We start from the raw sequence: 56,142 nt of genomic DNA, 5'->3' as shown, positions 1-56,142 counted from the left end.
TGTAGCGGCGCATTTTTTTTGGCAATGTTTATCAAGATATTTGGCAAAATTGCGCCGTTATAGAAGTGAGGTTCTCACCCTTTCGTCTCAATGATTTCTTGACATTCTTCAGCCGAAATGTACTTAGGAACATACGACTGAAGCTTATCTTCATCAGCAAAACCTTTTCGCCAGCAGTCCATAAGAAATGCGAAAAATAGGCTCTTCATTATGCATTACCCCCTTCGTCCATCATACCCATCACAGCCAACTGCAACGCGTCAAGCTGCCTCCGAAGCTCTTCGTTCTCCGCCTGTAGCTTTCAATCGGGCCGGGCTCACGTGGTCTATTGCGTTCTGCTTCATAAGCTGCCTCGTACTCTTCTTCCGTAATAAGATGGATGTCCTCGTGTTCCGGGATTTCTTCCCTTGACTGCTCTGTTATGACATAAAAGTCATATGATTCTGAAGGATATACCAGTGTGCCCGGGACAAACTTGTTCGTGTCCAAACCCTTGTAATCATAGTTACCGCCTCTCGGCCCTATAACATTTGTTAATTTTAATCCATCATGTTAATCCTCCTTATCGATATGCGTGTGCTCCAAGAAATTGAATAACGCCTGAGTCTGATGTGCTTTTGTCTGTCATTTCGTAACTAAAGGACAGGTTGTTTCTCGTAATAATAGTATGCTTGCGAGCTATCGGCGAATAACTTTGTCGTGCTACATACAGTTTTGTCTTGCTTAAAAAAACAGCTTCCTCGGCGCTGACACTTCCGGAAGGCATTGTGAAATAAGGTACTGCTGCATGGTTTAAAATTCTTACAGGGTCTCTATCTCTATAACCTCTATCAACAATGAACGTGTTAGAGCCGTCACGAGTGACTGCGATTACTTCGTAGTCGGGAGCAGAAGAATCCACATTGTTTTTTGATATGAGTTTTCCCGCATGGTCATACAGTTCATATGTTTTTGAAGAGCCACTCAACACGATAAGTACAACATTATCGCCTACCACCAAACTACTCGCCGCAAACTCCCGTGGAGCGCCCAGATGTACTGCCCTCACAACAGTTCCGTTTGGCGACACCTCATGTAGCTCCGATTGGTATTTTACCGGGGAACCTGATGTTGTTTCTTTGACTAGTACAAAATTATTATCCTTGTTGATAAACATGCCTTTCCCAACATAGTTTCCCAGCATGTCAAAGAACGTGCTTGTTAGGGCGAGGTTGCCCTTCGCTTGTGGAATACCACTAATTGCAGCAGCCAATTGGTCAAACGTACTATTCGCGGAGACTGGCCCGCCACCTTTGTCGTTGATGACCCCCGCGACTTTCCCTTTCCCATCAACGACAGATTGCTTTACCGAATCGAGCTCCGTTATGATATTGCGCGATTGGACGGTCAGTGCACCGTTAACAGTGAGCCCGCCCGTGATAGTGCCACCCGAGCGCGGCAGACTTGCGCTTTTGGCGTTCGATTCAGCTTGGTTTGCTTTTGCCTGTGCCCCTTCAGTCGTTTCCTTTGCATTCCAAGCCGTCCGCTCGGCAGCCGTAATATGCCGGACTTGATCCTCAGTATGAGCTTCGATGGCTCCTTGTGCATTGACAGCTGCTTGCATCGCCTCGTTTACGGCCTTCGGCGTGGCTGCCTTCGTCTCGTCGGTGCTGTCCGTTGCATTTGATAGCTGGGTGATGCCCGCCTGGGTCAGGGAAGCAGCCGGAACCTTCACATCATCAATCCGCTGGCTGAGCTGGTATATCCCTTCCTCAATGTTATTTAGGTTTCGGGCTGATATCGGCGTGCCTTCCTGGATGACTTCGCCAGTCGGTGCAACGATATGGTCACGCATTCGGTGCGGTTATATGCCAAGCCCCTCGACCTCCATTTCAATCAATCTATATTTGAATGCTACATACAAGCCCTTACTCGCTGGCTTGATGAATTCTCTTTCAGCCGGGCAACAATATCGCCGTCATGGTCTATCAATTCACGTTTTCCAATTTGACCCGCGACACTGTCATCGAAATAGATGTACACTCGAACTGTATCTCCCTCGGCAGTAAGCTTCATGAAGTCAATCCGTTTCGTCTCGCCTGAGTTTTGATATGCTGCATGAGAGAGAGAATCGGCGAATCTTTGTAATTGCTTTTGAAGTCCGATTTCTGTAAAAGTCTTCACGACGTCGTCACCTCGTTAGCAGGTGGCCATGTGCCACATTTGATTGTGTTGCAGGGAGGAGTATGGATCAAGTAACCAACCCCTGTCGGCCACGTCCCGCATTTAATGGTATTACAGAGCGGCAGCCCTACAGAGCCGAAGCTGAAGGTAGATTGTATCACTACAGTCGATCCGGCCCTTCTTCGATGCCGTAACTAGGCTTTGAACGAGCTGGCTTTACCTTCATCACTTCTGCATCAATGACGGCGATGTCATTAATTCCGCTCGGTGCCGAGCTGCCCAGGTAGACAATAATTCGGCCCAACGCTCCGGGTCATGGATATAATAGGGCTCGATATATGAATGCTCATATCCAAGCGCCCGAAGCGCGGTAAGTATGCCTTCCTTGGTTCCGGCTTGTTCCGCTATAAGGTTCTTCATCATCAACCGTAAACGATACGCCTCAACGTCTTCGCCCTTTAATCGTGGCATGTCCCGATCCCGACCGTGTTCGAGTAGCATCGTCTCGCTTGCAGAGATGATCATCGATTCCTCGCGGACGCGGAAGATGTCTTCCTTCGTCTGGTCAAACAATTTGCCAATTACCTTGAGAAAGATATAGAACTGATTATCCTTCTTGGCAATTTTTTTTAATGGGCCATATAGGAGATAAAACATGTAATCACTGAATTTTTGAAACATGTAGTTACCCCTCATCAGCCTAACGGTGACCTCACCGAGAACAATCACCTTGGAGTTGTCCAAGACAACGTCTTGCGGCGATTATTGACCTTTACGTTCCTGACGTCGAGTTCCTTCCGAATCGCGAAAATGATGTCTGAATGATTCAATTCATTCAGGCTGCGACCTTTTTTGATTCGGAGGAGCTCTGTCAGAATGGCCTTGGCGCGCTCTTCTATGCCTGCATCGGATGCATCCGATGCTATCCAAATGGTTATATCAATGTCCTGTGTCACCGTATCCGATGCCTTAACCAGGAGGTTTCGTCCGGGCCTTTTATCTTCTCGGCCTCCTCTCGGACTTTTTGAAGGAGGCCTTCTGATGGTGTGCCCGCCGTTCCCGTGACAATGATGTCAATCGTGCCCTGGCCGCGAGGGTGAAGGTCATCGACGCGTACATATAGCACGCCGGGGATAGCTTCGCATACGTTTTTGTACTTGGCAGCTATCGGCAACGTGGAGAGCTCCGCCCAGGAATTCAATGTTCGTGCCCGTAGGCTCTCTATATCTTCGAGGTCGCTGCCTTCACGGGTAATCCAATCTACATCATTTGTAATCTCGTCTATGCTCTCGATGTGGGTCAATGACCGCCGGATTTGACCGGGCGGAACGTTGTATGTTGATCCTGCCTTTTCGGCCTCTACTGCCACACGATGGGATAGGGCATCCGCTGGCATTGTGCTATTTTCCAGGGCGATGAACCGGAGTTCCTCGCCGAGCATATCCGGTTCCGTCCGGAAAACGTCTCCTTTGGCAATCTTGACTGCTTTTCCTGCCGCCTTGCGCTTCAACGTCACGAATCCCCGTGTTTTTACGGGCTGTTTTCTCCGCTTGGAGAAGTCCGCTGCTTTCAGCTCCAACCAACCGGATTCGGCATGCGCAACAAACTGGTTGTTCAACACCTTTCGCAAAAGAAGAACCAAGTCAATCCGTACTTGAATGGCAATCATCATCAGCGTATAGAATACGCCCCCCGTGAATAGATTCGTTATGACGAAGCCTTCTTGTTCAAGCTCTTCCCGCAGCTTGTTTTTTGTCTCTTCCCGGTCGGGGATGGGGAGCAGTTGATCCAACACCTTATCATCAATCAACGAGTACCACCTCAACTTTCACTCTGTCCAGGTCGACATCAAGCTCATACAAGCGTTCGTCGCCTCGAAACCTGAAGGAAGCATGAACGGTAATGGCATCCCCCCTGAACGCTGTAATGACCTGAATTGTGTCCGCGTCAATCTCGATCCGGCGCTCCAGCTTTTCCTTCACGCGTTGCTCGATTTCCAGCCTCGTGAGCTCATCATCCTGCGACTGGATAAACTCCAGCAATGACCACCCCCAGGACTCGTCATAGAAAAGCTCGCCTTCCTGGGTCAACGCTTCCAATCGGATATCTTGGAATAAACAATCATAGTCAGTGACGAGCAAGGCCTCGCCGTTTGCGGCTGCCGCTGGCTGCCAGTTGGCATCCAGACGGATGTCTGAATCGTGAAGGCCTGCCATTACTCCACCGCCGCCTTGCCAATGATATGGGCATCCACTTGTCCGTAGAGAAGAAGCACGGCCACAATATCACCTAGATCGAATTTCTTGTCAGACTTGACATTCGGGATCTCCGGAAACCGCTCATCAACCGTGCGAGCTTCGTTTAGCATCTTCAGGTTATATTCGTGGATATCCGTCCCCTCGCTAACCCTGGTCACTTCGGCGAGCATTCCGGCGGCGAGCTGCACATGAGGATATTGCTCTTTGATCCGCTTATCAATGACCGCTTGAATCATGTCCTCTAACAAGATACCGCCCTCCTTAAAAGTAAATTCGAGTTCGGATAAATCCCGTTGCCGATGTGAAAATACAACCTTTTTGACAGCGAACTCGCCCGATACCTTCGGATGTTGTACCCGAATAACATGCGAATGCCTAACAAAAGGGACGGACACGGTTTCGAGTTCCCATGCACCGCCTGAACGCTCCAGTGAGATGATATTCTCGGCATAGACAAACTCGTATATGAGAGGCTGTTCCGGCTGCTCTCCCCAGTAGAAGACATTACCCGAGAAGAAAAAGGGCATCTGTGCTTTCCAAATGGAACGGATATCCTCAATGACTGCAAGTGCAGTCTTCTGAAGAATAGGAAGCCGGGCTTTCTTCGGGAACATCTTGGGAGAGAGCACCGAATTTGATATCCCTGCTTTGCCGAGCAAGTAGTTCAGCATCTCCTGGGGAGTCACATCCAAAAAGGTGTTCGATACTATCGTCTCTTCCAGCAGTATCATTCCATCCTTCAGGATGATTTCATTTTGGTTGGCAGAAGAATATGGACTGACCACATACCCCTCGAATACGTCATGGAACTCTCCATCATAGCCGAGCTCGATACTGGCCGGAGCCTTCCGACTAATCGAAAGCTTATCCTGGAATTGCTCCGTAAATCTGACCTTTGCCCAATCAAAGTATGAGTCAGCCGAAGAATACACTTCGATTTCTATTCCTTCTTGGAGTTCATATTCCTCAATGGTGACACGTATCTCGGGATAGAAGAGCTCCATCTCCAGATCCATCATTCGTCCTCCTAGAACGGCAGAGCAGCGAGCTTTTGATTCGTCGAGACAGGCGGCGGGATATCCGTCGCGGCTGTCTTGCTTAATTTAGGTGCGGTTCCCCGGGAACCTGTATCCAGGTAGTTTTGATAATTGGCATTCAGATTGATTCCCGAACCCGAACCGCTCGATGCGCTGCTGCTCTTTTCATTCTTTTTCTTGCTGGATTTCTTGCTTGCCACAATTTTAACTGTCCCGTATTGCCAGAACTCAATGCTGACGGTCATCGCGGAATTCTTGCTCTGTTCTTTGGTCACCAGATTTTTAAAGATAACCTTCGAGATACCACGGGCAGCGGTGTGCTCGTTTACAATGGTGTGCATGACTGGCCTTGCTTGACCCGGCTTCCGGAATAGCTTCTGAATGACAGCCAGTTTTTGCAGTTTCGTGAGCTTCGGGCCATCCTCCAAAATAAGCTCAAGCGTTACCTTGGCGTCCTCATATCCCGTGGCCTGCTTCGGCCGCGCCGCCTTGCCCTCGATTTCCTGTTCCTCCACGCGAGCATCCTCTTTAATTTCAAGGCTCTTGAACAGGCCAGGGAGGACAACCTTGCCGACCTTTACTGTACTTTCATCGACATAGATCATGCTCTACCTCCCGTTGATGGGGTCATGCCGTTGCTGTTGGTATAGTCTCGGATTTCTTCAAGCAGTTTGAACAGGGCAGGCAAGTCCTTCAGGCTGCTTAGGTCGACCGACAACTCCAATCTTTCGATGTTCATGCCTCTGTCGGTTTCCTTTGTGGTGGTATTGCTCTCGGAACGGTTCATGATCGTCTCGCGTAGGTTGATTTTCTTCACGTCATCACGCGAAAGATCCATTTTGGCAAAGGCACGCTCCGTCATTTCTGCCGGAACGTTTTCGCTCTGTTCCATCCCTGTGCCAATCGTCTCGAATACTCGACGGCCTGATAACGTCAGCTCGGATAGCGGGCCTTCATGTGCATCGGAGAAGGGAAGAAGCTCCCTGACCTTTGCTAGTCCTGATTTCACCATATTGACTGGTGCGTTAATGACGCTCTTGATCCCGTCCGTGAAAGTCGTAATGACTTTAGAACCGGACTCTCGGAACCAGCTCAATGTGCCAGTAATGAAGTCTTTACACCACTGAACACTTTTTTGGAATACATCCGTAATGCCGCTCCAGAGATTCGAGAAAAGCTCTTAATGCTGCTCCAATTATTGATGATCAGCATCGGAATTCCGATGAATGGGAAAAATGCAGCGATTGCGACCTGAAGCCAACCCGGCATCCCATTGAACAAATTGCGAATCCAATCGAAACCCGCGACGATGCCGTTCACGAAGCCATCCCATAAGCTCGAAAGGAAACTCACGACGGCATCCCAGTTTTGCCATAACAGTACGAGAGCAGCTATCAAGGCCATAATACCGACCACGACCCACGTAATCGGGTTGGCAAGTAGTGCAGCCGTAAATGACCATACCGAAGCAATCAGACCGGGCATTGCTCTGACGGCGGTCATTATCGCCTGACGTGCCATGTGCGCCATACCAACTGCCACATTCTTTATTCCGGTCACGGCTCCCTTCGTAACCGTTCCAATACCTTTGAATCCGGCCCTGATACCGTCCCCGGCATAGAGGGCCATAATCCTGATCGTCGTGAGCATGCTTGGTATTGCTCTTAACGCTGTCCGAAAGCCGCGAACGATGCCCGCTTGTCTTGGTAATAACCATGCCTACAGCACCAAATACACCGATAAGCGTGCCCAGTCCGGTCAAAAGACCTCGATGGTCAATAGGACAATGGCGAGAACTTTGACAAGCTCCTGATTCTCAGCAATCCATTCTCCGACACTCTGTAATACTCTCTCTCCTTGTTCAATTATCTGATTATAGGTAGGGAGGAGCTGTTTCCCGATCTCCTCAGTAAGATTACGAACTCGCTGAGTTAGCCGGGTATATTTTTCGCCTTCTGTTTCATTTATTGCGCCCGCCATCTTAGTAGCGATATCTGCCCCTTGCCCCATAGAGTCATAAAGAAGCAAAATGTTATCTTGTAGTTCACCCGTTTTGTTATAGAGCAGGTCAATCAAGGCTACGGCTTCATCTGTACCGAATGCTTTTTGTAGCTGCATCTTCTCCGCTGCATCCATCGTCTCTCCGAACTTGCCACGGAGAAGAGAAAGGATTCTCAGGCATCGATAGCAGTTGGTTATTCGTATCTGTAAACTTCAATCCAAGCTCTTCACCCGCCTTCGCTGCTGAGCGGAAGAACGCTTTATATTTTGTTCCCGCCTCAGGACCCGGACATCGTAGCTTGTAGCATACCCACAATGGCGAGCTGTTCTTCGAGCGGTACATTCGCCGATGTTGCAGCTGCCCCGAGCGTCTGAATCGCTTGAGACATTCCAGAACCGGATGTCTTGAATATCCGGATGGAATCGGATATGCCCGCCGAGAAAGCTTCAGCAAATTCAATGTCCGACATGTCCTTGTAGTAATCCTTATAGATCCCGTACCCTGTAGCAAACAACGATGTCATCTCTTCAACGGAGGCCTTAGTCGCTTTACCCGTCAGGCCAGCCAAACGAGTATATTCCGCAACGCCTTCATCCGTCAGAGATGCAATCCCGGATTTGATTGAGTACGCTGCCGTCAAAAAGTCTGATTTTGTTGTGCCAGCCCACTGATCGGAAAAGTCTCTCCGCAGCCTGCTCCAAGAGCCCCAAGTTCTCCGTTCCCAGAGATGCCAGCTCCCCAAGAGCCCGGCGCGTGTCGAATGTGGCCTCTACTGGCTTCAGCACCGAGTCCGATATTTGCATCCCGACTCCGGCCATCAACAGACCAGTTTTCGTCATACTGCCGAAGCTTTGGTTCAATCTATCAATCTTGCTTACTGACCCGTCCACTGTTGCGTTAATACGTGACATTGGGGCCGGATAACTGGTCAATCATTCCTACGATGACTGAAAGCCTAAAAATAGAATCCAGACTCACAACATTATCACCCCGTTCCATTTTCCTGATATTGGTGGTATATTTGTCTTATACATATAGTGAAGAGGAGGAACTCCAAATGGTTGGTATTGCATTTGCGTTTAAACTGCTTGTATTCGCCATCTGTGCGGGTGCAGTGATATCCATCCTCATCTTTGTACCGCTCACCATATATGTCATTCCGTATTGCCTATGGGTCGGGAACGAGCAAACAATGGGCCGCCACCAGGATAAGAAAAAAGAGGGGATTCGAAAGACCGTCAAGCACGCTACCATCCTATATCGAAGCTGGATTCGAAGAGAGAAGCCATCCTTTTAGGGGATGGCCTTTTTACTCCCCGAAGACTTTTGTAATTGCCCTCGCTAGGATGTTCTCTTCAAGCTCCTGGATGACTCTAGCTTGAGCCAAGGCCCGAATAAACTCATCCATGTCCATGTCTCCGACTTCTTTCCCCTTTAGAACAGCAGGAGGCAAAAACCGATAGATTTCCAGCATGCCGGACTCTATAAAATTGGTTTTTACCTCCTGGAGACAGCTATCTAAAGTAGCTTTAAATTTACGTCCTTGCTCAGGCCTAACATGGTGAGAAGCTTCTCCCCAAGTGATAAAGCAAAAGCTGGGTATTCTTCGAGGTGCGCCTCCAACTGTGCGGCCTGTTCATCGACGACATTGTCCATGACGAACGCACGCAGAGCTTTCGTCGGACTTTGAGATGCTGTCTTCACATAGCGGTCATAGCTGGCCGTCTTCGGCTTACGGAAATAATATTCGATTTCAAGATTAGAAGAATCGTCTTGCTCAATCGTTGCTAATAAACGGTACACCTTGCCATATCGAGCCTTATATACTTCGATTGGAGTTGGTTCGAGTACGGCGATCTCAGTTTCTTTGGTCATTATAGATACCTCCGAATTTTGTCATCTATTTTGATAAATAATGCAATCAGATAGGCTTGACTCCGTCTCTGTCAATGCCATTGACGATGATAAAGTCAAGGTCAACCTTCAGTGACTTGTCTCCCTGGGCATTCTTGTGTGACGCCTTTGTGAAAGTGACCGTATTCAGGACGTCCGTCCGTGTCCGCCCGCCGCCGTCGGCGTAGCTGACGACGATTTTCGGGATCACAAGGCGGTACAGCCCAAGATTTTTACTCTTGCAGTACTGGACAATGTCGTCATAGTCATCCCGCAGCAGGCTCAGCTTGCCCTCTGATTTATAATTTCCTTCGCCGTATCCTCGTGGCCGTTGCCCTTTGCCGTAAGCGACTTCCTTTTCCAGTTCATCATCGTAGGATATTTCTTGCACTTCCAGGGAGAGGCCCGGTATGGAGATGGTGATATCTCCCCAGTCGTATACCTTTCCATTGATAATTGCCATTGGTTATTCCCTCCCGAACGGATTTTCCATTCCAATGTCGATCTGAATCTCCCGAATATGCCCAATCGGCACATAGCGGATGATGACATCCAGTTGTTCCGATACCAGAATGTCCTGGTCTGACGGGACGATAATCCGGCCTGAAGAAATCTCCTTGGCGCGAACCATCTCATCGAGCGGCGTCTCAATGAACTTCGCTATCGTCTCCAAGCTGCCCGAAACATCGGTCATATCGACCTCGCTCTGAAGGTGGAGGAGAGCTTCCCGACGAGTCTCACGTATGATCTTGTTCTTGATGCGCACATCTTCGGCGTACCGATAATCCGATCCATCCGGGGCCATCATCTTGGCATTCGTAACATAAAAACCATCCAGCCCTTCATATCTCCGGAATGTCAGGTACTTCTCTTCATCCAGCAGGCCGACATAGTCTTCAATACCTTCTGGCAGCAGCTCCAACATCTTCGTTTCTGGAATGCTGAAGCTCTTCGTCTCGCCGATAGACTGCTGTGGCTTCGCCAGAGCATACAGCCCGCAGACAATCCCTGCATTGTTGACCACCTTTGTCCGGCCGTCCATCTTCCGATATTTTGACCAGGCGGATACGATTTGCAGGTCATAGTTGGAAAGGCCCTTGCGAGCTTCAATAAGTCGCTGGACGAATGCGTCAATAGATTCATCCATCTCCCACTGCGGAGCCTCACAAATGGCAAAGAGCGGCTTCTTGTACGTATCGCGCAGCTTCACAATCTGCTCCGAGACCGCCGTCCATAGTGGTTTGGCCGATTCGCCCACAATATGCACAAATTCGAAGGAGAAGCTGACGTTCCGCAGCTTGTCCATCGCTGCTAAAACATCCTGATTACTCATTTGCGGCGCGGTCGTCGATACGGTATAGGTGTCGCCGACCAGGAAGGATTTCGCCTTGTCTTGCTCTGCTTCCGAAAATGCAAATTTCAGGCCAGTACCCGGTATGTCCAGTACGCCACTGAGGGGGAGAGTGACCTCCTGCTCGAACAAGCCGTCAACCTCATACCGAATGGCTGCCTCATTCAGCCCGCCGCTCTCCGTCACTTGCATCGTAACCTTGACGGCATTGGATGGGTTTCCGGTGACCGTCGCGCTTCCTGTGCCGCTTCCGTCCTTCTGTACTTGCCCCACCGTGCCGGGAACGGCAGGGGAGACCGGGAAGCAATAGATTTTGCCAGCCCCATTCTCTATACTGTCCATGACGGCATCGGCCAGCGGGCTATGACCAAGCAATTCCTTGATTTTCTTGTCGTTCATATTCCCGCTTATGACGACAGGGGAGGCGGACGGTGCGGCAGCTACACCGATTTTGACATGGACTCCTTCACCTAGGTTCGTGCGGATGCCGAGTCCGCCGTCGGTGATGGTCGTCGTTACATCTCTAAGCATTTTCTATCACCTTCTTTCCGCTGATGGGGCCGGACAGGAATCTATCCACGGCCTTGCTGTAGGCAGCCATTGTCACTTGCTTGCCAGGCTTCCAGCTTTCAGCGGCAGCAACACCGTGATAAACTGCATCCGGAGTAGCGCACCGTTCCCGCAACTCTTCGACGGGGACAAGTTCCGGGGAACCCCCGTCCTTACTATCCTTGCTCGCCATATCCATCCTCCTTCTCGATGCTACGTACATGGTAATTGACCTTGGCGAAGTCCGTATCTTTGTAGACGCCGCCTCGGAAAGTCACCTTCAATTGCACTGCGATTTTTGCTTGCAAAATGCTGTCTTCCTTGTCTACCCAGTCAGCTTCCTCGACTTCAAGCGCGGTATAGTTGCCGTCAATCAAAATGCCTGGGTCGAGCAATGCCAGGAAGGCTTCGAATATGGCGTCAGCCTGCTCCTGGCTGTACTCGCCTATTACGACAACAAATGTTGTTTCGCGCTCGAACATTTTACGCCGTTTATGCTTTGCCATGTTTTCGTCGCGATAGAGCTTCTTGCTGTAGGCTCGTGAGAATGTGTCCCGATCCGGGATTACCGCGCCGACATGACTTTCTCTGTACCCTCTAAGCTCTTTCATGCTTGTGCATACCTTGCTTTTGATTCCAGCGGCCTTTAGCTTTTGGACAAGGTACTCTTTACATGTCGATATCATGCTTATTCCTCCGCTAGGGCATCTTCCAGCGTGCCCTTGATTTCGAGCATGTCCTCCTCCGATATACCGAGGTATGGACGTGCCGGAATCTTGATATTGACTTTGACCTGGCGCTTGCGTATCCAGCGGCCGTCGATTTTAAAAATCAGACCTCTGCGCGTCTTTGCCCGGATGGTTACAGAGCGGCCCTTTTCCCCAAATTGGTGAGTTCGGGCATATATTACATTCGTTCCGACTGCAAACCCTGAACCATCTGCCGTTGATTTAATGGAATTCTTCAGGCGAGCACTATCTGTCAGGGTGGAGCCATTTTCTTGTGATGCCCGGATGGAGGTACTCCAGGCCTTGCCGTCTGGGCCCTTTTGTTCCTTAAACCGTTCCAGGGTTGATGTTCGTAGCGCTTCCGCCAGAACCAGACCAGTTCTTCGAATGTCTACCTCTTGGAGTTTCCGCAGCCGCTTCATGAGCCGCCGGACATCGCCTTCAAGCCGTATACTATACATATCTCACAGCCCCCGCATGCTGGCTCGCGAAAACAGGCGTGGGCTACTCTGTGCGGAAAAGGCCGTGGCCGCTTTGCTTGAACCGTCGCTGACGCCGATATCGATAATCCCTTTTGCCACGTTCTCTAGGAACCGTATAGCCGCGTTATATCGATTCAGATAGTTCTTTTCCTTCTCGCCCTCGTCGATGCCGATGCGGCTGAACAGGTTGTATACCGCGATGTCCTTAGCATACTTGTTGATTACCTTCGGCACCCGAGAGAGGGGGACGGAATACCTCTTTACGAGATACCCGTCGATTTCTCCGGATGCGTCGGCAATGGCCTCTTCGATGATGGGGGCGATCAGCTCCTCGCGTTGCTCCTCGTCCTCGATGTAGCGGTCTCCGATTAGCGCGTTCAGCGCGTCATCCTTAATCATCCCTCGGACTTCTTCCGTGGTACAGTACATTCGATTCACCTCTTATGGCGTTCAATCTTGAGACAGCTCTTCCTTTGGCGGCTCCGGATTTACTTCGTCCTCTTCGCCTGTACTTCCGTATGCCATTTGCCAGAATCCATAACCGGCATTCGAGCGGCCGTCTACGCCATAGAGGAATTGCTTACGCATGAAGACATTCTCATCCGTATCCCGATCCATGGCGACAAACCTAGCCGCCTTGCGCTCCTGGTAGATGAGCGGCTTCAGCGGCTTTGTCGTGCAGAGCAAAAACCAAGCATCTGGGCTCTCGGCCAAGTCTGGCACGACAAGCAGCTCCGCCGTGCTTTTAAATGTATTAGTCGTTCCATCAATTTGATCTGCATAAAGAATCTTGCGTCCCATTTCTTCATTGGCCGGAGAGACCACAAGCAGATTAGGCACAAGCTTCAAACTCTTGCCACCATCATCAACAAGGGACATCATGGCGCTTCTTGCAGCAGCATATGAGCGGACGGAGAGCTTTTTAGTCCCTTTGTTGCTGAAGACTTTCTCTCCGATTTTGTGCTTATCCGAGAAAAACGGCTGTTTATCGTAACACTTTTCTTTGAACCCTTTGAGCAGCAAACCAAATACCAATTCATCCGGATGAGCTGCTGCGCTTTGGCCCATATCCTGTACAATAGGGTTATACAGACCAATAGTGTCATCCTCGATATCATTGCGATCCACACCGACCGTCAGTTCATAGTCTTTGTTTTTGATGGTATAATCGGATGCTTGCAGGTTTTGGATTTCACGATCACCGACCCATTCCCGCATACGTGGCATCTTTCCAAGCCATTTGTAATTTTCCTCGCCCGTCGTGGATGGAACCTTCGTGGCTACTTGTTCCCACTGTGTTTTCGTCTCTTCGAATGCCTTCGTATACAAGATATTGAATGCGGTATAGATACCGCGCAGAGCCTGCTGATTAACTATCATTCCATTTCCTCCTCTATGAATTGTTCAGCTTATAACGTTTCAACAACAACGTAGCTGCCGTCAATGCCTATGACCTTACCAGCCACACTGGAGCCTGTAGCCGTGGCCGTGACGGTCTCGTCATCAACGAAATAGCAACTTTTCAGCATATCCTTAGCTGTCACTGCTCCGGTAGCTGCATTGTTCCACTTGAACACGCCGCGTCGGACACGAATGGTTGCATCCCCGTCAGCACCTAACGAATTGTCTATATACTCCTCAGCTCGCCCGGCTGCGATCAAATTGGTTGCTTTTGCCCCCGGAACGGCCAAGCCGTTCGCGTCGATAGCGACGAATGAGCCATCAAAAATCTTGACTCCACCTTTGACCGGAATGACAAGCGTTCTTCCGTCGGCGAACTCCGTTGTATTGCGTCCTTGTGACAGTGCCATAAGGCCTTTCCTCCTCCCAATTATGTCTTTTATTTTCCGCCGTACTTCTCCAGGTCTTCATCCGAAATGTCAAGCATTTTACAGACCTTCAGGCTCATCTCATCAATCCCCTTCGACTGCGCCTTTCCGTCCTCGATTTCAAGTTCACCGACCGGAACCACTTGCGGGGCCTTTTCAACAAACTTTTTAAAGCCTTGCGGGTCTTTGAGTGCGTATTCTTCCGCCCAAGCCTTTTGAGCGGCGGAAATCTTGCCATCCTTCAGGGCCGTCATCACGAGCTCATCCGAATCCTTTTTATCCAGTCGCGCCTTCAGAGCATGGAACTCCGAAACAGGCACGAAGCCGGAAGGATTTTTCAATGCCATAATGGCCGCTGCTACGTCTTCCGTTTTCGCATCTTCCGCAACGCCGAGCAGCGTCATAATCGTTTTGTTGGCGACGATTTCTTCTTCGTCGTCTTTCTTTTCTTTTTCCTTCTCTTCCGTCGAATTAGCTTGTAACGCCTGAAGCTTTTGCAGGACTTGCTCTTCGGTAGCTTCTTCGCCCAGACCAAGCAGGGCGGCAAGTTGTTTCAAAAAATCCATGTTATTTCCTCCCTCGTATTGGGTAATGTCAAGCGAATTGATAATCGGGAACATTCCATCAATTGCTGGCGTGTTGGTTAGGGCAACCGAGTGTAGCACGACAGCTTTTTGATCCGATTTACGCACCAGCACAACCGGGGATAGGTAGCGGTATTCCTTGTTCTTCAGGTACTCTTCCGCCTTGGGTGTCCATTCCACCTTCCCAGCGATGGCATTATCCTGGATGATGAGTTCCTTAATCCAACCGCCAGCGGGGGCCTGCACATCCTCCAGCGTCTGATGCTCATAGTCGATGACGATATCAAGCGCCCGGCGGTGGAACGTTTCCTTCATAGCCCGAAAGGACTCCTCATCGACCACAAAGTTTCCTTTCTGGGACTTCACATGCCCAAGCGGCAGCAGCTTAATTACGGTCGGCACGCCTTGAACTTCGGTTACCGTACCTGAACATACAATCCATTTTTTCAGCGTGATCACCTCCTCGCCGATTCATGTCGACTGCAACGCCGTTATAACGCGTTATAACGCGGGTATATAAATCATCAGCATGATTCGGTCATCCAAATTCACAAACGCCTTAGAGGGCGTTCCAGGCCTTATTCCTTTGACTTGCGTTTTTCTCTGTTCTCAAAGGCTTTTTTCAAACTCTTTGGGTAGCTGCTAACGTCCGGATCAAAAGCGTGCTTTGCTGGATTGTTCGAGAAGCTTGGATCGGGCATTATGTTCACATGCTGACCATTTAATTGGGCAGATACTGGCGGTTCTGTTTCCACCTTGAGGCCGCGTTCCCGAACTTGACGCTCGGAGAGTGTTCGGACGGTACAGCGGCAGCGGAACCCATTCGGGGGATACCAGGTATTCCATATCGGGTCATCGGCCCGAAATACCCTGCCGTGCATCGCCAGATGCGATGGCCGCGTGCGCTTGTCCTGGACTGCATCATACTGCCAGTACGGACGTAAGCGCAGCGTCTCCGGTGCCGTCATCTGCTTCCAGTGCCCCACCTGATAGGCCGTCTGCACGTTCGTCCGGAAGATATTATCCGCCTGATAGTTTGTCACGCCTTCATATCCACGCTGCTCCAGCCAATCGTTCATCCGTTCACGGAACTTGCCCAGTGTCGTTCCTTCATCAATGGCCTTCAGCAATTCCCCGTGAAACTTGCGAAGGAGCTGAATCTTGCTGTATCCGGAAATCGTGAACGCCTGTGCCCGGTACTCCTCGGCAAGTTGGTAGAATTCACTTTCCTTCATTGGTAGTTTGTCGCCGAAGAAGGCAACCGCCTCCTCAAAGACGAATCCAGGCGTGGTAAGGAGCTCAATCCATTCTCGCATGCTCTTCGACTCTCCCCATTAGGTCAGCGTAAAACATAGCCTTGTGCAGCAGCTCGTCCAGGTCTTCGATATCCATCTGTTGATACAGCTCTCCCGCGAATCTTTCGTCTTCGAGCTTGGCTTTGACTTCTTCCAGGCTATTCGCCGTGTCAAGTATTTTGAGAACAGGAGCAAATATCTTGCCGAATATCCCCTTGGAATTCTGGATAGCTGCGTCGGCCAATTGATCCACGCTTCCCTGTGTAACTCCAGGCCGATTACCCTTGTTAGCTACAGCCACCAAAGTTTTGTCTTTAAAAGGCATTGGCGCCGAATGTGATAACGGGGCAGCTACCTCTTCGCCGTTCTCCGGCTTTGGCACGGAAAACTTCTTGTACAAGTGCGATGTTGGGATTTTCAATCCCATATCAATCAGCTTCCCGTAGATATCCGCCGTTTCTTTCAGGTCTCCGGCTTCTTCACAGTCGAAACGCAGATGGGGGATACGCCGGGATTCCCCATAGTTAAAGTAGACAAGTGGTCGAATTAGATCCCGGCGCAATGTGGCAGCTAGGGCCTTGCAATCCGCGACCGTCAGATCGTGGCGGACTTCGTTATGTGTCTTCGACTGGGCGAAACTTCCGCCCCCAGAATCGCTCGTAAGCGTCTGGCCGAGCACCGCCTTCGATATCTGTTCATCGCAGTACCTGGCGAGCGACTCATACACGTTAATTGATGTGGTCTTCGCAGCCTCTTTGAATTCAATCTCTGTTCCGTCCGGAATAATGCCCGCTGCATCTGTTCCTATCTGAACGAGAGCACGCATGAGAGCAGCCTTGTCATCATCCGAGGCGGATGGGTCATATTTGCCCAGCCGGAGCGGCATTCCGAACACTTCACAAAAACTGACCCAATCCTTTAGATCGTAATTTTTAAACAAATACATCCAGGCGACCACGCGCAGGACGCCTGCCCGTGATGGGTGCCCTGAACGCGCCTTGTAACGATGTATGACGAACTTATTCTCCGGAAGAGGTATTCCGGATGGATTATCGCGGGTGACCACTTTCAGAGTGTCTTGATTGTCCCAGAGGAGACGCTTGGGATGCCGCCACTTGATATCCTCTACGACCGTAAATCCATCGTCGTAGCCCCAAATAATTTCAGATACGGAGATACCCTTACCGATAGCATCAAGCAGATCCATCATGATGTCCTCGAAGTTCTCCAGCCCGTCGATCTGCTCTTTCACAAACTCGGCTATCTGTTTATCCCATTCGTCATCCGAAAACGGGATGACTTCGAAGTCCAGTCCGGTGACCGCGTTCTTGCGTGTCTGGAGCTGTGAAAATAGATGCGGATCTTTCTCTTCCATCTCCTCAAAGAGCTCCATCTGTCGCAGCACGTCGCCCGCGTCTGCCTCGCGAAAGATTTGCGCCAGTCGCACCGGAGTCAAGCCGTTCGATGGGTACGTGGAGTATTTATCCCATACCGGGGCGACTGCAATCTCGTTCAGCTCCGGGCGGCGGGGGCTTACCGTTTTGTTCTTCTGCTTGTTTTTCTTCGACATAGATTCACCACCTAATAACCGCCTCGCCGGAATTTCATCGCCCGGCTGATTACTGATTTATAGTCCGTCTTGTTTGATGTCTTGATGCCCAGGGCAAGTCGGACGGCCATCTCCAATCCATCCGGTCCATCGTCATTTTTGCCCATCGGGTATTCCCGCATTTGTTGTAACAGTGTCTTGTGGCGGCGACTGAACTTCAGATACCCATTCTTAACAAATGGCTGAAGCGACTCGATCCGCAGTTCCTTGCGCTGGAGACTTTGGATCTCCTCTATCGGCAGGTATTCGCCAGCCTCTGCGCTCTTCTGTGCCAGTACATCCTTGAAGAAGTGCTGGAATTGTACCGTCTCGACGCCAAATTTGCGGAATGGCCGCTTATAGTCGCGCCGGAATCGCTTGGACATCTCTATGGCGTCATCGATGATGACATCAGGGACGCGCCGCTCGATGGATGCCTCCACCACGTACATATAGCCGCTCTTGGTATCCTTGGCTATGGCAATGATGGAACTGGTATCGCTTTTCTTGTTTTTCCCAAGGGAAGGGTCGTTCGCGGCGACAAACACGAATCGCTTATCCCGGAAATCAATCGTCGGGTCGTCATCCCAGAAGTCGAACCATTCATCATTAAATGTGCAGGAATCCGGGTCAATCGGATCGTTTTGAATCTCGGAATTGAACGATGCTTCGCCTTCAGAAATCTTGATTACCATCAAGTCGTAGTAGGAGAGCTTTTCTTCCCACAAGACTTCTGTGCCTTCGAGCATGTCGGCCTTGTTGTCTTCGTAGAAGGCCCGCGCATCTTCTTGCCGATGCACGTTTTCCAGGTCGGTATAGATTGCTTCCCAAGCGTCCCAGAGCTCTTGATTCGTCGCGAAGCTGATAACCCCCCGATACTTTACAGAATGATATTCCGGGTTCTTCAACACCTTGGAAAGCAGAGAATCGTAATGCAGGATCGTTCCGATATAGACGATGTCAGTGTACGTGTCGCCTGCTTTACTAACCGCCTTGTAGAACCAGCTTTCCAGTTTCTTGCGTTGCTCCGGCGTGTAAACATTTTCGTCATTCTCGATGTCGTCCAGGACAATCAAGTCAGGACGCCAGTTGCGATGACGGCGGCCCCGAATCTTCTTGCCGCTGCCAATGGCCTCAACCTTGATATCTGTCGAGGTCACAAGGACGCTGCCTTTCCAGACTCTACCCTTGAGGCTCCCGAAGTCCTCAATGATGGCCGGGTTATCCTCTAGCTCGGTTTTAATATCCGTGAGGAATCCTTCTGCCTGGTCGGAACTATCAGAGAGGATGATCGGGTAATGTTTGTACTCATATACCACCGAGTGCAAAGTGTCCTTAAAGGTGAAGTTTGTCGACTTCGCATGCCCACGTGAGGCGGCTGTAGCACGGCGGCAGCCTTTCGCCCTTGATATCTTCTTCCCATCCGGCAAAGGGTTCAGGCCCTTCATGACTCCTTGAGTCCATATACTATCCAGCTCTTCGTGAAATTGCGGCGATTCCCTGACGAAGTAGTGGGGCAGATAAGCCCGCCCGAAATACCCCAGGTCAATGGCTCCTAGCTTCTTGCGCAAGCCATCCGGGCCTGTCAGTTCTGCGCCGCTTTGGTACTCCCTTAGCAACGTTTCCCGGTATTCGCGGTGCTGCTCATTACGCATGACGTAGTTTTCAAAGAGCTGCTTCTGATACTCCAGACTGAGTAGTTCTTCTTTGTCTGCCTCATCCTCCAGTTGCCGGAGGTACTCGTCCAGGTTAATCATCGGCCATCATCTTTTCCTTCGCTTTTTGCAGTACCGCCTTCAGTTCTCCGGCAAGTTGAGGATCGGCCTTGATGGCTGCCATGAGTTCTGCCTCCATCCCTTGGAATGCTAGTTCGATCTTCTTCTGCATGTCCTGGCGGACGCGGTCTTTATAGACCTTTGTTCTGGAGAGCGCGACCATAACGCGGGCCGCCTTATCCAGCGGCATGTAGTCCCATTCTTCCTGTGCTTGCGCCATCTTCTTCGTCAGCTCTCCGGCCATAATTTGTAGGCCGCCTTCGGTGTAATCGACGTCCGGATTTTTCCGGATCATCTCGACTAGCGCCTTTGTCTGTTCTTGCGCCTCCATAAGCCGCTGCGTCGCGTTCCCGACTCGGAGCGCATAGCGACCAATGGAACTCTTGGATACCTCGAATCCCTGGGCCTCCAGATACTCTGATATCTCCCAGTAGGTGTACCGTGTATCAAGAAGCATCGCGTCGACCTGATCCTTGATATGCAAAGGCAGGTCGTCAACTTTAGAGCGCGTGCGGTTTCTTCGTTTGCCGCTCATTAGATGGCGACTCCCGGATCATCCGGAGTTGAGCCCTCCAGTAAATCGATGCCCTTTACCGTTAGCCGGATTACGGCATCATTGGCATAAGCATTGTACGAATTCACACGCTCATTCGAATATTCGATGTAGCCCTTCTTGAATAAGTAATCCAGATGCTTGGAGATATCCGGGCTGATGATTACGCCATCGTTGACCATGACATTGACCAATTGCCTGCATAGGAGCGAATTGTTATGTCCTTTTGCGAGCGAGCGCATGATATAGCCCCGAACCGCTTTATTATGTTGCACACCGTGATAGGTTTGTTCATCCATCTACCTCTGTCCTCCCAGCATGCTATCGTGTATTTTGTCGAGCTTCTTGTCGACGTTGTTCATCGTTCTAATGAAATCCTCCCGGGTCGTGTAGATGAACGGGAGATCGGAACGTAAGTCATCCAATTCTTTTTTCAATTCATCCACATCTTGAGCGTTTTTATTGATTTGCGTTTTGAGTTCTGCCATCGTCGTTTTTAAAAAGTAACCAATTGCTCCGATGCCTAGCATCGTCGCCGTCTGTATGATCCAATTCCACTCCACTAGCCAGCACGCTCCTTGAGCTCCAGCACCTTGGATTCAATCGTGCTCATGATGTACCCCTCTGCGTCGCCCAGGGTGTCATGTAGGGCCCGCATGTATTCGGGCTTGAGCTGGCGGACAATTTCCGAATACGCTTGAGGGGCAAGTTCCATTAATTCTTCTCTGGGTGACCATCCTTCCTTGACAGACTCCCGTAAATGACTGGCGACGGTCTGTTCAATTTGGTGGACGGTCTTGGTCGCAACATCATCCAATCGTTCAATAGCTGCCTGAACCAGCGCACGTTGCGCATCCGCATCAATTTTCGCCGTCTCTGCCGACAGCTTGGCGCTAGCCCGGCGTATGTAGTAAATCGCAAATGAAGACAGTAGAGTCAGGCCCGCCAGCGCCACATTCAATAACATCTCGTTAATTGCATCTTGCATCATGTAAGAGCCTCCTTTTTAGGCAATAAAAAAACCAGTAGGGCATAAGCCTCTACTGGTAGATTACCAAGTGTTTTCTTGCATGTCTGGAAGGGATTCCCCGATTTTTCGCCCCTCATTTTAGCTCGTCATCATCGAAAAGTTGGAGTTGATTCTCATCCCTCCGTGGAGAAACTGGAAGGATGCCGTCACAAATTTCTCTCACTCTACGTTCACTCAGTTCATACTTCTGTGCGATCTCTCGATGGTTATATCCATCATACTCTTGAATGATCCGCCTGTCACGTACCCGGCGGAAGAAGAAATCCAATGTGGGGATGTACACATGATCCCCTCCGGCCTTGCTGGCCAGCGTAATTAGGTTATCTAATCCTATCCATTCAGCATACTTACGGTATGGCATGGGCAGCATATCTGGCGTTAGCTCATCGAGCCATTCCATCCGGCGGATCACCTCCTAATTATAGCAGATAATCAAAAATGTCAATGCTCATTATGCTGAATGCCCTTTTTCCTTCCGGTATTGGATAGTTAGCAGTCGCCAAAAATCATAACTGCCTTTCAACGTTGACATTTCCTTTTCGTAGTAGGCTGCTGCTTCCTTTGCCCATGTTGGAGGATCAATTTGTTCCACTAAGTCCTTCAGACGTTTGCTTTGTTCCTCAACTGTTTTCTTCAGCTTGTCAAACTCAGCTTTTTCTTCTCTTGTCATCGGTTCTTCATCCTTTCTCGTTTCAGATTTGAGGTTCGATTTGACCATTTCAATGAATGAGTACCATCCTGTCCACTTACCGCCATCGTACATGAGCCTTGGGCATATCTTTCCAGACCAATCAAAGTGACGCCTTAATCGTTCAACACCCCATCCACGTTCTTGTAGCATGTGGGCAACGAGCTGCGCAGCATTGTTAAGAGTCTTCTGGTAATTCCCCGACTCGCATATTTCAATTCCGATACTCGTCCTATTGCCGGATTTCATGGTGCTGCCATCTCCTGCATGCCATGCATTTTCAGTCAAAGGAATGCATTCTACTGCTTCATTTTCGTCGATTGCGATGTGAAAAGAAGCTACGCGATCATTCTCAGGATTTGTCAACCAACCGCGTTCATTTGCAGCGCTGCTTGTTGAATTTCCAGTGTTGTGTATGGTAATCGTTGTCGCGTCCATTGGGTATCCAGGGCGACGATTCTTCATTGTATTTTTCGGGATGTGATCCTTACGATAGATCATCCTGCGACACTTCCTTTACGGCTTGTAATCTCTATTACTTCATTGTTCTTGATCAAATGTCTCTTTAACGAACCAAAAGAATACCAACGATGATCATGATAGGTATATTTCTGTGCTGCTGCGTCCCTGTAATATTTCTTGCTTACTTTTTTAGCACTTTCTAGTTGTTTTCTAGTGAAAAGTTGCTTCGTGATAGGCCGCATGAATCTGCGTCGTTCTTCGCAATCATCAATTATCCATGAGCCCTTAACAGTTCCATCGATATACACTGCAATGCCGTTCTTGAACGGGGTAACCCTCTCAAGAACCAATGTTACTGGGTAACCATCACAATTTAATTCCACAGGGTAGTGCAGATGTCTCAAGTTCTTTTCAACGGTTTTCCAGTCTTCAATTGTCATACTGCTTGTTGGCTTCATTTTTCCACCTCCTCAAAGTTGATCTCAAAAATATGCCGATGCAATTGGATCGAGGATACCTTTCTATCCATCGGCTGCTTGCGAAGTTGATTCGCTAGACTCTCCAAGCTAACCGCCATAGTACCAGCAGTAGGAAATGCCTTGGAGAAGTGGACGAAGCATCGATTCGGATCGGGTGGGGCTGCAATTAACACTGGTACTGGCTTCGGTTTACGCTTTGTCATTCGCTTCTCCTTTGCCACTTTTCTTGATAATAACGACATGATTAGTCTATCTGTACCATTCGCCGCCCTTTTTAAGATACTTACCGTTGTATCCGATTTGAGGCGCAAGAATAGCAACGTCATTTCCTCTATAGTGTCTAGGCTTCATTGCGTCGAGTCGCTTACGCTCCGCTTCTAGTTGTTCTGGAGTCAGGGTGTAAGCATGAACTTTTTTGTAGTCAACCATAGTAAGCGCCTACCTTTCAGAAATCCTTAAATCGGTAATCCAAGGCAAGTGGGTCTTCGCCCTCATTTAACAACATCTTGCCCAGAAACTTCTTTCCTCTAGGGCTAACAGTACGCTCAAATAGCCGTCCAGCTGTCGCCTTTGACAGAAACCCGATCAGTTCTGCGAAATATTCGCTCGTGTAGACGATAGGGAGTTGCTTTCGATAACGGTAATCAACGATGCCGTAAAACTCCCGAATCCAGGTGTCTTTCTGGCTTTCCTTGCAAATGTCATCTACAACCAGCAGGTCACAATTGTATATATTTTGCCGAATTTCCTCGATCATATAAGAACTTTCTGGGTCGTTGTAATGAGAAAACCATTCTGTAAACGACTGTACCCAATTAAAGAAAAGGGGATGTATACCGTGTTCGATCAATGGCGCAACTGTTGCAGTTATTAGGTGCGTCTTGCCACTGCCAGGAGTCCCTAGTATCCCCAACCAAGGAACTCCTTTTAAATCCTTTCCCTTTAGAACTCGTGCAATCAGTCCATCAGAATATTCACGCGCCAGTTCATATGCAGCGACAATACGAGAATCCAAGCCTTCTAAATTAAAATTGTCAAATGTTTTGAGCAAGGCATCTTCACTCATGTTGGTAGTTTTCATGATCCGTTTTAGTTTCTTAGACTTCATACATTCGCATTGATAAGCCACATTACGTTCAGGCACTAATATAACACCCTCGTCTCGACACTTTAGGCAATCATAGGCCAGAGAGTCTTCTGCGGAAGGCTTCTTCGGCGCTGATATCGCGTTTGCCCTGGCTGCTTGAAGGCTTCTGAACAGATCGGCTACGCTCTCTTTCGATTTCTGCATGAACAGCACCACCTTTCAGGAGATTACGGAGGATGCCCCGCGTGTAGTTCTCCTTGATATTTGGATACTTTTCCATGTGGATGGATAGCGCCCTAATGACAAGGGTAGGTTCATACTTCGCCCAATACTCATATTCGCGCTGCTTGATTCCATCAGAAATCTTCCCTGTTGTTCGTGTCCATCGGATCGTATCCCAATAAGCTTCAATGGTTTCCTGTTGAGCTGGAGAATACCGCTCATGATGTTCCATGGCTTCTACGACCTCCTTCCATTGTTCGCCGTTTCATGGCCTTCAATGATTCGATGACATTACTTGCTTGGGAAGGAGAAAGATAGCTGGTATGGCTAACGCCTTGCTGCTTCTCCAAGAACCCTCGAAGCCTACGAGGATCAGTGTTCCAACCTAATTCTTTCGCCAGCTTGTTGATTTGCCATATCTGGTTGGGAGTCGCCCGCGTTGATGGCTTGCCTTTGCCGAGTAGTTGATTCAGCCTATCAATTACTTTGATGCCCTGAGACTTACTTAATGCTTTGATGCTATTTGATCCCGTAACTGAATGAACCATGTCATGCAGTTCGTCATTATTAATTTGGGCTTGCTTGGCAAGCCCAAATATGTTCTTCATCTGCGGATAGGTGATCTTGTCCATGAGTAACCGTCTCCTCACGTATCTTTGTTGATCTCAAGCCCCACACTGATGCTGTCTTCCACATATACCGCGTTTCTGATGATGTCGATTTGTTCCTTGGATAGTTGACCAAAGAAACGCTCAACAAGCTCGCCATTCTTAACCATTCTGATTGCATCGAGCTCTTCTTCAAGCTCACCAGTCACGCCAACACTCTCTAGGAGCTGCTTGTCCTTCAGATATTCACCTTTGAGTTTCTTCTTCAATGCCTTGATTACTTTATCGCTAAGACCAAGCTCACTCAGGATATACTCGATAGTCACGTCCGTTGTGTATTCAGCCTTGTAGAGCGCGATGAGAGCTGCCTTGAATCGTGAATCTGTCTCATACTTGACTTCTTGCTTACGGCTGACCTTCGATAGAGCTACTTCACCGAGTACGTTAATGAGGTTGTCATAGTTATCGACTTCGAACTTTTCCTTGTACACTACGTTGAAGCGGCCGCTCTCACCAGTGATCTGGAAGAAAGAAAGATTCTTATTGTCCATCTCCACATAGGCCGCTGTGGTGAGTTCTGCCTTGATGGAATCCACCCGTTTCTTGCATTCCTTCATCTGCTGTTCCAAGGCGATTGCTTCGTCAACCTTTTGCATCAATGTTGCTGTGTTCATTCCGCTTCAGCTCCTTCGAATGCGTTAGCAACTCTTCGATCTGAAACCTCAGCATCCATGCCTTGCACACAACAGGAGCATATGAAACGTCCACGGAACACTATCAATTCCTTGTCAGATTGACAAAACATACAGTTCCCTTGCGTTCGTTGAAGCAGAATAGTTCCATCTTCACCATCAACATGAATGCTAAACTTCTCACCGTCTGACAGCCCGTATTCCCGGCGAAGTGCTGCCGGGAACGTAATAGAGCCGTGTTTACTCAATTTCTTGCTGAAATTCATAGCGCAATTAATTCCTCCTCGTAATAAGTTTCTGTCGGTTCACCATTATGGAACACAACCACTTGACCATGTTCTCTATACTGGCGATCCGCATCTATGATGGACATTTCCTGTACATCCGTGTTTGCTTGCTGCATGTTCAGCCACTCCTTTCTGTCCATGATTTCGCGGTTGTAGACGACGAAGAAAGGATTCGATTTCAACGCTTCTTGAACTTCCAGTTCATCCAATCCAGCCACAATGGCAGCTGGACGAATTGGAACGGGCAGTGTCACGTGACCAAGGAATGTGTGCAAGCGTGCGATAGATTCAGTGCGAGTCAGGTTTGTTCTATTCATGTCGGATCATCCTCCTATAGCATCATCATATTGCTGGCTTGAGTGATAATTTCAGCAGTGATAGGAGGAGTGGACTCTCCACCTACAGAATCGGAATTTCGCATGTTTATGACCCGAATAATATTGTTCACTGTTCGGTCTAGCAGACGGAAGCAACCATTTTTATTGTTCGTGGCGCGGACGATTAGTTCTTGAATTGCGCTTTCTTCGATATTGAAGTGACCAAGGTAGTTTCGCACCTCATTGGAAGAGAGCCCCTTTAGCGATACATAAAAATCAACTCTATTTGCAAACCGACTGATATACCCTTTGATTTGCGCTTCAAGCTTCGGTTCACCAGCGATGATCATTCCGACGTCTGATTGATCGAATATCCCGCGCAGTATCTCCATTTTCTTCTGGCTGTATTTACTGACCAGCTTGTCCGCCTCATCGATGATGAGCAAATAACCAGGATTGCAATTGAAAAATTCACGTATTCCATTTACACGCTCCCAGATCGACCCATACCCGTTGGGCAGTCCGAGCGCTCTTTCAATGGCCTTAACTAGATCGCGTTGTCCCATCGTATCGTCGCACTCGATATATGCGACCTTCGGCGAACGAGCGTAATATTTAAGAGTGTGCGTTTTCCCATATCCTGATTTACCAACGATGATTCCCAATCCGGTGAAAGCTTGGCAGGATTGGCATGCCCCAATGATGGCCGTTGCATCTCGACTCTCCACAAATGATGGTTTCACCAGTGTATTGGCTGATCGCGTACTTGTCGCTGCCACTTCTCCACCCATAGATGAGATGAAGCTTGATATTGCTTGTTCGATATCTGTTGGATCAGAAGGGTACTTCCCATTGATATATTGAGATAGTGCTGGACGTGAATAGTTGACTTCTCTCGACAATTCCGTGATTGTCATTTTGTTGTTATCCATGATGGCCTTGAGTTGCATTGCCAGTGGCGTGCCACCTTGAATGGTATAGAGTGCTGGTGCTTCCATTCCAATTCCTCCTCATTAACCAAGCTTGCGAAGCTCTGCAAGAGCTTTTTCTGCTTGCTTCTGATAAAAGTCATCCGCTTCGTTATTTGCCTTAGCTGTCTTACGTGAACGAAGTTCATCCTTAAATTGCTTATCATCAGGCATTGCAACAAGCTTCGTAGAGCCTTGCTTCTGCGTAGAATCGTTCTTGAATATGAAGCCAGCAACATCATTGCCATAGCCCTGATATTGTGGATCGCGTTCTTCAAGCGGCGTTGTGTAATACGCTAGTTCGTCCTTTGTCTGCCGTAGCTGACGCTTCTGCATCTTCAAGTGATCTTCCAGTGCCTTCTGAGGCATCTTCGGGGCGATGAGCAGTAATTCTTGGCTGTATGCTTCGCAAATTTTGTCCCCATCCGTCGTATATACATAGAGCTTGGTAACATCGTTCTGATCCCATTTGATATCTACCTTGTCACCGATATAATGACAGAGCTCATCAGCGCGATATTCATAACCGAACTTCTTAATTCCGATGTTCCGAACTAGGACACGCTCAGCCTTCATCATCAAGATGGTTGCATATGACTTCGGTGGCGGCGCCTTCTCATAACGTTCTGCTTGCTGGAATACCTCAAGCGGCGTATGCCACTTATCGCCTTGTTCCTTCAGGCCACTATGAAATGAGCGATGATACTCGTCGCGCCACTCGCACCAGAGGGCATAGAACTCATCGAGTGTCAACAGCTCGTCTCGTTCCAGCATCTTCGGAATATCCTTATTGACCTTGGCTGCCGTCTTGGAACCTGTGAGAGTCCCCGTGTAGCTGCCAAGCCACTTTTCAAACTTACTGATCAGAGTACCGAAGAAACGTTCAACTTGTGCCTTCGACCACGGTTGATACGGAAGACTTCTCATATCATCCTGGATGCCGATGCTGCGATAGAAGCCTTTTGTTTCACTGTCGAAGCTCACACGTTCGTTCCGCTTACGTCCGGTCATCGTTTCAGCCGTGTAGTCTTTCCCGTTGTCGATTAGTAGCCACTCAGGAACGCCGCCAATCTCGTTGTACAACATATTTAGCAATGATTGCTTCAGCACTTGCGAATTAGCCCTGACACAGATCACATCGCCTACGATACAGCGGCTGCGAGTGTCTAGCCATGCCACCAATTGTGGTTTAACAGCTTTTGATTTGCCGTTCGGGTATGTATATTTCACCCAGACATCGAATGTATGCTCGTCACCCTGCACAAGCCCCATAATCGGCAATGCCTTTATATTTCGTGATGCTTTTACCATTCGTTGGTTCTTAAATTCACGCATTCCTTTTTCAGCTAACAATCTTGCATTTTTGCCGCGCTTAACATCCATCAGATATCCAATATAGCGAGCGACCGTTGGATATGAAGGGATATCCCAACAGTTCATTGACCCAATCTTCATGAGTTTTCCATATAACATCTCAATCGTTCCGTTGTTACTTGCGAACACTGGTTCGAACCACAAGTTTTCAATGAATGCCCTGACTTCAGGTGTAAGCGAAGGAAAAGTATGCTTCTGTTTTGGCTTCCGACAGAGCGCAAGTACCTTGAAGAAGTCATAGTTCTTTCCGTCTTGTTTGTTCATTTTCAGTGCCCAGGCACTTGCTTCAAGATAACTTTGGGAATGTCGGTAAAGTGTTCTCTGACTCATACCGTTCGCTTTAGCGAAACTACCTGCGAATTCAGTACGATCACGATCACCGTAATTCAAAAATTCGTGGATGATTTTCGATAATTCAACAGCTTCGTAGTACGCTTTGCTGTTCTTTTCGATGTATTCAGCAAGATCGGTGTAGATGTACCACGGGATTTCTTCTGTTTTAGCACGCTCACTGATGATTATGTCCTCTCCCTGTATGTTTTGAGCTTGTTTGTAGGCTCGACGCGCCTTCTTGGAGAGGGATGAAAGCGATACGAGAACGCGGGGTTTCCCGCCGCTTGTGGAAGCTGGTTCTGTTCTAGTGAGATAAACGTCTGGATGTCTGTTGACCCGAGAAGTTAGCCCTTTGTAGGATATTCCCTCAAACCCAGCCGCCTCTTCGAGCGTGATGTATATTTCCACCAAACGGCCTCCTCCTTTCCTAAATGGAACGTGACTGTGTTATAATGGAGGGGAATCAGGTTTGCGTGATGATTCGACCGGGGGCGGCTCATTCCAGTGAGTCGTTCCTTTTTTGTGTCCGAATCATCTGATTATCCCTCCGTAGGATGAATATCGCTTCGCGCGTCACTTTCCATTCAAATGCTTGTCATACGAAGCGCTGTGATCGCTATATCGCTTTTCCAGTTCCTTGTAGAGCTTGGACAATGCTTCGCGTCTTGATTCAAGCGCGGTTATTTGTACCGATAGGTTTCCGATCTCGGTTGCAAGCGGCTCGGCCATATCAGATAGTTGCTTCATCGTATCCAGTTCCATTTGCAAAAGTGCTTGCCGTTTCGCTTCGTCAACACCTGGGCAATGTTCGTACCAAAGAGTGACAGCATTCGCCCACGATTTAAATGTAGGCTTTTCCATCCAATCATCTCCTTCAATAGAGTCTCAACAAAGATAGAGAAGAGGCGTTCTCCATCCCTTCATAGAGGAGTCTTATGTAGGGGGTTATTCCGCTTTTTGTTCGAGGTATTTGATGCCGAGGATTTTTTCAACTTGTTCACGGTAACGGGTTGCTTTGCGAGCGCCAGTAATCAGATCACCCAGACGATTTTCCGGGATGTCATACTTATGGCAAAACTCGCGTTGATCCATCTGTATCTCGGCCAACCGCTGTTTGATCATCCAGCCGAACGCCGTGATCGGCCTCTTGCGTGCCATCCTATCACCCTTTCTTTTTCGACAATCTTAGAGATAGCCAACTTACTAACAATATTGATATAATTCTGTTGGGAGTCTACCGCCCACACCATCATAATACTAACAATATTCAGTATAGTCAATAATAAAATTGCTATTTGTCAGTATAATTTGCTGAATGACAGAAAATTGCTGTCATTTGTTAGAAGGAGCGACCGCAAATGTTAGAAACGATTGGCCAACGAATTCGCCATCTCAGAAAACAAGCTGGAATTTCGATGGATAGCTTGGCAGGAGGGATTGGTTCGAACTCAGGAACGATTACTTATTGGGAAAATGACAAGAGGCTTCCTGGAGCAGAATATATCATTGCTCTGGCGAAGTTCTTTAATGTAACGACGGATTGGATTCTAATAGGGGGGAATGGGCAGACACCTAAGAGCGAGCAGATAGAGCCAGCTCTTTTTTTTGATGAAAAACGGGAAGTAGTTTCCCATTTCGACAGTTTGATAGATTCGCTAGGCGAGCAGGATCGTGCATTCATTGATAGATTCATAAAGTTGGCTCTTTTAGAGAAACGACAAGAGGGCGGCGAAGTGCAGGCAACTAGAAACGAGTCAGCTGCGGTTCCGAACCTAGAGAAGTCCAAGGAGCTACCGGTCGTGAAAGAGGTTGCTGCCAGTCACAAATCGCCGAGCGCGATCCCGATCCTCGGGAGAGCTGCTGCCGGTGTGCCAATCGAACTGGTGAGATTTATTGAAGGATACCTTCGCGTGTCAGAGAAATACAGAAATTGTTTTGCTGTTCGAGTGGATGGCGAATCGATGATTAATGCAGGGATTGAGAATGGCGGGTATGTTGTCGTGCGCCAGCAGTCATGTGTCGATAACAATGACATCGCTCTGGTGAAAGTGGATGACGGTGTGACGATCAAACGCTTCAAGATGCATAACGATCTAGCCTATCTCATTTCCGAAAACGACGGCATGCAGGATATGGTCTACGATCCAAAGGTGAAAGACATGCAGATTTTAGGATTGGTCGTCGATATAATCAGACCTGAAGAAGCTCCGAATCTGGTTGTCGAAGAGCTGTAATTTTAGAGGTTTTCTCTGTCCCATTGAAGCACTGAAGTTTTGCACACAGGAAACACCCCTAAACCCTTGCCACGACTGCAATGGGACAGCTTTTTCTCATTTATTCCGAAATGTCCCTTTGCTCGTTTCATTTGCAGAATTGCAAAACCGCTTTTTTCAGAGGTTAGAAACGCTCCGAAACCGCGTCATTACGCCAATTCTGCACAATTCTGCACAACTATACGAATTGCAGAATTGACTTTAGTCATTTTTGAGCGGTTTTACGGCAATTATCCAAATGTTTTTAACGCATTACTCGCCGCGCGTTAATCACCAAATCTTTTGATGCGCTTGGATTTCGCCTTTTTTTCGTTTTTAAATTTACGTCGATTAACGCTCATTAACGGTGCCGTTACAACGCCGTGCCGCTTTTTTATCCCGTTCCAAACGTGGTACAGTAGCATCAAGACAGAAAATAAAGAAAAAAAAGCGCTGAATCCCTTGTGTTTCAAGGCTTTCGCGCTTTTTTTTCATCAAATCCCCTATCATTTCCGCTCGTTTTGTTATTCTCATCATTTTTGTCACAGCTCTTCTTGTCCCATCCCACGAAATCCCTAGTAGAATCGGGTTTTTTCGCGTTTTCCCGTTTCTTTTTTTGTCATCTCGTCTTTGTCATTTATTTTGAGAGAGTACACCCGATTCTCTCGAGCAGCGCATTCACTTCTGTGAGCTTCAATCCTTACTGCCCCCTTTCAAGAGCTTGGAGTTCTTCCGGACTTAACCGCCCTCTTGCTCTTGGTTGTTGATTATTCATCCTCTGCAACTTCTGCTTGGCTTCCTCATCAGTTGCCCCTCTTAATATTCCGAAGGTATAATCCTCTTTCGCTTTACTCAATTTCTCACTGCCCATATGTGTCTTTATTGCATATTCAACTCGGATAGGAGAATAGCGGGCGAACTGCTCGTAAACTTTTATGAATATTCCATCGCTTAATTTCTTCCCTTTCCTCATGTTCGCTATAAACTCAAAATAGCTGTCGATGAGTTCTAGCAATTCCGGGTTGTAGCGGGAGCGGAAATTTTCAATTTGCGCGGATATATTATTATTCTTTTCATTCTTATCATTCTTGTTTATATCCAACGACTGTTTCCCGACTGTTACTTTCATGTCATCATCAGCCTGATAAATGTCCCATGATACAAGGGAAATCATTGTATATTTCCTGTTACCCGAATCGACCGTTATCATGCCCTCTTTCTCGAGCCACTCCAGGACCGATGAGACAGTTTTAACGTTGGGTTCCTTCCATATGCCGCGCTCATACCAACCAACACCCTTGGCAATGTTTCTGAGGGATGTCATATGTTGCCCAGGGAAAACTTTGACCCTGTTTCCGTCCCTCATCGGGATCTCGTTTTCGTGATGGTTAACCATGTATTTCAGGTATTGCCATATCCGGTGATAGAGAGGGGGCATTGACCAAATATCACTTTCAAGCTCCTGCCTGTAATCTTTAATCCACCCCGCCATTCAATCACCTTCTGTCCCAGTTAGATTTAAGTAGAACCCTATTCACTTTATCCTCCAAAGGCAGCTTCAAATAAGCGCTCCATTGCGCTCTCGTCCTTGTCCAGGATGCGATACACGATCTGAGTGAGCATAGAAGTCGTAACATTCCTCTTTATCAACGCCTTGCAAGGCAGAATAGAGCCCGTTTGCAAGAGACTCAAGATCCCCCTTTAGCGGGAAGGCTCGCCAATTGAATCCAAGGTGATGATACTTGCCCTGGAACTCTGCTGTATCCCGCTTCGGATATGGGTTCATGAAGTAGAGAAGCTCAATTGTTTTTGCCCGCTCCAGTCCCGCCGTCATTTCGAGGTTCCCCCTTCATCGGCAGTCGAGAGAAGGGCTGCTTCCTGAGATTTCATTATTTTCCTTAGATAGAAATACCCTTTAACAAAACCATTTACGAAGTATTCCTCGTGTTCAAAACTAGCGAGATTGTTTATCTTGTCCTCTAGATCAAAAGATTGCTCTCCAATATCTTTGTCCACTAAATTAGAGAGATTATCTAAAGCTGAATACAGTTCAGCCTTCGCTTCTGCAACGGCTGGACATGTTCTTCCTTCTACCTTTCCTACATCTCGAAACATTGCTGTAGCGATTTCTCGAATCAACATTTCAGTTTCAAAATCTATAATTACCGAATTATTCCCCATTATCGACACTCTCCCGTATGGGTTCCCCTTGCACAACATGAAATGATTATGTATAATGTTGCGCAAAGGGATACCTTTTAATTGGATTTTCGCCTTAACGTCCCGCCAAAGACAGGTTAAGGTGATTTTTATTTTCCGTGCTTGGTGTAACGCCAAAATACAGATGATTAACAGATAACCGATAAAGTCCACTGAACACTACCATTAATTGATGTGGCATTCTCCGGCTGTCTTCCTCGTACCTCTTGAGCCGCTTTACAGACACGCCCGTTCTTTCCGATACCTCTTCATATGACATACGCATATTTTGCCGTGCGTCCCGCAGCGTAAGCTTGCCTCTCTGCGCTTTATTAACCCATTGACTTACTTCGTCCTCCAGCTCTGCAATATCCCTGTCTATCGTCTCTGGAGATGTCCCAAGCGCCTGCATATCCTTTATAATCTCATCAATGGTCCGCATCGTTCTCCACCACCCTCAGCTCAGGCTTGTTTGGTATCATATTAACTACGTCCCCATACTCATCAACTTCAGCCGTGTATGTCTGTAGTGGCTTCCCGGTGATGTCCTCAAGCAATTTGAATGAATCGAAGGCCTCTTCCCCTGTTTGTCGCTTGTATTCCTCTTTAACTATGAAAAAGTGTTCCATCCAGGCATCATGAAGATAATAATCGAAGTCCGCTTCGATACGCTTCAGAACAATAAGATCCTCAAAAGTATCAAAGTCAATCTCTTCCGGAATATCCGCTACTCTACTTACATATGACTCGATTGGGCTTCCATCCGAATATCTCAAAGACTTATCCACCGTGACTACTTGTAAGAAGTCATCACGCTTCATCTTGCGCCCATCTGAGAATAAGCCCTCAATTAGTACCCAATAGTCGATTTCTCCCTCAAAAAGCTCCTCTTCCATAACTCCTTTTAGCATTTCCCTGTACGCTGTAATAGTGGGGTCCACTTCGCAATATTTTTCTTTGAATCGCTCTTTAGCTTGAATGTCGATCTGCTTCAACTCTCCAAGCAGCTTCTTTAGAACAGCTTTTTCTTTGTTGAACCGCCTTACTATTTCTCTAAGTTTTCGAGAATGAATACGAAGTGTAACCAGCGGGTTCATCATTCCATAAGAGTCCATTTCGGCCAATTTATCGAAGTCATATTTCTCACTCAGGTTCTTAGCCTCTCTTTTGCAAATCTCTACTTCTTCAGGCTTCATATTTTGAATGAAGAACTTAACAAAAGAGCCGGTAATTTGTCTCTTGCACTCATAGAGTTGTACTTGTGATTCCTTCAGGCAGTTTAAGAAGGTTTTCGATTTCTCGTTAGCTTCTTTCGCCCAAGCATTCAATTTCATTTTCAATTCAGCTTTCGATAATGTGGTCATACATATCTTCCCTTCCGAATGATATTTTTTATGATTACAGCATGCTGCAGAGGGCTTCGGTTGAACCAAAGGCGGGCAAGATGTTCGAGAGTCATTCCTATTCCCCTCCTAAAATTTCTCTAGCAAATATGTCATTGAATCGGATGTAGAATACCGTATTGGTTGCGATAAACTCCATTGGTTGCACATAGTAACCTTGCGAGCTTATCCAGGCGTTCCTCCTGCACCCTAGCCTTTCTCGCCTTCATTTTTTCCCCTACACGTTTTAACTGCACCGAATCACCGCCTGCATCCCCAGCTTTAATAAATATCCCTTCCTTCGCTTCCTCTAAATCATCGAGGTCAAGGGTTCGAATAAAACGAATCAGAGCTTCTTCGTGTTCATTCATTTGCAACGGTCCGACGCCTTTTGTATCAAGGTAATCTCTAGCCTCTTGAATAGCTTCGCATGGAAGGACTCCGCTTTCGAAATTCACATCGTAGAGTCGGCTTGAAATCATAATCTCAATTCGATGCTTGGAAATGTGGCTTGAAAACTCGACATCTGAAACATTAAAACCGAATTCAGATTCCCCTAAGTAAATAACAACGGTTCCCGCTGCTCTCTCGGTATTGTCAGACTCAAGGTATTCAGCTTTTACCGGTTGCGGAGCTATGGTAAAAAGAGATTCTAAGTATGGATCGCGTTCAAGGGCGTCTGTCGTCCAAAATTCCAAGTTACACAATGCACCATGTTTCTGAATAACTTCAAACAAGCTGATTATTTCGCTGGCACTTGAATCTTTCCATTGAATTGTTTTCATTCGGAAACTCCTCTCTTTCTTGTCAAATATATTCCTTAGGATCGAATGACTTGGCAAACTCAACTGCTTTTTCGAAGTCAATCCGTTTGATATGAATATACTTGCTCACTCCGAAATGTCGGTTCATCTTTCTCCAGATCATTTTCCGGTACTTACCAACAAACTTTGTGAACTGTGCCTCTTCGACTCCTGGTGTCATCTTTGTAAGTTCAATGGAACGTGTAACTGTCGCTTGAAATAATTCATCAATCTCGGACGGAAGCAGTCTGTTCTCGTCACGGATTTCCTTCGCCAGTACTTCGACTTTAGCTGCGGTCTCCAAAACATTAGCTTCAACCTTTTTCATCTGCGACAACATCACTTGCATTGCGGCTCCTTGTTCTTGCTGGCGCTTAAACGAATGTTCCAAAAACGAATAGACATCGCCTTGGTTTTGTACCAATAGATTACTCATGCAAATTACCTCCTATTATCCGGCCATTCAGTGCCGCCTTGATTTGAGTTGTGAAATTCTCCAACATTTCGATACTTTCAAACATCATTTCTTTTACTGCAGGATCTGCCTTAGCTAATGCCCCCTGCATATAGCCTGTGATAGCCGTCTTCTCAAGAAGGCGTGTAATGTGTACTCGAAGCTCGAGAACGTTATAGTCGGCCTCGTGTTGAAGTTTCTGGCGCTGACGTTTCGCTTCATCTTCGTCATAATCGGACGTGTCTCGGAGTTTGAGAGCCTCAAGCTCTTGCTCCGCCTTTTTTAGAAGATTAGCCCGAAGTTCAAGCTGCTGCTCCAGTTCTTTGACTCGTTGTAGAATTTCTGGAGAATCCGAGGCCCCTTCTTTTCTCATAGCATCAAGTTGTGCTAGAAGCTTTTCTCGCTCATCGGAATGCTGTTGGATTGCCGTTTGTTTTTCCATTTCAGCCTGTTTAGCACGTCGTTCGGCCTCCGCCTTTAATTGCTCTTCTTCAATCCTTTTCTGTACTTCTTTAAGCTGTCTAACCGTCGCTTCGCTGACATCAACTTTGGATTCGACCTTCTGCCTCAAATCCGGTTCCATTCTGGCGAGCAGTAAGGACTTACTGTGGCCTAATTGCCGATACGTATCGGCAAAGTGTGTCTCACCAAACGATTCCGCTATTTGAATTCTCTGATCCATAAAATCGCGCTTGGTTTTCCATGCCGTTTCGCAATAGTTATCAAATGAAGAATAACCAAGTTCTTTGTACAAGCGCTCATCCCTGATCCGCTTCACTTTCATTATGAAGCTGTATGCGAATCGTTCAGATACCTTGAAGTCCGCCACTGCTTGTTCATGAAGTTCATTCGCCAATACACAAAGACTATTCAACTATCTCCCTCACCACCTTAGCTGCCATCATTTTCGCTCACGGAATCAATGACCTCGTGCACCGCTAGGTCATCTTATTGCGTTCTTCTGTATCGTTCAGGCGGTACAAAATGAGAAACCATTCCGGATCTTTTCTTTTCGGCCTTTATCTGCTTGAGAATGCATGAAACCCTAGAGCATACCAGCTCCGGGCCGATCTCCCATGCTTCCTGACCGAAAACAATAGCCCTGCGGCATGCTGGGCAGAAGTCGATTATTTCTTCTACGACAGCCGTATCCTGTACATCTGGCAACTGCATCATTTCTATAGCCCTCCTATTAATTTAGTCATCACTTCATGCCTGCTTGCCAGGGTGTCGGTTGAGGCTACACCCTTTCCACTAGTCACCCAACGCCAGCCCGCATAGGCTTGCCGTTAAGCTCCTGAAAATGCTTGTCCAAGAATGCCCTCATTCCTGCAGCCCTGAACATCCAGCGGCCGTTGTCGCAGCCGTTCGTAATAAGCTTCATTTCTTCTTTGAATCGTGGATTAAGAAGTATGTTCTCGATCAACCAATCCCGCTTACGGCATGTTTCGGCTTCAAGCCTCTTCAAATCCCACCAGGTGCCCGCGCCAGTTTCTTCAACCAAGCGCTTGACTTCTTCTTTTGCAAGTCGTTGTACAAAGTCTTTGTCTACAATCACTTGAAAAATTGGGGAAGAGTTCAACTTCGTACCCCCCTTCTGAATGTATGTACACTCACTAACGAGCCAGACTAATCTGTCTAGTTAATTTCAAAAAAAATATCCGATGGATCATCAACCTCTAATATTTTGCATAACTCAATAAGATGGCTCGCCGAAGGACGAACAACCCCTCTCTCCCACCTTGATATAACAGTAAAATCCTTTTGTTTCTTAAACTGCTTTCCTAATCTTTCTTGCGTGTAACCTGACTTTTTACGCAGTTCGCGTAGCTTGTTGGGGTGCTTCTCCGCCACTGTCTCACCTCCTAACTATGAACTAGACTGTTTTGTCTAATGTGAAGATAGCACACGTGTTTGGGGCTTGTCAAGACAGACAAATCAGGCTAGTATGTATCTAGGCATATTTGTCTAGCCTATTTGTAAAGAGTCTTTTTATTTAAGGAGTGAAACGAGTTGACTTACTCAGAGATATTAAAAGAGTATATCGCTAATTCAGGAAAAACATTGGAACAGATTGTAAAAGAATGCGAAGATCGTGGTGTCACAATTCACTCAACATATATTAGCAAACTCCGACTAGGCCAACGCCCCGCTCCTGATGATTCTATATCGCGAGTCCTTGCAGAAGTTACTGGCGGGGACCCCGAGCCTTTGATAGCTGCCGGCTACATTGAACGCGCTCCTGAAGAGGTGCGTGGAGTAATCTCTCACTATTTAAGTAAACTAGATTCTTACACTGCGTATGTAGCTGCATTCACTGTAGATTATGAGAAATGGGGTGATATGACAAATGAGGAGATCTCGAAGGAAATCTCGGATCAAGTTCAAAAAATAAAAAATATCCCCTACGAGGAAAGAATCGATTTTGTTATCAACCATTATAACAGAATTGTGTTTTCTCACCCGCATTTGCTAAAAAATATTGGGGAAGAAGCTGGAATAGACCCTGAGCGAATCAATAAAACAATTAGAACTATTCAAGAAGGTTCGATAAATAGAATTAAACTTTTGGACTTGAGAACCGGTGAGGAAGGGTATGAATGGGTGCCGACCAGCAAAATTAGATTCGGCCAATACATTTATATAATCGCAGATGACGATAGCATGGCCGGGGCCGGTATTAACACAGGCGCAAAACTGTTTTGTCAAATAGATGGCGATGGCGTAATAGATGAAGATGAGGGAAGTTTCATTATTTCTGATGGGAAAATTTACGCTTTGACCTATAATGAGGAAGTACTAATTAGACGAGTTTTCAAAACGAACACGGGATATATACTGCAATCAGAAAATTCCAAATATCCTCCAATTACAATTACCGCCGCCGAGGAAGCCGAGTTTGATTTTATTGGTATTGTTAAGTCAGTCGAGTTTTCATTAGATACTGATAACTAAAAACAACTAGCTTGATCCTCCAAGCTAGAGCGTTACAACATTCATCAATTATGGGAGGGCAGAATATGGCAAGTTTCCAGAAGTACAAAACCAAAGACGGTTACAAGTGGATGTACAAGTATTATGGGGCAGTTGATCCCCTAACCGGGAAAAAGAAACCTTCAACCAAGAGGGGGTTTAATTCAAAAAAGGAGGCCCAACTGGATGCCGCCATAGTGGAGCTACAGGTAGCCAACGGAACATTTGTTAGCGAAAAGGATACTACGTTCTCGGAATTCGCTCCTAAGTGGCTCAAGATTTATAGCAGCACCAAGAATGTTAAAGTCTCCACAGTTCAATCAAGAGAAGTCTGTATTCGAAGACTGCTGAAGTCTTTTCAACACATTATGTTAAAAGATGTAACCAAGGAAATGTATCAAAACTACTTAATTTCTTTGAAGGAGAGTGGTTATTCAAAAGAGACGATCACAAGCACCCACGCCACTGCCAAGATGCTTTTCGGAAAGGCCCACGAATTAGATATAATCAAAGTTAACCCAACTGAAGGGGCAACAATCCCGGCTTTTACTAAAACTGTAGAGGAACTTGAAAAGTACGAAGAACTTCCGAAATATTTTGAGAAGGACGAATTGGTCCGTTTTCTCCAGACTGCAAAAGAACATGGGATGGATAAAGATTATGCTACTTTCCTAACCCTAGCTTATACAGGTATGCGCGTGGGGGAATTATGTGCCTTGAAGTGGAAGGATGTCAATTTTGAAGAGAAGAGCATAAGTATAACTAAGACTTACTGGAATAAGACAAATAACACCGCTAAATATACTTTGAATACTCCGAAAACAACAACCTCAAAGAGAGTGATATTAATAAATGACATGGTTGTAGAGGAATTAAAAAAATTGAAGGCCCTTCAAAATATAGTGAAGATGCAATACCGAAAAGAATACTACGACGGTGACTTCATCTTTGCAAAACTTACTAAATTTTATGGGTACCCGGAAAAACCGAAAGTGATTGAGCAGCGTTTGAAAAGATTACTCAAAATATCCGGTTTTAGTGACTCCCTTACCCCGCATTCCCTAAGACATACGCATACGTCACTTCTTGCCGAGGCTGGAGTAGGACTGACAGAAATCATGGAAAGACTTGGCCAAAAAGACGAGAAGATCACCCGAACTGTTTACCTACATGTTACCAAGCAATTAAAAAAGGATGCGGTCGATAAGTTTGATAAACTCATCAACAGCATCTAAGTATGGTCAAAATATGGTCACAGTATGCAAATACGCCTTATAACCGTTATTATATCAAGGTTTGTCTGGTTAGAGGTAAGACCATTTCCGTCTTCCCCGCCCCGGTCACGGCCCAGAGCAGAAAGGAACCCGCCACGGGTTGTCCCGAACCATGAGAACGTCCGCCATCGATGTCCCGCCGCACCGAAGCGATATACCGCAGCGCATCCCTACTGGCGGCCTCTTGGGCCGGAGCCAATCCCCATTTCGCGAGACGCGGTCCGAGATCTTCTTCTCGTCTCGCTGTCCCTGACGCTGCCGCCGGCGGGCGGAAGGAAGATCCTGCTACGAGCAGCGAGCAGGATCGAATGCGTCCCAGATTCAGACAGTGCGTGCAAGTCCGGCATTCCATGATGCCGCAGGAAGCGCAGGCGGATACCGTCATATCCTCCATGCTGCCGCATCGGTTGCACCGATATACGGCGGCGGAAGCCGTTCGCCAACGGGACATCGCCTTGCTTGCCCAGCGCTTGCCCTCTTCCTCCACCGGCATAATGCCCGCACGCACTTCCAGCCAGCCATGGAGACATCCCAGTTGAACGAACGTATGCCTGAGCGGAATCCATCCGTGCCAGCCCTTATCTTCCATAAGGGATACAAGCTCTTCGTCCGAGACGAGCCTGCCCTGCAGCGCTTCCGCCAACTGCCATGCATCCGCTTGCAGCGAAGCGCGCAGCACGCCGCCCGCCTCCGGCAACCGTTCAAGAGCGGGCGCCCGCCGGGTCGCTCTCTCTTCGATCCGGTACACTGCCGCGCTTTCCGCTACCTGATACGCCTCCTGCTGACGTTCCTTCACCGCCTGCGCATTCGGTTCTGTATCCGGCCCTTCCAATATCATCACCGTGAACCATTCCTCCTCCCCATGACGATCGGAATCGGTGAACAGATACAACAATTCACGATAGCTATGCAGCGCATCGCGGTAATATTTCGTCCACCCCCGCTTCCCCCACTGATCCATCTCCTCGCACTCGGCGAAGTCCTCAAGCATCGCCAACCCGATAAATATCGGCAGGGCAGGCTGGAGCACGACCAGCTTCATTCCTCTTCGCTTCCCTCTGTCCTCCGACAACCAGTAGCCTGCATCTACGCGCCAATCCAACGTCATCCCCATATGCCATCCGGTCTCCGTTCTTACGGCGTAAACTCTTACTTGCACCCGTTCCCTCTCCTTCCTTAATTCCACGGCGCCTGTGCATGTACTGTTGGAAGCACAGCCTCATCCCGGCCAATACCAACAGACAACAAAAAAGCACACCCCACCCGATGTCACGGGATGGCATGTGCTTCATGCTCAACGCCTAAATTCAATGATTTACCTAGATTGTATACGATGCAGCGGCAATTGACAACCCTAATTTGGAAATCCTTACAGCAGCTTGCTTTTCTTCGCCTTTTGCAAAAATTTATCGCTCGATTTATTGATCGTCTTCTTCAAGGCGACTCCCAGCACGAACGCAATTCCGACATAAATAAGCAGGATTAACATATGCTTCGTGACGACAGGCCACAGAATTCCCCCGACCGCTTCCCTCATAATCGTAATGGCATGGGTAAACGGTAAAAACGGGTGCAGCTTCTGGAAGAAGGCCGGTGTCATCTGAATCGGAAATGTCCCGCCGGAGCTTGCCAGCTGGAATACGAGCAGGATGATGGATAATGCTTTCCCGACATTCCCGAAGACGGACACAAGCGTGTATACGATCGTGACGAATATAATACTGATGTATATCCCAAACAGAACAAACCAAAATTTATGAAGAACATAGGTTTTCAAAAGAAACATATCGCCCAGCGTGACAATCGTCGCCTGCCCGATGCCTAACGTGAGAAACGTAAGCAGCCGGCCGAAATATGCTTCATAGCTCTTGTACTCATGCTTATTTTCAATATCGACAATCATCATCGATATCAGGAGCAGTCCGCCCACCCACAGCGCCAGCGTCGTGAAGAACGGCGACATCGCCGAACCATAGTTCGGAATCGGGAACAGGTCATGCTCCTTCAGCAGCACGGGCTCCGCGAAGAAATCACTTTCTTGCTCCGCATCCCCGGTCAGCAGCTTGATGACTTCATCCAAATCGCCCGTTTCTTCAAATGAACGAATTTTGGCGGCAATATCCCTGACCTTTCTGCTAACCTCCGGGAACTCTCCGTTCACTTTGTCTAATTCCGTTTCACCCAAGCGAACTTTATCCTTCACCTCGGCCAAGGCCGATTCGATTTTCGGAATCGCGGCGAACAGTTCGTTTTCAATTTTCCGGACGAATTCCAGACCTTGCCGCGATTTTTCCATCGAACGGTGGAAGCCAGGGACCACATCCTTATCAATCGTCTCCACCGCATCATCGATGGAGGCAGCCGCATCCTTCGTCACCGAGCTAATCTGATTAAGCGTATCCTTCGTTGGCTTATTCGCGTCGCCGGCAAATTCGCTGGCTCGAACCAACGCCTTCGAGATATCTTCCATTCGGCTCTCTATGTTCCGAAGCTTCGCAATCACATCCTCAATCGCCCCGTCATCTACGGACCGTTTCATGTTTTCCGCGACATCGATGAGTTTGCTGATCGCATTTTGGCCATCCTTCGTGCGCGCCGCCGCATTTCGAAGCTGATCTTCTACTTTATTAAAATCTTTGGCCAATAATTTATCCGTCAACTTCACAACGGAAATGGCGGCATCCTGCAATTTTCCTGATTTTTCGCGCGCCTCGTTAATGAGTTTCTCGATAGTGCTGCGGTTTGACTTAAATCCCGGGGCGATGACATTGTCATAGCTGTCAGCCAATTGGCCGGCCATAACCTCGGCCTTGTCCAAAAACTTTCCAATCAGACTGCTCACAAGCTCTGGCACATTGTTCTTTTCAAGTTCCTTATTGATTTTATCGAGCAGCTCTTGCAAGCTCCCCGCGTTCGTTTTCATGTTATTCAACATGTCAATGAGCCATTGATAATCGGTACCCGTTAATTTGGAGATCTCTTCTACTTTTTCGATCAGTTTATCAAGCGAACCCAAGCTGTTTTCGAGTTGGCTTGCCGCTTCGGATAACGAGGCCGCAATCTCTTTCCATTTGTCGGCAATGGTACTGCCATCGGCCTGCGCAAGCTGATCCTTCGCCTTTTTTATCAGGTCCTGCACGCGGGTTAATTGCTCCCGGTATCGCTTGCCGGCCTGCTCCACATCATCCAATGCCTTCGTCAGCGCTGGGACGATGCGATTATCCAGATCCGTTCGGAACTGGCCAATCAAGTCATTAATTTTGAGTGCCGTTCGCTGAATTTCCTTCAGCTTGTCCACAGCCAGCTCTTTATTGTCGGCAACGATGCGGCGCGCTCTCTCCAATTGGCCATTCAAATCTTCCAATTTGTTTTTCATATCATACAGCGAGGAAACAATATCATTCATAACTCCGCCAGTGGTAAGAGATTGATTGACGCCCTCGATTCTCGTAATCAGCTTCTGCAATGACCATATCCCCGAATTCAGTTCATCGCTTTTTTTGCTCAGCTCTTGTTCCACGACGCGGAGATCAAGGTTGGAATTAATCGCATCGGTCATCGCCGACATTTCGGTCATCGTATTTTGCAAGGCCTGCAAATCCTTTTTTACGACCGGAATGGTCTTCTCAAAGGTTTCATCTCCCTTATCCAGGAACCGTTCCACATCGGAATCAACCGCATCTTTTTTCTCTTTTTCGAAATCCTTGATTAAAGAAATCGCCGTTTCCGCTTTTTTGATAATGTCATCCGCTTTTATTAAATCGACTTGGCCTTTCCGAATCATGCTTTCAATCTCGGGAATATTCTCTTCCAATTTGAAAAGATTGTCCTTCATTTTCAGAATCGAAGGCTTGTTCCCTTCCAGCTCCACGCCAATCTCGTTGAAAATTTCAAAGATGGCGCCGTTTGCCTCTTTCACGAAATTGCTGCGGATCGTTGACGTTACCCCCGTCGCCCCGGCCGATGTCACCTTCGGCGCGATCGCATTGACCTTCTGATTGATGAAATAATCTAATTCCGCCTTCTCAGGGTGACTTGAAATAATAGAGGTTAACTTCTCGGAGAAATCTTCCGGAATGACGATGGCCGCATAATAATCCCCATGGTTGACGCCTTCCATCGCCTCCTCTTTATCCACAAACCGCCATCCTAATTTATCGTTCTCCTTCAACGATTCGATGACCTTCTCGCCCACATTGATGCTTTTATCCTGGACTTCGGACCCCTTATCCAGATTGACAACGGCCACCGAGACATCCTTCGTATTGGCGTACGGATCCCAGGACGGAAGAATATTGAACCAGGCATATAAGGAAGGGAGAATAACTACCGCCAAAATAACAATGATTGCAGCCGGATTTTTAATAATGTTGCGAAGGTCTGTTATGTAAATCTTCAATATGTTCATCGTTCACCATACCCTGTCTTAAGCTATTAATGCAATAAATTATTTGCTGCCTAAATCTTTTTTCAGAACCCCAGAACTAATTTGGATATTTAGTCAGATGTTCTAGCTATTATACTTGTTCTAGTAACAAACTGCAAGGAACCCCTTCTAAAATATGTATTTTTCTATCCAAATATCACTCTTATCCCTCTCTTAGAACAGAAAAAAGATGCCTCCCCTGTACGCAAGCCTGCGGCTACAGGCTCACAGAAGCATCCTCCACAATATGGCTCGATTATAAAAGTAAGGCGGCACGAAATGAGTCCCTGCTTGTCAGTATATCTTGGAGAGACGATAATGCCTACCGAAAAATGCACCTGCTAGTATACTACAAAACATATCCATTTTATAGTAATCAAAATAGGAAGATGAATGAAAAAATTGCCCAGATCGGGTTCGCACGAAGCAAAATGAAATCAATTCAAAACATTGCCTCTGTCCGGGCCCTATTCCTTCTGATTATACCGAACCATGACAGTACACAACTTGCTCAGATAGCGCTTCCAGACATAAAAGGGACCTTGCGCAGATCCTCCGCCCGATTCAAGCGGACAACGACAAAAGCTTCGGCCGGCTGGCTCGACTCCAGCTCATCCAGGACCCGCTCCACTTCCTCCGGCGCTACGACATCCGCATTCCAGCTGATTCGCGCTCCCCGGACCGCACGCTCGGCGATTGCCAGCGTTGCATCCGTCGATCCGCAGTCCAGCAGTGTAATATGCAGTTGACGCCCTCTTAACCAAGTATAGAAACCAAAGGCCCGTATCATCCATTCAATGTGGCGTTCATCATTCTCGCTGACGATGACAACATGTATCCATGGCGCAGGACGAGAGCCTCGCACCAGCTTCTGCCACCCATGCGCGAGATGAACGGCCGCCACCGCTATCCCATAGCACCCGATAATCCAACATAGCATCGCGATCATGCGGCCACCTCCCTTTGGTACACTGTATGCCGAAGGAGATGGGAGGGTGACGGACAAGAATCGATCAATCTGTACAAATATGAAAAAAGGACACACTTCCAGCGCCCGGCAAGCCTTCTCGGCCTCTGTACCGAGAAGCTTCGCTTGGAAATGCGTCCTCTCTATGGATTACCACAACGATTACAACGTGACCCAGCCGTTTTTAATGGAGTTAATGACCGCTTGCGTCCGATCGTCTACCTCCATTTTTTGCAAAATGCTGCTGACATGGTTCTTGACGGTCTTCTCGCTGATGAACAAGTATTGGCCAATCATCTTGTTGCTCTTGCCTTCCGCCATCAGACGGAGCACTTCCGCCTCACGGCGGGTAAGCGGGTTGTCTTCCGCCGCCACGAAGCGCACGCCCGAATCATGGGAGGATTGATTGCTCACGACGCCATGCCCATCCAGAATCGTCATACGCCGCAGCTGCTGAATCAGCTTGCCCGTCACCTTCGGATGAATGAATGCATAGCCGCTTACGACCGATCGGATCGCATTGATCAGCGACTCGGCCTCCATATCCTTGAGCAGGTACCCGGATGCGCCCTTGCGCAGCGTCTCGAATACATAGCTCTCGTCGTCATGAATGGATAGAATGATGACTTTGACATCCGGGAAAATATCGCGAAGACGCTCGGTGGTGACGACGCCGTTCTCTACCGGCATATTGATGTCCATCAGGACGACGTCCGGAACTTCCTTATTGCAGAATTCCACAACCTGAATCCCGTCGCCGCATTCCCCGATGACTTCCAGATCGTCCTCCATGTTCAAAATCCGCTTCAGCCCTTCGCGAAAAAGCTGATGATCGTCAGCAAGGAGTACTTTGATGCTAGGCTTTTCCTGTGTTCGATGCTCCATAGATTTACTCCTCTCTCTTCTCCACATTTGTCGGAATTTGTATCACGATTCGCGTGCCGCGGTTCTCGGCGGAATAGATCTCCATGTGGCCTTCGAGCAGTTCTACACGCTCCTTCATCCCAAGCAGACCGAAATGCATATGCTCCTTCGACTTGACCTCCAGGGAATCCAGCTTGAAGCCGTATCCGTTATCCCGGACGACAACCCGGACCTCCTCCGGCTCATAGGTCAATTCACAGGTCACGTTCGTCGGATGCCCATGCTTGGCCGCATTGGTGAACGCTTCCTGTACCAGCCTGTAGATGGCCGCCTCCATCGCCGACTTCAACCGGCGTTCATGACCCCGAATCTCGAAGGAGGTTCGAATCCGGTTCTTCTCCTCATAATCATGAATGAACTTGCGCAATGTCGGCACCAACCCCAAATCATCGAGGGCCATCGGCCGCAAATTGTATATAATCTTCCGAATTTCCTCCAGACCGAATCGCACTTGCGAACGTAAATCTACTATTTCGTGCTTCACCGACTGAAAATCCTGCTTCGATATCATTCTTTCTACAATTTCCGTCCTCAGCACTAGATTGGCCAGCGACTGAGCAGGACCGTCATGAATCTCCCGGGCGATGCGCTTGCGCTCCTCTTCCTGGGCCAGAATAATCTTCAGGCCGAGAAGCTGGCGATTCTTCGCCGATTCCAGAATGCGGGTCACTTGACCCAGATCTCCGGACAGATATTCCAGTGCCACGCTCATCTGGGAACCAATCGTCTCCGCACGTTCAATCGATCCTTCCACGGCGCGCAGCCGGTTCTGCAGATCATCCCTGCGGGTCTTCAGGTAGCCTTCCTTCTCACGGTATATCATCAGTTCCAGCTGCAACTGCGTTGCTTTCTCATAAGCTAGCTTAATATCCTCTTCCGTGTAGCGGACAAAGTCGCGGCTTACCTCGGTCAAACGCAAACGAGCCAGACGATATTTCCGTTCCAGCTCGTCCACTTTATCGCAAATTTCCGCCGTCTGATTCAACACTTCCTGAAGCTCGTGACTCATCGTGACGGCTTCATTCCGGGAGGAATCCAATATTTCAAATATTTGATATTTGCTTTCTTCCATGACTTTGATGGCGTTCTTTATCACGCGATCAATGTTTCCGACCTGATAGTCCACTAACGCTCCGTCTCCTTGACTTTAGAGGATGAATTGGATATTCATCCTCTATCATACCATATTAACGGATAGTAATGGACTTCGTTTTTTTATCCCATTTTACAGATAGGCCTAATTGTTCCGACACCAATCGCAGAGGGACTAAAGTACGACCTTGCCGGACGATCGGAGCGACATCGGACTTACTTTTCTTCCCGTTCAGGGTAAACGTCTTCTCTCCCACGGTCATATCAATCATCGAATTGCCGCGCAGCGCGGTCACCCGATTCGTCTTCCCATCCCAATCGGTATCTCCGCCGAATGCGTCAATAATCGTGCGCACCGGCACGTAAGTGACGTTATTCAAGACCAACGGAGCGACATCCAACTGCTTCTTCTCCCCGTTCAGTTGGGCGGTCTTGCTGCCTACCGTCAATTCCATTACAGGGCGGTTCAAGACGGCATCCGTTCCGGCCGGAAGCTTGACGATAAGATTATCGATCGCAACCGTGCCCTGTGGCACCCGTTCATCTTGATCCTCTTTTGGATTATATAAATAAATGCGCTTCAGCTTCGCCGCGGATGATAGATTCAGAGCGGACAGATCGGCCTCTACCGTCTTCCAGCCTTCCCAGTTCACCGATTCCACAACACTAATATAGTGCGCCTTGGAGCCGTCGTGAATCTCCATACGCAAATTGTTGAAGCTGTTATCTCCATAGACGTCCAGCTTCAATCCGCTCGTTCCGCCCGGCAAAGCGATGCCGTTGCCGCCGTTCAATTCGGCATAAGCGAACTTGTCGCCGGTTCCGGACGTCATGTCATAGGACAGCTTCAGCACCTTGTCATTGGCGGAGCGGCCGCCAAATCCGCCTTCCACCGTCACCTTGCCCGTTGTCGCGTTCTTCGGCAGGCCGGAGAAGGATACCGGGTAGTTGACCGCATTGAAGTCTTCCAGCTTCTTCTCCGCTCCCGGAGTAAGCGGAATCATCGTCCGCACGCCGTCATAGCTCGCAATCGCGTACCCGATCTTTCCGCCCTCTGGCACGGAATCGACCTGCAGCACGCCGTCGGTGACCGTACCCTTGAATCCGCGCAGCTCCCATTGCACGGAGCTGGTTGGCAGCGTGGCGGTACTGCCATCCTGCAGCGTCACTTTGACCGGCAGCGTGGCCTTCGTGCCGGCGACCAGAGGCGCCGAAGAAGCGGCAATGCGAATTTCATCGATCTGATCCGCCCCGATGACCTGTACCTTCTGCGTCGTCTTCGCCCCGCCGGACGTCGCCGTAACCTCCGCGGTTCCTGCCTTCATTGCCGTGAAAGCGGATCCGTTCCATTTCAGCTTGTCATTGCTGGAGCTCCACTTAATGTCAGCGCTTGAGGCATCGACCGGATTGTAATACTGGTCATACGCCTTCAAGCTAAAGGTTGCCTGCTGGCCGATGAACAGCGTCTTGTCTCCGGCCAAGGTCATGCCCTTGACTTCTCCCTTCGGAGCCGTCGTATACACGCCGATTCCGTTGACGACCGAACGGATATTATTGCCGCCTTCCTTCGTCTCGAAGGTCAGCTTCGTCTCCGTCTCGCCCAGCGGACGGTTGGCCATCGTCGTCGACCCGCCCCCGTCCAGGTTGACCGCCCGCCATATGCCGGCCTCTGCCAAAGCTTGCTGGAATTCCTTCAACGTCAATCCCGAACTGACGCTGTTCGATTGAGCCGTAACGAGGTAGGCATAGCGCCCGTCCTTCGAATAGCCGACTGCCGTTCTCGCCGTTGCCGACCCGCCGCTGATTCCGCTTGTATCGCGGGTGAAGCTGACCGTCTTGCCATTGTCGACGAGCAGCGTATGGCCGCTTATCATCATCTGGAAGGAGGAAGGATCAACCGTCTGGCCGTTGCTCTGCGCGATAAGATGATAATTCGCCTCCACGCTTGCCCCGACCTGCAGATTGCTCCGCATGAACTGGGCCGCCGTTCCGTGTCCGCGCAAAATGTAGCCATCCTCCGGAACCTCGATCGGCAGCGGGCCCGATTCCGAAATTTGTTCAACCACGCCGTTCCGGACCAGCGCCTCGGTCGGAGTCGTCGAGCTGTCATTCGGACGGGCCGTTCCCTTCCAAGCGCTCGTATAAATATACAGCGCGTTGATATGGCTGTGCTGGCCGCCCGGCTCCTTATTATATTTCATCTTGTTGATGCCCGACAGCGGGAACGTCTGGCCGTCCGGCAGCTGGATGCTGCCTTCGAACCGGTATTGATCGATGGTCGGCGTGCCGTCCTGCTTGACCGCGAAGGCATACATGCCCTGCAGCTCCGCAGGACTCGTGATCAGGACCCCGTCATCAATCGAGGCTCCCATCGGCACGCGATCCGAGCTCATCATCCAATAGTCTCCGTTCACGCCCGCCACAGCGCCGGTTTCCTTCGTCATCCGCGTTACCGTCTGGCCCACCGCCGTCTGGCCGTTCTGGCCCGTCATGACATCGAGCTTGATGTACGGATTTTTCAGATCCGCCTCAATAATGTTGAGAATGGTCGTATACGTCTTGCTATTGCGAACCGTCTTGTATTGATAAGTGACGAGCTTCGCTCCCGAGGTGATAATCTCCTCGCTCAACTTCTTGAGCGACTGCACGGATCCGCTCGCTTCAACGACCGCCGGAGTTCCCCAACCCCAGCCTGCTGCCGGCTGCATCAACAGCGCGCCCGACAACACCAATGCAACGGCTACCCGGACACCCGTGTGCCGCTTCGGCACCCGCCCATCGGATGCTTCGATTCTTTTCATGTTTCTACTCTCCCATTTCCTTGCTAGTATGTAATTTGACAACTACGAAGACAATACTACCTATAAACTCTATTACATATAGACGACTCTATTCTACCAAAAGTTGCGTTTCTGTAACCAAATATCCTATATTTCCCGGGACATAAAACGACAAAAAGCCCCATCCTCTGTTCCCTGACAAAGGATGGAGCCTTGAAACGATAGTAAAGTTTAGAAGTTGATCGTAATATGATCGATAGACAGCAACAACCGCCGCAGCAAGATCGCGGCTTGGGCTCTCGTTGCCGAGCCTTTCGGATCGAATTTGTCCCGCTTCACGCCTTGAATCAGACCCGATTGCACGGCCTGAGCCACGGTTGGAGCTCCGAGTCGAGTAATCTGCTTGCTGTCTTTGAATACGCTCAGCACCGTTGTTGTCGCCCGAGGCAGAACATGTCCGGAAGCCTCCGTCGCCCGCACCATCATCTGCGTCAATTGCTCCCGGGTGATGCTGTCGTTCGGCTTGAAGGTGCCGTCCGGGAACCCGCTGATAATGCCTGCTTTAATCGCTGCGCCGATATAGGCGCCGTTGATCGTGGAATTGCTCACATCCGGGAAGCGTTTGGCCGCTTCTGCATTCGGTTCCAGTCCGAGCGCCCGCGAGATCGCAACAGCGAATTCCTCCCGCGTAATCGGCTTGTTCGGCTCGAACTTCGTGCTGCTGCGTCCTTCCATAATCATCTTGGCCGACATTGCCGTCATATCATTGTTAGCCCAATGGCTCGGCACATCGGCATAGACTTTATTGCCGATCGTCAATACGGCAATCACGCTCTTCTTCACCTTGGTGACGCCAACCGTGATCGCACCTGACCGGTACAGCTTCGTCGGAAGATAGGCGAGTTGGCTGTGGCTCGTCTGATACTCGACAATCGCGGTCCGGTTGGCCGTAACCGTATCCGTCGTTCTTATTTTAATGACGGCCTCCATCTTCAACTCGGTCAATCCGCTGACCTGGCTGCCGGAATAGCCGTATAACGTAAACTGATGCGCCTGCACCAACGCCGTCGCCTGCACCCGGCTCAACGCATTCACGATGTTGGTCTGCTGCGGTTGGGCCGGCTCTATCTCGATTAACAGTGAAGAGTTCGAGATCGAACCTTTCAAGCTCTGCACCATCTGAATAATCGTATCGCGGCTAATCGTAATGCCGTACAGCGTGTTCCCATACTTGATGGCGAACAACACCGGCTCGGTCGTGATATAAGCGGAGTCGAAGGCGCTCAACGGAATGGACACCCGTGCCGCTGTCTCTCCCGATGGCACTTCATACATCAGCTGCTTATCCGGGCCGCCCGAGGTGGCCACGAACTGAAAGGCGGTCTTCAGCTTGTTCGCGTCCAACGTATAGCGGTTAACCACTTGCCCGCTGGTAGCGCGGTCGGAGGACTTCTGCGCCGCATCATCCACGAGCACAAACATGGAGTCGATAAAGGAGGTATCCTTCGCCAGCTTGACGAAATTGGCCCCTGCCAGGTCCTCCAGGCTTACCGTCACGTTCATATTGCTGAACGTCTTAATCTCCACGCCTGATGTCGATCGAATTGCTTTCGTTCCGCCTCCGTTATAAGTCACGGTCAGTTCGTCCGCCTTCGCTGGCGGATTCAACAGCTCGATGGTTACCTTTGTGCCGCTGACATTCACCTGTCTTACCGAGAGCAATTGGCTGCCAGCACGGACATAGAATGGTCCGTTAGAGGAGAACTGCATGCTCTCCAGCGTTTTGTTGAACGTCAATACGATCGAAGGCGAGGTCCAATTCGCTGACTGCACGACCGGTGTCTCGCTGTCTGTCGTATTGCCGACAGAGATAAGATTCAGGTTCACGGCATAGTTGCCGTTCAGGTCCCTTAATGGCGGATAGCCTCTCACATAAGACACCGTAACGATATCGGTCTTGAGCACAGCCGATTGCAGCGTCAGGAACACCTGGTTTTCCTTAATTTCAACCTTGGTCACGTACCGGGCCTTCTCATTTACAAGGACTGAGAAATGGCTTACCAACGGAATCGAGTTTTTATCCAGCGCCTTGTTATAGGTCAGCGTAAGGCGATTCCCCGTAACGCCAGTCTCCGTTAGCTGAGGAGGCTGCCGATCGTGGCTGTTTCGCACGAAGACGCCCTCGAAGGCCGGAATCTGTCCTCCGCCCGTATCTTCAAGCGGATAGCTCCCTGGCGTGTAGCTGACCTTGATGACATCGCCATCGGAAGCATATCGATTGAGCGTAAGGTAGATATACGACCCGCTGTTAGAGATTTTATCTACGCCGACGGTAGAACCATTGAACGTGACGGTGAACTGGCTGTACGCGTACGTAGACACGCTTTTAATCGACTCATTGAGAACAATGGTTAATCTATCATTGTAAATATAGCTTTCTCTTACATTGTATAGAGACGAGCTCACTTTATTTTCTACATTGCGGGCACTGAAGGCTGCAGCCACATTGCCGGATGTATCTCGTACAAGACGGAACCGTCCGGCATAACTAATACGGATATCCTGCCCGACAGACACGCCGCTCTCCAACCTAACATATACATAGTTGCCTGATGTGTAAGCACTGTCCACCCGGCGCTCCTGATTGTTCACCGTGACGGTAAATTCATTGGCAGGAGGATTAACGCTCGAATCGAGTACCTTATTATAACGAATCTGTATGACCGAGCTGCTGTACATCTTAATGTCTTCGATCACTGGCGGATTGCGATCCGTCAAGCCGGTCGAGAAGGTCCATACATTTGTGATTCCTTGGAACTCATTTCCGGATCGATCCTTTACTGCTCCACGTGCAATATTCACCGTATAGACGGTATTGTCCTGGAGCTTGTTTTTAGGGACAATCCGGAGCTCTCTGTCGCCCCTTACGGTAACTTCTATCGTTTCTTTCACCGATGAGCCTTGGCGAAGCAGTTCCACGCCGTTTCCGCTATACACAATCGGCTTGTTGAATGTAGCGATAAGCTCCTTGGACGTCACTACCCCAACACTATTGCGCGATGGATCGTAGGACGAAATAACCGGAGCCGACGTATCCATGACAACCGTCTGGAATTCCCAGGATTGCTTCGTTAAGAAATAACCGTCTGCATTGCGGAAAGCCCCGTCTGGAATTTCGACGGTATATTTTTGATTCTTAACCAGATTCTTCAGCGAATTTGATTGAATCGTATTTGTGCCTCCGCCTGTCAAAGTCGTCACCGGAATTCTGTCCTTAACTGTTCCATCTGAAGATTTAATCAAAATTTCGCCGCTGCCTTGATAAACCGGCTTATCAAATGTAAGTTCCAGACGGGTACTTTCGGATACGCCAGTTCCCTCCGGAGCCTTCTTTATCAGTTGGGGCGGTGCTGTGTCTACACCGCGTCTGGTCTCAAAAAACCAGGAGGCCGGATCCGAGTATCCCGCGATCGGAATATCCTCGTCATCCGTAAATGGATTATTGACAAATTTAACATAGTAGGCGGTGCCAGCGTCCAGTTTATTATTGTCCGTAAATGAATAGGTAGCTATCATTCTATTGGTATCAAACACAAAATCAGTGGACTTTAATGTCCTTACAGCCGTGTTATTATAAGTGTAAACCTGAACCGTCCCTGCACCAGCTTTTACCGGTTGTTTGAAGGCAATTCTTAGAGTTGGAGTTACGCTTTCCTCTTTGCTTTGATGCGGAAATACAGCCTCCACACCAGGCGCGGATTTGACCGTAAATGACCAACTCTTTCCTATAGGGAGAGGTTGACGAGTCTCATTGTTTTCAAAGGTCGCATCTATCGTAACCTGGTAGGTGGCTCCCAATTCAAAAGCAGGCCCATTTTGTAAGTTGAAGGTTGACGAATCGCTCGATACGACCTTGCCCATCCCCGAGCTTCCATCTTTATTAAAATACTGCGGGGCGCCTCCCTCTTTCATTACTACGATATGTCCAGCTACCATGGTCATGGGTTCCGGAAACTTAATGCTGATCTCCGACTTCAGCGGGACATTCCGTTCGTTCGGTGCCGGAAAGACCGTAACCTGGTCTGCAGACAGATTACTCACTATAGTCGGATTGATTGTATCCGCTTGAACGATTCCGGGTCCCCATCCTATCGCTCCACTTATCAGTATCACGATGGCAAGCAAGGCCGAGAGCCATCTCTTCATTGCTGTTTGCTCCTTTCCTTCCGAAAGACAGTTGTACTTTATTTGTCGGTTAGAAAGGGCAATTTTTTTAGAACTGAGGGTAAGTTATCTCGGAAAACAAAAAACCTTCTTCCGCCCTATATAGCAGAAGAAGGTTCTCAACTTCATTATGCCCCGGCTTGCTCGCGGAGCGCATCGGCTTTGTCGGTACGTTCCCATGGAAGATCGACATCGGTACGTCCGAAGTGGCCGTATGCAGCCGTTTGCTTATAAATCGGACGGCGCAGGTCCAGCATGTTGATAATTCCGGCTGGACGCAAATCGAAGTTATTTTTAATAAGTTCAACGAGCTTTTCTTCACTTACTTTGCCCGTTCCGTACGTATCTACGCTAATTGATACCGGATTCGCTACGCCGATTGCATACGCGAGTTGGATCTCGCACTTATCAGCCAGACCAGCCGCTACGATGTTTTTAGCCACATAACGGGCCGCATACGCCGCAGAACGGTCAACCTTGGTTGGATCCTTGCCAGAAAAAGCGCCGCCGCCATGGCGCGCATAGCCGCCGTACGTATCGACGATAATTTTGCGTCCGGTCAATCCGGCATCGCCTTGAGGGCCGCCAATAACAAAGCGTCCTGTTGGATTAATAAAGTATTTTGTTTTCTCGTCCAGCCACTCAGCCGGCACGACAGGCGCAATTACCTGTTCACGAATATCTTTCTGAATTTGTTCCAGCGCTGCTTCTTCCGCATGCTGCGTCGATACGACAATCGTGTCAACACGCACTGGCTTGCCATCCATATATTCAATCGTAACTTGCGTTTTACCGTCCGGACGAAGGTAAGGCAGCGTTCCATCTTTGCGCACCTCGGACAGACGCCGTGCAATCCGGTGGGACAGCGCAATCGGAAGCGGCATCAATTCCGGCGTCTCATTGGAAGCAAAGCCGAACATCAAGCCTTGGTCTCCCGCTCCGATATTCGCTGTCTCTTGCTGCATCTCGCTTTCGTTACGGGTTTCAATCGCTGCATTCACCCCTTGGGCGATATCAGGGGACTGCTCATTGAGCGAGGTCAATACGGCACACGTACTATAATCGAAGCCATACTTGGCACGTGTATATCCGATTTCCTTAATGGTATTCCGCACAATGGATGGAATATCCACATAATCCGCCTTGGTGCTGATTTCACCGATTACAAGTACCAATCCCGTCGCAACGGATACTTCACATGCAACCCGAGCATTCGGATCGTTTGCCAAAAAGGCGTCCAACACCGCATCGGAAATCTGGTCGCATATTTTATCCGGATGTCCTTCGGTTACGGACTCGGATGTGAACAGATGGCGTCCTTTCAATGACATAGGACTCGACCTCCTAACCCTTAATATGGCTCCCTTGTGAGCAGCCTAAACAAAAAACGAACCTTTTCCTTCATGGAAAAGGTTGTTATACCAGCCTTCGAAAAATCATAATACTTGATTTGTCGGGTCCTGTCAATGAATGAACAAAAAGTTCTTCTGCCTATTTTTGCCGCAACGCATGGGTCACGAGACGCTTCGTAATTTCACCGCCAACGGATCCCGCATCACGTGATGTCAGATGCCCCCAGTCATCGCGATGGGCCGCCGGTTGGGCGGGCATACTCCCCAGTTCAGAAGCAAATTCCGTATCCATCCCCAAGTACGCCCCTTGATGAACTACAGGCAGTCCGAATTCGGCAGCAATTTCATATTTCATTTGATAAAGTGCATTTTTACTGTCAGGAACCAGCTTTTTTCTCGCCACGGA

General features: G+C 48.6%; 68 protein-coding genes. 4 read left to right on the top strand and 64 right to left on the bottom strand.

Going from position 1 to position 56,142, the window contains the following annotated elements:
* Positions 1-562: 562 nt before the first annotated feature.
* From OCY70_RS30145 to OCY70_RS30095, 11 genes are all read right to left on the bottom strand, one after another.
* Positions 563-1,834: a phage tail protein gene (locus OCY70_RS30145; RefSeq protein WP_261948853.1), complete on the bottom strand. Its 1,272-nt coding sequence runs from the start codon at positions 1,832-1,834 to the stop codon at positions 563-565.
* Positions 1,835-1,893: 59 nt separating this feature from the next.
* Positions 1,894-2,163, bottom strand: a complete 270-nt coding sequence (locus tag OCY70_RS30140) for a hypothetical protein (protein WP_261948852.1) — start codon at positions 2,161-2,163, stop codon at positions 1,894-1,896.
* A gap of 225 nt (positions 2,164-2,388) precedes the next feature.
* The gene (locus OCY70_RS30135; protein WP_261948851.1) at positions 2,389-2,844 is read right to left on the bottom strand and encodes a hypothetical protein; all 456 of its coding nucleotides are present in this window, start codon (positions 2,842-2,844) and stop codon (positions 2,389-2,391) included.
* A gap of 271 nt (positions 2,845-3,115) precedes the next feature.
* The gene (locus tag OCY70_RS30130; protein WP_261948850.1) at positions 3,116-3,973 is read right to left on the bottom strand and encodes a baseplate J/gp47 family protein; all 858 of its coding nucleotides are present in this window, start codon (positions 3,971-3,973) and stop codon (positions 3,116-3,118) included.
* Positions 3,966-4,379 carry a DUF2634 domain-containing protein gene (locus tag OCY70_RS30125; RefSeq protein WP_213430853.1) on the bottom strand — a complete coding sequence of 138 codons (414 nt, stop codon included), beginning with the start codon at positions 4,377-4,379 and terminating at the stop codon, positions 3,966-3,968. The genes OCY70_RS30130 and OCY70_RS30125 overlap by 8 nt, the downstream gene beginning before the upstream one ends.
* Positions 4,379-5,437, bottom strand: a complete 1,059-nt coding sequence (locus OCY70_RS30120) for a hypothetical protein (RefSeq protein ID WP_261948849.1) — start codon at positions 5,435-5,437, stop codon at positions 4,379-4,381. Before OCY70_RS30120 ends, OCY70_RS30125 begins: the two co-directional genes overlap by 1 nt.
* Positions 5,438-5,448: 11 nt before the next feature.
* Entirely contained in the window at positions 5,449-6,063 is a 615-nt protein-coding gene (locus tag OCY70_RS30115) for a transcriptional regulator (protein ID WP_213430851.1), read from the bottom strand.
* The gene (locus tag OCY70_RS30110) at positions 6,060-6,470 is read right to left on the bottom strand and encodes a hypothetical protein (protein ID WP_261948848.1); all 411 of its coding nucleotides are present in this window, start codon (positions 6,468-6,470) and stop codon (positions 6,060-6,062) included. Before OCY70_RS30110 ends, OCY70_RS30115 begins: the two co-directional genes overlap by 4 nt.
* A gap of 80 nt (positions 6,471-6,550) precedes the next feature.
* Complete coding sequence (locus OCY70_RS30105; protein ID WP_261948847.1) at positions 6,551-7,108, bottom strand: hypothetical protein; 558 nt, start codon at positions 7,106-7,108, stop codon at positions 6,551-6,553.
* A 108-nt stretch (positions 7,109-7,216) separates the two neighbouring features.
* Entirely contained in the window at positions 7,217-7,594 is a 378-nt protein-coding gene (locus OCY70_RS30100) for a phage tail tape measure protein (RefSeq protein ID WP_261948846.1), read from the bottom strand.
* Between the two features lie 143 nt (positions 7,595-7,737).
* The gene (locus tag OCY70_RS30095) at positions 7,738-8,100 is read right to left on the bottom strand and encodes a hypothetical protein (protein WP_390955189.1); all 363 of its coding nucleotides are present in this window, start codon (positions 8,098-8,100) and stop codon (positions 7,738-7,740) included.
* A 417-nt stretch (positions 8,101-8,517) separates the two neighbouring features.
* Here OCY70_RS30095 and OCY70_RS30090 point away from each other — a divergent pair, with 417 nt between their 5' ends.
* A complete protein-coding gene (locus OCY70_RS30090; protein ID WP_213430849.1) occupies positions 8,518-8,757 on the top strand; it encodes a hypothetical protein in 240 nt (79 codons plus the stop codon).
* A gap of 12 nt (positions 8,758-8,769) precedes the next feature.
* Here OCY70_RS30090 and OCY70_RS30085 read toward each other — a convergent pair whose 3' ends face one another.
* From OCY70_RS30085 to OCY70_RS29930, 32 genes are all read right to left on the bottom strand, one after another.
* Positions 8,770-8,934, bottom strand: a complete 165-nt coding sequence (locus tag OCY70_RS30085; RefSeq protein ID WP_213430856.1) for a hypothetical protein — start codon at positions 8,932-8,934, stop codon at positions 8,770-8,772.
* Between the two features lie 44 nt (positions 8,935-8,978).
* Positions 8,979-9,335 (bottom strand): DUF6848 family protein, encoded by a 357-nt coding sequence (locus OCY70_RS30080; RefSeq protein WP_213430848.1) that lies wholly within the window; start codon positions 9,333-9,335, stop codon positions 8,979-8,981.
* A gap of 46 nt (positions 9,336-9,381) precedes the next feature.
* Positions 9,382-9,816, bottom strand: a complete 435-nt coding sequence (locus OCY70_RS30075; RefSeq protein WP_213430847.1) for a hypothetical protein — start codon at positions 9,814-9,816, stop codon at positions 9,382-9,384.
* Between the two features lie 3 nt (positions 9,817-9,819).
* Positions 9,820-11,235: a DUF2586 domain-containing protein gene (locus OCY70_RS30070; RefSeq protein WP_213430846.1), complete on the bottom strand. Its 1,416-nt coding sequence runs from the start codon at positions 11,233-11,235 to the stop codon at positions 9,820-9,822.
* Entirely contained in the window at positions 11,228-11,446 is a 219-nt protein-coding gene (locus OCY70_RS30065) for a hypothetical protein (protein ID WP_213430845.1), read from the bottom strand. The genes OCY70_RS30070 and OCY70_RS30065 overlap by 8 nt, the downstream gene beginning before the upstream one ends.
* Entirely contained in the window at positions 11,430-11,864 is a 435-nt protein-coding gene (locus OCY70_RS30060) for an SON protein (RefSeq protein WP_249725584.1), read from the bottom strand. Before OCY70_RS30060 ends, OCY70_RS30065 begins: the two co-directional genes overlap by 17 nt.
* A 77-nt stretch (positions 11,865-11,941) precedes the next feature.
* Positions 11,942-12,403, bottom strand: a complete 462-nt coding sequence (locus OCY70_RS30055) for a phage virion morphogenesis protein (RefSeq protein ID WP_261948844.1) — start codon at positions 12,401-12,403, stop codon at positions 11,942-11,944.
* Between the two features lie 42 nt (positions 12,404-12,445).
* Positions 12,446-12,892 carry a gp436 family protein gene (locus OCY70_RS30050; protein ID WP_213430842.1) on the bottom strand — a complete coding sequence of 149 codons (447 nt, stop codon included), beginning with the start codon at positions 12,890-12,892 and terminating at the stop codon, positions 12,446-12,448.
* Between the two features lie 21 nt (positions 12,893-12,913).
* Positions 12,914-13,843, bottom strand: coding sequence for a Mu-like prophage major head subunit gpT family protein (locus OCY70_RS30045; protein WP_213430841.1), 930 nt, complete (start codon positions 13,841-13,843; stop codon positions 12,914-12,916).
* 29 nt (positions 13,844-13,872) lie between these two features.
* Positions 13,873-14,274, bottom strand: coding sequence for a hypothetical protein (locus OCY70_RS30040; RefSeq protein ID WP_213430840.1), 402 nt, complete (start codon positions 14,272-14,274; stop codon positions 13,873-13,875).
* A 29-nt stretch (positions 14,275-14,303) separates the two neighbouring features.
* Positions 14,304-15,335 carry a phage protease gene (locus OCY70_RS30035; RefSeq protein ID WP_261948843.1) on the bottom strand — a complete coding sequence of 344 codons (1,032 nt, stop codon included), beginning with the start codon at positions 15,333-15,335 and terminating at the stop codon, positions 14,304-14,306.
* A 119-nt stretch (positions 15,336-15,454) separates the two neighbouring features.
* Positions 15,455-16,192 (bottom strand): phage head morphogenesis protein, encoded by a 738-nt coding sequence (locus OCY70_RS30030; protein WP_261945409.1) that lies wholly within the window; start codon positions 16,190-16,192, stop codon positions 15,455-15,457.
* The gene (locus OCY70_RS30025; RefSeq protein ID WP_213431409.1) at positions 16,176-17,741 is read right to left on the bottom strand and encodes a DUF935 domain-containing protein; all 1,566 of its coding nucleotides are present in this window, start codon (positions 17,739-17,741) and stop codon (positions 16,176-16,178) included. Before OCY70_RS30025 ends, OCY70_RS30030 begins: the two co-directional genes overlap by 17 nt.
* Before the next feature lie 11 nt (positions 17,742-17,752).
* Positions 17,753-19,516, bottom strand: a complete 1,764-nt coding sequence (gene terL / locus OCY70_RS30020; protein WP_261944922.1) for a phage terminase large subunit — start codon at positions 19,514-19,516, stop codon at positions 17,753-17,755.
* Positions 19,509-20,069 carry a DUF3486 family protein gene (locus OCY70_RS30015; protein WP_261944921.1) on the bottom strand — a complete coding sequence of 187 codons (561 nt, stop codon included), beginning with the start codon at positions 20,067-20,069 and terminating at the stop codon, positions 19,509-19,511. The genes terL and OCY70_RS30015 overlap by 8 nt, the downstream gene beginning before the upstream one ends.
* The gene (locus tag OCY70_RS30010) at positions 20,069-20,386 is read right to left on the bottom strand and encodes a hypothetical protein (RefSeq protein WP_213431480.1); all 318 of its coding nucleotides are present in this window, start codon (positions 20,384-20,386) and stop codon (positions 20,069-20,071) included. Before OCY70_RS30010 ends, OCY70_RS30015 begins: the two co-directional genes overlap by 1 nt.
* Positions 20,387-20,650, bottom strand: coding sequence for a hypothetical protein (locus OCY70_RS30005; RefSeq protein ID WP_213431481.1), 264 nt, complete (start codon positions 20,648-20,650; stop codon positions 20,387-20,389).
* Complete coding sequence (locus OCY70_RS30000) at positions 20,650-21,078, bottom strand: guanylate kinase (RefSeq protein WP_306433995.1); 429 nt, start codon at positions 21,076-21,078, stop codon at positions 20,650-20,652. The genes OCY70_RS30005 and OCY70_RS30000 overlap by 1 nt, the downstream gene beginning before the upstream one ends.
* 112 nt (positions 21,079-21,190) lie before the next feature.
* Positions 21,191-21,517 carry a Mor transcription activator family protein gene (locus OCY70_RS29995; protein ID WP_213431483.1) on the bottom strand — a complete coding sequence of 109 codons (327 nt, stop codon included), beginning with the start codon at positions 21,515-21,517 and terminating at the stop codon, positions 21,191-21,193.
* A 51-nt stretch (positions 21,518-21,568) separates the two neighbouring features.
* On the bottom strand, positions 21,569-22,306 hold the full coding sequence (locus tag OCY70_RS29990; RefSeq protein ID WP_213430780.1) for a peptidoglycan recognition protein family protein: 738 nt from the start codon (positions 22,304-22,306) through the stop codon (positions 21,569-21,571).
* On the bottom strand, positions 22,303-22,725 hold the full coding sequence (locus OCY70_RS29985; protein ID WP_213430781.1) for a hypothetical protein: 423 nt from the start codon (positions 22,723-22,725) through the stop codon (positions 22,303-22,305). Before OCY70_RS29985 ends, OCY70_RS29990 begins: the two co-directional genes overlap by 4 nt.
* Positions 22,722-22,949, bottom strand: coding sequence for a hypothetical protein (locus OCY70_RS29980; protein ID WP_213430782.1), 228 nt, complete (start codon positions 22,947-22,949; stop codon positions 22,722-22,724). The genes OCY70_RS29985 and OCY70_RS29980 overlap by 4 nt, the downstream gene beginning before the upstream one ends.
* Before the next feature lie 242 nt (positions 22,950-23,191).
* Positions 23,192-23,890, bottom strand: a complete 699-nt coding sequence (locus OCY70_RS29975; protein ID WP_249725571.1) for an ATP-binding protein — start codon at positions 23,888-23,890, stop codon at positions 23,192-23,194.
* Positions 23,891-23,924: 34 nt separating this feature from the next.
* Complete coding sequence (locus OCY70_RS29970; RefSeq protein WP_163979858.1) at positions 23,925-24,287, bottom strand: hypothetical protein; 363 nt, start codon at positions 24,285-24,287, stop codon at positions 23,925-23,927.
* Entirely contained in the window at positions 24,274-24,687 is a 414-nt protein-coding gene (locus tag OCY70_RS29965) for a regulatory protein GemA (RefSeq protein WP_213431523.1), read from the bottom strand. The genes OCY70_RS29970 and OCY70_RS29965 overlap by 14 nt, the downstream gene beginning before the upstream one ends.
* A gap of 14 nt (positions 24,688-24,701) precedes the next feature.
* Complete coding sequence (locus OCY70_RS29960; protein WP_213431524.1) at positions 24,702-25,337, bottom strand: ABC transporter permease; 636 nt, start codon at positions 25,335-25,337, stop codon at positions 24,702-24,704.
* On the bottom strand, positions 25,334-25,621 hold the full coding sequence (locus OCY70_RS29955) for an AbrB/MazE/SpoVT family DNA-binding domain-containing protein (RefSeq protein ID WP_213431564.1): 288 nt from the start codon (positions 25,619-25,621) through the stop codon (positions 25,334-25,336). The genes OCY70_RS29960 and OCY70_RS29955 overlap by 4 nt, the downstream gene beginning before the upstream one ends.
* Positions 25,618-25,959: a hypothetical protein gene (locus tag OCY70_RS29950; RefSeq protein WP_261945014.1), complete on the bottom strand. Its 342-nt coding sequence runs from the start codon at positions 25,957-25,959 to the stop codon at positions 25,618-25,620. Before OCY70_RS29950 ends, OCY70_RS29955 begins: the two co-directional genes overlap by 4 nt.
* A gap of 14 nt (positions 25,960-25,973) precedes the next feature.
* Complete coding sequence (locus tag OCY70_RS29945; RefSeq protein ID WP_213431507.1) at positions 25,974-26,957, bottom strand: AAA family ATPase; 984 nt, start codon at positions 26,955-26,957, stop codon at positions 25,974-25,976.
* 15 nt (positions 26,958-26,972) lie between these two features.
* A complete protein-coding gene (locus tag OCY70_RS29940; RefSeq protein WP_261945015.1) occupies positions 26,973-29,045 on the bottom strand; it encodes a Mu transposase C-terminal domain-containing protein in 2,073 nt (690 codons plus the stop codon).
* Positions 29,046-29,207: 162 nt separating this feature from the next.
* On the bottom strand, positions 29,208-29,495 hold the full coding sequence (locus tag OCY70_RS29935; RefSeq protein ID WP_213431227.1) for a hypothetical protein: 288 nt from the start codon (positions 29,493-29,495) through the stop codon (positions 29,208-29,210).
* Between the two features lie 84 nt (positions 29,496-29,579).
* Positions 29,580-29,792: an XRE family transcriptional regulator gene (locus OCY70_RS29930; RefSeq protein WP_213431228.1), complete on the bottom strand. Its 213-nt coding sequence runs from the start codon at positions 29,790-29,792 to the stop codon at positions 29,580-29,582.
* A 200-nt stretch (positions 29,793-29,992) separates the two neighbouring features.
* On the opposite strand from OCY70_RS29930, the gene OCY70_RS29925 reads away from it, so the two are divergent.
* A complete protein-coding gene (locus OCY70_RS29925) occupies positions 29,993-30,868 on the top strand; it encodes a S24 family peptidase (protein ID WP_213431229.1) in 876 nt (291 codons plus the stop codon).
* A 369-nt stretch (positions 30,869-31,237) separates the two neighbouring features.
* Here the strand turns inward: OCY70_RS29925 and OCY70_RS29920 are convergent, their stop codons facing one another.
* From OCY70_RS29920 to OCY70_RS29865, 12 genes are all read right to left on the bottom strand, one after another.
* Positions 31,238-31,423, bottom strand: a complete 186-nt coding sequence (locus OCY70_RS29920; protein ID WP_213431230.1) for a hypothetical protein — start codon at positions 31,421-31,423, stop codon at positions 31,238-31,240.
* A gap of 163 nt (positions 31,424-31,586) precedes the next feature.
* Positions 31,587-32,378 (bottom strand): hypothetical protein, encoded by a 792-nt coding sequence (locus OCY70_RS29915; RefSeq protein WP_213431493.1) that lies wholly within the window; start codon positions 32,376-32,378, stop codon positions 31,587-31,589.
* A 66-nt stretch (positions 32,379-32,444) separates the two neighbouring features.
* Positions 32,445-32,720, bottom strand: coding sequence for a pyruvate-formate lyase-activating enzyme (locus tag OCY70_RS29910; protein WP_249725695.1), 276 nt, complete (start codon positions 32,718-32,720; stop codon positions 32,445-32,447).
* Positions 32,717-33,067, bottom strand: a complete 351-nt coding sequence (locus OCY70_RS29905; protein ID WP_261945016.1) for a hypothetical protein — start codon at positions 33,065-33,067, stop codon at positions 32,717-32,719. The genes OCY70_RS29910 and OCY70_RS29905 overlap by 4 nt, the downstream gene beginning before the upstream one ends.
* Positions 33,068-33,161: 94 nt before the next feature.
* On the bottom strand, positions 33,162-33,527 hold the full coding sequence (locus OCY70_RS29900; protein WP_213427521.1) for a helix-turn-helix domain-containing protein: 366 nt from the start codon (positions 33,525-33,527) through the stop codon (positions 33,162-33,164).
* On the bottom strand, positions 33,514-34,449 hold the full coding sequence (locus OCY70_RS29895; protein ID WP_213427520.1) for a hypothetical protein: 936 nt from the start codon (positions 34,447-34,449) through the stop codon (positions 33,514-33,516). The genes OCY70_RS29900 and OCY70_RS29895 overlap by 14 nt, the downstream gene beginning before the upstream one ends.
* A gap of 131 nt (positions 34,450-34,580) precedes the next feature.
* Entirely contained in the window at positions 34,581-35,252 is a 672-nt protein-coding gene (locus OCY70_RS29890; RefSeq protein WP_213427519.1) for a hypothetical protein, read from the bottom strand.
* A 22-nt stretch (positions 35,253-35,274) separates the two neighbouring features.
* A complete protein-coding gene (locus OCY70_RS29885; protein ID WP_213427518.1) occupies positions 35,275-35,706 on the bottom strand; it encodes an ORF6C domain-containing protein in 432 nt (143 codons plus the stop codon).
* Positions 35,699-36,598: a hypothetical protein gene (locus tag OCY70_RS29880; RefSeq protein ID WP_213427517.1), complete on the bottom strand. Its 900-nt coding sequence runs from the start codon at positions 36,596-36,598 to the stop codon at positions 35,699-35,701. Before OCY70_RS29880 ends, OCY70_RS29885 begins: the two co-directional genes overlap by 8 nt.
* A gap of 74 nt (positions 36,599-36,672) precedes the next feature.
* Positions 36,673-36,900: a hypothetical protein gene (locus OCY70_RS29875; RefSeq protein WP_213427516.1), complete on the bottom strand. Its 228-nt coding sequence runs from the start codon at positions 36,898-36,900 to the stop codon at positions 36,673-36,675.
* A gap of 82 nt (positions 36,901-36,982) precedes the next feature.
* A complete protein-coding gene (locus OCY70_RS29870; RefSeq protein WP_213427515.1) occupies positions 36,983-37,306 on the bottom strand; it encodes a DUF771 domain-containing protein in 324 nt (107 codons plus the stop codon).
* Between the two features lie 56 nt (positions 37,307-37,362).
* A complete protein-coding gene (locus tag OCY70_RS29865) occupies positions 37,363-37,578 on the bottom strand; it encodes a helix-turn-helix transcriptional regulator (protein ID WP_213427514.1) in 216 nt (71 codons plus the stop codon).
* A gap of 159 nt (positions 37,579-37,737) precedes the next feature.
* Between OCY70_RS29865 and OCY70_RS29860 the strand changes: the two genes are divergently transcribed.
* Both OCY70_RS29860 and OCY70_RS29855 read left to right on the top strand, forming a co-directional pair.
* Complete coding sequence (locus tag OCY70_RS29860) at positions 37,738-38,679, top strand: S24 family peptidase (protein WP_213427513.1); 942 nt, start codon at positions 37,738-37,740, stop codon at positions 38,677-38,679.
* 65 nt (positions 38,680-38,744) lie between these two features.
* Positions 38,745-39,932, top strand: a complete 1,188-nt coding sequence (locus OCY70_RS29855) for a site-specific integrase (RefSeq protein WP_213427512.1) — start codon at positions 38,745-38,747, stop codon at positions 39,930-39,932.
* Between the two features lie 49 nt (positions 39,933-39,981).
* Here OCY70_RS29855 and OCY70_RS29850 read toward each other — a convergent pair whose 3' ends face one another.
* The 9 genes from OCY70_RS29850 to OCY70_RS29810 form a co-directional block, all read right to left on the bottom strand.
* Complete coding sequence (locus OCY70_RS29850; RefSeq protein ID WP_213427511.1) at positions 39,982-41,130, bottom strand: hypothetical protein; 1,149 nt, start codon at positions 41,128-41,130, stop codon at positions 39,982-39,984.
* Between the two features lie 210 nt (positions 41,131-41,340).
* A complete protein-coding gene (locus tag OCY70_RS29845) occupies positions 41,341-44,379 on the bottom strand; it encodes a YhgE/Pip domain-containing protein (protein WP_213427510.1) in 3,039 nt (1,012 codons plus the stop codon).
* Positions 44,380-44,908: 529 nt separating this feature from the next.
* Positions 44,909-45,346: a glycosyltransferase gene (locus OCY70_RS29840; protein WP_213427509.1), complete on the bottom strand. Its 438-nt coding sequence runs from the start codon at positions 45,344-45,346 to the stop codon at positions 44,909-44,911.
* 180 nt (positions 45,347-45,526) lie between these two features.
* Complete coding sequence (locus tag OCY70_RS29835) at positions 45,527-46,249, bottom strand: response regulator (RefSeq protein WP_213427508.1); 723 nt, start codon at positions 46,247-46,249, stop codon at positions 45,527-45,529.
* 4 nt (positions 46,250-46,253) lie between these two features.
* Entirely contained in the window at positions 46,254-47,414 is a 1,161-nt protein-coding gene (locus OCY70_RS29830) for a sensor histidine kinase (protein ID WP_213427507.1), read from the bottom strand.
* A 61-nt stretch (positions 47,415-47,475) separates the two neighbouring features.
* Positions 47,476-50,181, bottom strand: a complete 2,706-nt coding sequence (locus tag OCY70_RS29825) for a stalk domain-containing protein (protein ID WP_213427506.1) — start codon at positions 50,179-50,181, stop codon at positions 47,476-47,478.
* 210 nt (positions 50,182-50,391) lie between these two features.
* The gene (locus OCY70_RS29820; RefSeq protein ID WP_213427505.1) at positions 50,392-54,366 is read right to left on the bottom strand and encodes an Ig-like domain-containing protein; all 3,975 of its coding nucleotides are present in this window, start codon (positions 54,364-54,366) and stop codon (positions 50,392-50,394) included.
* Positions 54,367-54,512: 146 nt separating this feature from the next.
* The gene (gene metK / locus OCY70_RS29815; RefSeq protein WP_213427504.1) at positions 54,513-55,715 is read right to left on the bottom strand and encodes a methionine adenosyltransferase; all 1,203 of its coding nucleotides are present in this window, start codon (positions 55,713-55,715) and stop codon (positions 54,513-54,515) included.
* A gap of 160 nt (positions 55,716-55,875) precedes the next feature.
* The gene (locus OCY70_RS29810) at positions 55,876-56,139 is read right to left on the bottom strand and encodes an alpha/beta-type small acid-soluble spore protein (RefSeq protein ID WP_213427503.1); all 264 of its coding nucleotides are present in this window, start codon (positions 56,137-56,139) and stop codon (positions 55,876-55,878) included.
* Between the last annotated feature and the right edge of the window lie 3 nt (positions 56,140-56,142).

This window comes from Paenibacillus melissococcoides (genome assembly GCA_944800085.1).
Classification (GTDB): Bacteria; Bacillota; Bacilli; order Paenibacillales; family Paenibacillaceae; genus Paenibacillus_B; species Paenibacillus_B melissococcoides.
This window is presented reverse-complemented; position numbering and strand designations above follow the sequence as displayed.

Excerpts from the sequence above, each read along its gene's own strand:
- OCY70_RS30145 (WP_261948853.1), bottom strand. The coding sequence starts at position 1,834 with ATGCGTGACCATATCGTTGCACCGACTGGCGAAGTCATCCAGGAAGGC.
- OCY70_RS30135 (WP_261948851.1), bottom strand. The coding sequence starts at position 2,844 with ATGTTTCAAAAATTCAGTGATTACATGTTTTATCTCCTATATGGCCCA.
- OCY70_RS30125 (WP_213430853.1), bottom strand. The coding sequence starts at position 4,379 with ATGGCAGGCCTTCACGATTCAGACATCCGTCTGGATGCCAACTGGCAG.
- OCY70_RS30120 (WP_261948849.1), bottom strand. The coding sequence starts at position 5,437 with ATGGATCTGGAGATGGAGCTCTTCTATCCCGAGATACGTGTCACCATT.
- OCY70_RS30115 (WP_213430851.1), bottom strand. The coding sequence starts at position 6,063 with ATGATCTATGTCGATGAAAGTACAGTAAAGGTCGGCAAGGTTGTCCTC.
- OCY70_RS30110 (WP_261948848.1), bottom strand. The coding sequence starts at position 6,470 with ATGGTGAAATCAGGACTAGCAAAGGTCAGGGAGCTTCTTCCCTTCTCC.
- OCY70_RS30105 (WP_261948847.1), bottom strand. The coding sequence starts at position 7,108 with ATGCTCACGACGATCAGGATTATGGCCCTCTATGCCGGGGACGGTATC.
- OCY70_RS30100 (WP_261948846.1), bottom strand. The coding sequence starts at position 7,594 with ATGGATGCAGCGGAGAAGATGCAGCTACAAAAAGCATTCGGTACAGAT.
- OCY70_RS30090 (WP_213430849.1), top strand. The coding sequence starts at position 8,518 with ATGGTTGGTATTGCATTTGCGTTTAAACTGCTTGTATTCGCCATCTGT.
- OCY70_RS30085 (WP_213430856.1), bottom strand. The coding sequence starts at position 8,934 with ATGCTGGAAATCTATCGGTTTTTGCCTCCTGCTGTTCTAAAGGGGAAA.
- OCY70_RS30080 (WP_213430848.1), bottom strand. The coding sequence starts at position 9,335 with ATGACCAAAGAAACTGAGATCGCCGTACTCGAACCAACTCCAATCGAA.
- OCY70_RS30075 (WP_213430847.1), bottom strand. The coding sequence starts at position 9,816 with ATGGCAATTATCAATGGAAAGGTATACGACTGGGGAGATATCACCATC.
- OCY70_RS30070 (WP_213430846.1), bottom strand. The coding sequence starts at position 11,235 with ATGCTTAGAGATGTAACGACGACCATCACCGACGGCGGACTCGGCATC.
- OCY70_RS30065 (WP_213430845.1), bottom strand. The coding sequence starts at position 11,446 with ATGGCGAGCAAGGATAGTAAGGACGGGGGTTCCCCGGAACTTGTCCCC.
- OCY70_RS30060 (WP_249725584.1), bottom strand. The coding sequence starts at position 11,864 with ATGAAAGAGCTTAGAGGGTACAGAGAAAGTCATGTCGGCGCGGTAATC.
- OCY70_RS30055 (WP_261948844.1), bottom strand. The coding sequence starts at position 12,403 with ATGAAGCGGCTGCGGAAACTCCAAGAGGTAGACATTCGAAGAACTGGT.
- OCY70_RS30050 (WP_213430842.1), bottom strand. The coding sequence starts at position 12,892 with ATGTACTGTACCACGGAAGAAGTCCGAGGGATGATTAAGGATGACGCG.
- OCY70_RS30045 (WP_213430841.1), bottom strand. The coding sequence starts at position 13,843 with ATGATAGTTAATCAGCAGGCTCTGCGCGGTATCTATACCGCATTCAAT.
- OCY70_RS30040 (WP_213430840.1), bottom strand. The coding sequence starts at position 14,274 with ATGGCACTGTCACAAGGACGCAATACAACGGAGTTCGCCGACGGAAGA.
- OCY70_RS30030 (WP_261945409.1), bottom strand. The coding sequence starts at position 16,192 with ATGCGAGAATGGATTGAGCTCCTTACCACGCCTGGATTCGTCTTTGAG.
- OCY70_RS30025 (WP_213431409.1), bottom strand. The coding sequence starts at position 17,741 with ATGTCGAAGAAAAACAAGCAGAAGAACAAAACGGTAAGCCCCCGCCGC.
- terL (WP_261944922.1), bottom strand. The coding sequence starts at position 19,516 with ATGATTAACCTGGACGAGTACCTCCGGCAACTGGAGGATGAGGCAGAC.
- OCY70_RS30015 (WP_261944921.1), bottom strand. The coding sequence starts at position 20,069 with ATGAGCGGCAAACGAAGAAACCGCACGCGCTCTAAAGTTGACGACCTG.
- OCY70_RS30010 (WP_213431480.1), bottom strand. The coding sequence starts at position 20,386 with ATGGATGAACAAACCTATCACGGTGTGCAACATAATAAAGCGGTTCGG.
- OCY70_RS30000 (WP_306433995.1), bottom strand. The coding sequence starts at position 21,078 with ATGATGCAAGATGCAATTAACGAGATGTTATTGAATGTGGCGCTGGCG.
- OCY70_RS29995 (WP_213431483.1), bottom strand. The coding sequence starts at position 21,517 with ATGGAATGGCTCGATGAGCTAACGCCAGATATGCTGCCCATGCCATAC.
- OCY70_RS29990 (WP_213430780.1), bottom strand. The coding sequence starts at position 22,306 with ATGATCTATCGTAAGGATCACATCCCGAAAAATACAATGAAGAATCGT.
- OCY70_RS29985 (WP_213430781.1), bottom strand. The coding sequence starts at position 22,725 with ATGAAGCCAACAAGCAGTATGACAATTGAAGACTGGAAAACCGTTGAA.
- OCY70_RS29980 (WP_213430782.1), bottom strand. The coding sequence starts at position 22,949 with ATGACAAAGCGTAAACCGAAGCCAGTACCAGTGTTAATTGCAGCCCCA.
- OCY70_RS29970 (WP_163979858.1), bottom strand. The coding sequence starts at position 24,287 with ATGGAACATCATGAGCGGTATTCTCCAGCTCAACAGGAAACCATTGAA.
- OCY70_RS29965 (WP_213431523.1), bottom strand. The coding sequence starts at position 24,687 with ATGGACAAGATCACCTATCCGCAGATGAAGAACATATTTGGGCTTGCC.
- OCY70_RS29960 (WP_213431524.1), bottom strand. The coding sequence starts at position 25,337 with ATGAACACAGCAACATTGATGCAAAAGGTTGACGAAGCAATCGCCTTG.
- OCY70_RS29955 (WP_213431564.1), bottom strand. The coding sequence starts at position 25,621 with ATGAATTTCAGCAAGAAATTGAGTAAACACGGCTCTATTACGTTCCCG.
- OCY70_RS29950 (WP_261945014.1), bottom strand. The coding sequence starts at position 25,959 with ATGAATAGAACAAACCTGACTCGCACTGAATCTATCGCACGCTTGCAC.
- OCY70_RS29945 (WP_213431507.1), bottom strand. The coding sequence starts at position 26,957 with ATGGAAGCACCAGCACTCTATACCATTCAAGGTGGCACGCCACTGGCA.
- OCY70_RS29935 (WP_213431227.1), bottom strand. The coding sequence starts at position 29,495 with ATGGAAAAGCCTACATTTAAATCGTGGGCGAATGCTGTCACTCTTTGG.
- OCY70_RS29930 (WP_213431228.1), bottom strand. The coding sequence starts at position 29,792 with ATGGCACGCAAGAGGCCGATCACGGCGTTCGGCTGGATGATCAAACAG.
- OCY70_RS29925 (WP_213431229.1), top strand. The coding sequence starts at position 29,993 with ATGTTAGAAACGATTGGCCAACGAATTCGCCATCTCAGAAAACAAGCT.
- OCY70_RS29920 (WP_213431230.1), bottom strand. The coding sequence starts at position 31,423 with ATGATGAGAATAACAAAACGAGCGGAAATGATAGGGGATTTGATGAAA.
- OCY70_RS29915 (WP_213431493.1), bottom strand. The coding sequence starts at position 32,378 with ATGGCGGGGTGGATTAAAGATTACAGGCAGGAGCTTGAAAGTGATATT.
- OCY70_RS29910 (WP_249725695.1), bottom strand. The coding sequence starts at position 32,720 with ATGACGGCGGGACTGGAGCGGGCAAAAACAATTGAGCTTCTCTACTTC.
- OCY70_RS29905 (WP_261945016.1), bottom strand. The coding sequence starts at position 33,067 with ATGGGGAATAATTCGGTAATTATAGATTTTGAAACTGAAATGTTGATT.
- OCY70_RS29900 (WP_213427521.1), bottom strand. The coding sequence starts at position 33,527 with ATGCGGACCATTGATGAGATTATAAAGGATATGCAGGCGCTTGGGACA.
- OCY70_RS29895 (WP_213427520.1), bottom strand. The coding sequence starts at position 34,449 with ATGACCACATTATCGAAAGCTGAATTGAAAATGAAATTGAATGCTTGG.
- OCY70_RS29890 (WP_213427519.1), bottom strand. The coding sequence starts at position 35,252 with ATGAAAACAATTCAATGGAAAGATTCAAGTGCCAGCGAAATAATCAGC.
- OCY70_RS29885 (WP_213427518.1), bottom strand. The coding sequence starts at position 35,706 with ATGAGTAATCTATTGGTACAAAACCAAGGCGATGTCTATTCGTTTTTG.
- OCY70_RS29875 (WP_213427516.1), bottom strand. The coding sequence starts at position 36,900 with ATGATGCAGTTGCCAGATGTACAGGATACGGCTGTCGTAGAAGAAATA.
- OCY70_RS29855 (WP_213427512.1), top strand. The coding sequence starts at position 38,745 with ATGGCAAGTTTCCAGAAGTACAAAACCAAAGACGGTTACAAGTGGATG.
- OCY70_RS29845 (WP_213427510.1), bottom strand. The coding sequence starts at position 44,379 with ATGAACATATTGAAGATTTACATAACAGACCTTCGCAACATTATTAAA.
- OCY70_RS29840 (WP_213427509.1), bottom strand. The coding sequence starts at position 45,346 with ATGATCGCGATGCTATGTTGGATTATCGGGTGCTATGGGATAGCGGTG.
- OCY70_RS29835 (WP_213427508.1), bottom strand. The coding sequence starts at position 46,249 with ATGGAGCATCGAACACAGGAAAAGCCTAGCATCAAAGTACTCCTTGCT.
- OCY70_RS29825 (WP_213427506.1), bottom strand. The coding sequence starts at position 50,181 with ATGAAAAGAATCGAAGCATCCGATGGGCGGGTGCCGAAGCGGCACACG.
- OCY70_RS29820 (WP_213427505.1), bottom strand. The coding sequence starts at position 54,366 with ATGAAGAGATGGCTCTCGGCCTTGCTTGCCATCGTGATACTGATAAGT.
- metK (WP_213427504.1), bottom strand. The coding sequence starts at position 55,715 with ATGTCATTGAAAGGACGCCATCTGTTCACATCCGAGTCCGTAACCGAA.